General features: G+C 52.8%; 67 protein-coding genes and 6 pseudogenes (2 of these 73 cut by a window edge). 26 read left to right on the top strand and 47 right to left on the bottom strand.

Features of this window, described 5'->3' with window-relative positions; all coding sequences use genetic code 11:
• The 39 genes and pseudogenes from DVA43_RS24240 to DVA43_RS24055 all read right to left on the bottom strand — a co-directional run.
• A pseudogene (locus tag DVA43_RS24240) lies at positions 1–291 on the bottom strand (host specificity factor TipJ family phage tail protein) (it extends 2,798 nt beyond the left edge of the window).
• Positions 288–668 (bottom strand): CHAP domain-containing protein, encoded by a 381-nt coding sequence (locus DVA43_RS24235; protein ID WP_114317030.1) that lies wholly within the window; start codon positions 666–668, stop codon positions 288–290. The pseudogene DVA43_RS24240 and the gene DVA43_RS24235 overlap by 4 nt, the downstream one beginning before the upstream one ends.
• 9 nt (positions 669–677) lie before the next feature.
• Complete coding sequence (locus tag DVA43_RS24230; protein ID WP_114317029.1) at positions 678–1,166, bottom strand: DUF1833 family protein; 489 nt, start codon at positions 1,164–1,166, stop codon at positions 678–680.
• On the bottom strand, positions 1,163–1,630 hold the full coding sequence (locus tag DVA43_RS24225) for a hypothetical protein (RefSeq protein WP_114317028.1): 468 nt from the start codon (positions 1,628–1,630) through the stop codon (positions 1,163–1,165). The genes DVA43_RS24230 and DVA43_RS24225 overlap by 4 nt, the downstream gene beginning before the upstream one ends.
• 851 nt (positions 1,631–2,481) lie before the next feature.
• Positions 2,482–3,759 (bottom strand): annotated as a pseudogene (locus DVA43_RS25435) (phage tail tape measure protein); the annotation flags it as partial.
• Between the two features lie 147 nt (positions 3,760–3,906).
• A pseudogene (locus DVA43_RS25430) lies at positions 3,907–5,124 on the bottom strand (tape measure protein); the annotation flags it as partial.
• Between the two features lie 46 nt (positions 5,125–5,170).
• Complete coding sequence (locus tag DVA43_RS24215) at positions 5,171–5,506, bottom strand: zinc ribbon domain-containing protein (protein WP_114317026.1); 336 nt, start codon at positions 5,504–5,506, stop codon at positions 5,171–5,173.
• A gap of 55 nt (positions 5,507–5,561) precedes the next feature.
• Positions 5,562–5,840 (bottom strand): DUF4035 domain-containing protein, encoded by a 279-nt coding sequence (locus DVA43_RS24210; RefSeq protein WP_114317025.1) that lies wholly within the window; start codon positions 5,838–5,840, stop codon positions 5,562–5,564.
• 8 nt (positions 5,841–5,848) lie between these two features.
• Positions 5,849–6,235 carry a phage tail assembly chaperone gene (locus tag DVA43_RS24205; protein ID WP_114317024.1) on the bottom strand — a complete coding sequence of 129 codons (387 nt, stop codon included), beginning with the start codon at positions 6,233–6,235 and terminating at the stop codon, positions 5,849–5,851.
• 34 nt (positions 6,236–6,269) lie between these two features.
• Positions 6,270–6,974 carry an immunoglobulin domain-containing protein gene (locus DVA43_RS24200; RefSeq protein WP_114317023.1) on the bottom strand — a complete coding sequence of 235 codons (705 nt, stop codon included), beginning with the start codon at positions 6,972–6,974 and terminating at the stop codon, positions 6,270–6,272.
• Between the two features lie 60 nt (positions 6,975–7,034).
• Entirely contained in the window at positions 7,035–7,364 is a 330-nt protein-coding gene (locus DVA43_RS24195; protein ID WP_085406911.1) for a DUF3168 domain-containing protein, read from the bottom strand.
• Entirely contained in the window at positions 7,361–7,810 is a 450-nt protein-coding gene (locus DVA43_RS24190) for an HK97-gp10 family putative phage morphogenesis protein (RefSeq protein WP_114317022.1), read from the bottom strand. The genes DVA43_RS24195 and DVA43_RS24190 overlap by 4 nt, the downstream gene beginning before the upstream one ends.
• A complete protein-coding gene (locus DVA43_RS24185) occupies positions 7,807–8,148 on the bottom strand; it encodes a phage head closure protein (RefSeq protein ID WP_114317021.1) in 342 nt (113 codons plus the stop codon). The genes DVA43_RS24190 and DVA43_RS24185 overlap by 4 nt, the downstream gene beginning before the upstream one ends.
• Complete coding sequence (locus DVA43_RS24180; RefSeq protein WP_097455186.1) at positions 8,145–8,471, bottom strand: head-tail connector protein; 327 nt, start codon at positions 8,469–8,471, stop codon at positions 8,145–8,147. Before DVA43_RS24180 ends, DVA43_RS24185 begins: the two co-directional genes overlap by 4 nt.
• A gap of 9 nt (positions 8,472–8,480) precedes the next feature.
• The gene (locus DVA43_RS24175; protein ID WP_114317020.1) at positions 8,481–8,666 is read right to left on the bottom strand and encodes a hypothetical protein; all 186 of its coding nucleotides are present in this window, start codon (positions 8,664–8,666) and stop codon (positions 8,481–8,483) included.
• A gap of 52 nt (positions 8,667–8,718) precedes the next feature.
• Positions 8,719–9,939, bottom strand: a complete 1,221-nt coding sequence (locus DVA43_RS24170) for a phage major capsid protein (protein ID WP_114317019.1) — start codon at positions 9,937–9,939, stop codon at positions 8,719–8,721.
• Positions 9,940–9,951: 12 nt separating this feature from the next.
• A complete protein-coding gene (locus DVA43_RS24165) occupies positions 9,952–10,806 on the bottom strand; it encodes a head maturation protease, ClpP-related (protein WP_114317018.1) in 855 nt (284 codons plus the stop codon).
• An 8-nt stretch (positions 10,807–10,814) separates the two neighbouring features.
• Entirely contained in the window at positions 10,815–12,119 is a 1,305-nt protein-coding gene (locus DVA43_RS24160) for a phage portal protein (protein WP_114317017.1), read from the bottom strand.
• Positions 12,119–13,849, bottom strand: coding sequence for a terminase large subunit (locus tag DVA43_RS24155; protein WP_114317016.1), 1,731 nt, complete (start codon positions 13,847–13,849; stop codon positions 12,119–12,121). Before DVA43_RS24155 ends, DVA43_RS24160 begins: the two co-directional genes overlap by 1 nt.
• Positions 13,846–14,316: a phage terminase small subunit P27 family gene (locus DVA43_RS24150; RefSeq protein ID WP_114317015.1), complete on the bottom strand. Its 471-nt coding sequence runs from the start codon at positions 14,314–14,316 to the stop codon at positions 13,846–13,848. The genes DVA43_RS24155 and DVA43_RS24150 overlap by 4 nt, the downstream gene beginning before the upstream one ends.
• Before the next feature lie 162 nt (positions 14,317–14,478).
• Entirely contained in the window at positions 14,479–14,679 is a 201-nt protein-coding gene (locus tag DVA43_RS24145; RefSeq protein ID WP_032617619.1) for a hypothetical protein, read from the bottom strand.
• Entirely contained in the window at positions 14,676–15,026 is a 351-nt protein-coding gene (locus DVA43_RS24140; protein ID WP_114317014.1) for an HNH endonuclease, read from the bottom strand. Before DVA43_RS24140 ends, DVA43_RS24145 begins: the two co-directional genes overlap by 4 nt.
• On the bottom strand, positions 15,026–15,460 hold the full coding sequence (locus DVA43_RS24135; protein ID WP_114317013.1) for a hypothetical protein: 435 nt from the start codon (positions 15,458–15,460) through the stop codon (positions 15,026–15,028). Before DVA43_RS24135 ends, DVA43_RS24140 begins: the two co-directional genes overlap by 1 nt.
• Before the next feature lie 242 nt (positions 15,461–15,702).
• Positions 15,703–15,972 (bottom strand): hypothetical protein, encoded by a 270-nt coding sequence (locus tag DVA43_RS24130; RefSeq protein WP_114317012.1) that lies wholly within the window; start codon positions 15,970–15,972, stop codon positions 15,703–15,705.
• 100 nt (positions 15,973–16,072) lie between these two features.
• A complete protein-coding gene (locus DVA43_RS24125) occupies positions 16,073–16,366 on the bottom strand; it encodes a hypothetical protein (protein WP_114317011.1) in 294 nt (97 codons plus the stop codon).
• Positions 16,367–16,480: 114 nt separating this feature from the next.
• A complete protein-coding gene (locus DVA43_RS24120) occupies positions 16,481–16,684 on the bottom strand; it encodes a hypothetical protein (RefSeq protein WP_114317010.1) in 204 nt (67 codons plus the stop codon).
• Between the two features lie 12 nt (positions 16,685–16,696).
• Entirely contained in the window at positions 16,697–17,149 is a 453-nt protein-coding gene (locus tag DVA43_RS24115) for a lysis protein (RefSeq protein WP_114317009.1), read from the bottom strand.
• A complete protein-coding gene (locus DVA43_RS24110; protein ID WP_114317008.1) occupies positions 17,139–17,642 on the bottom strand; it encodes a lysozyme in 504 nt (167 codons plus the stop codon). The genes DVA43_RS24115 and DVA43_RS24110 overlap by 11 nt, the downstream gene beginning before the upstream one ends.
• A 1-nt stretch (position 17,643) precedes the next feature.
• Positions 17,644–17,874: a class II holin family protein gene (locus DVA43_RS24105; protein ID WP_051916132.1), complete on the bottom strand. Its 231-nt coding sequence runs from the start codon at positions 17,872–17,874 to the stop codon at positions 17,644–17,646.
• Positions 17,875–18,140: 266 nt separating this feature from the next.
• Positions 18,141–18,962, bottom strand: coding sequence for an antitermination protein (locus tag DVA43_RS24100; RefSeq protein ID WP_114317007.1), 822 nt, complete (start codon positions 18,960–18,962; stop codon positions 18,141–18,143).
• Between the two features lie 17 nt (positions 18,963–18,979).
• Positions 18,980–19,969 carry a DUF968 domain-containing protein gene (locus DVA43_RS24095; protein WP_114317194.1) on the bottom strand — a complete coding sequence of 330 codons (990 nt, stop codon included), beginning with the start codon at positions 19,967–19,969 and terminating at the stop codon, positions 18,980–18,982.
• A gap of 7 nt (positions 19,970–19,976) precedes the next feature.
• Positions 19,977–20,774 carry a KilA-N domain-containing protein gene (locus tag DVA43_RS24090; RefSeq protein WP_114317006.1) on the bottom strand — a complete coding sequence of 266 codons (798 nt, stop codon included), beginning with the start codon at positions 20,772–20,774 and terminating at the stop codon, positions 19,977–19,979.
• Between the two features lie 101 nt (positions 20,775–20,875).
• On the bottom strand, positions 20,876–21,244 hold the full coding sequence (locus DVA43_RS24085) for a RusA family crossover junction endodeoxyribonuclease (protein WP_114317005.1): 369 nt from the start codon (positions 21,242–21,244) through the stop codon (positions 20,876–20,878).
• Positions 21,241–21,489 carry a hypothetical protein gene (locus tag DVA43_RS24080; protein ID WP_114317004.1) on the bottom strand — a complete coding sequence of 83 codons (249 nt, stop codon included), beginning with the start codon at positions 21,487–21,489 and terminating at the stop codon, positions 21,241–21,243. The genes DVA43_RS24085 and DVA43_RS24080 overlap by 4 nt, the downstream gene beginning before the upstream one ends.
• Positions 21,490–21,498: 9 nt before the next feature.
• A complete protein-coding gene (locus DVA43_RS24075) occupies positions 21,499–22,377 on the bottom strand; it encodes a Dam family site-specific DNA-(adenine-N6)-methyltransferase (protein ID WP_114317003.1) in 879 nt (292 codons plus the stop codon).
• Positions 22,374–23,135 carry a helix-turn-helix domain-containing protein gene (locus DVA43_RS24070; protein WP_114317002.1) on the bottom strand — a complete coding sequence of 254 codons (762 nt, stop codon included), beginning with the start codon at positions 23,133–23,135 and terminating at the stop codon, positions 22,374–22,376. Before DVA43_RS24070 ends, DVA43_RS24075 begins: the two co-directional genes overlap by 4 nt.
• Positions 23,089–23,307: a DUF4222 domain-containing protein gene (locus tag DVA43_RS24065; RefSeq protein WP_114317001.1), complete on the bottom strand. Its 219-nt coding sequence runs from the start codon at positions 23,305–23,307 to the stop codon at positions 23,089–23,091. Before DVA43_RS24065 ends, DVA43_RS24070 begins: the two co-directional genes overlap by 47 nt.
• 163 nt (positions 23,308–23,470) lie before the next feature.
• Positions 23,471–24,025, bottom strand: coding sequence for a YmfL family putative regulatory protein (locus DVA43_RS24060; protein ID WP_114317000.1), 555 nt, complete (start codon positions 24,023–24,025; stop codon positions 23,471–23,473).
• 28 nt (positions 24,026–24,053) lie between these two features.
• Entirely contained in the window at positions 24,054–24,251 is a 198-nt protein-coding gene (locus tag DVA43_RS24055; RefSeq protein ID WP_114316999.1) for a Cro/CI family transcriptional regulator, read from the bottom strand.
• A gap of 92 nt (positions 24,252–24,343) precedes the next feature.
• On the opposite strand from DVA43_RS24055, the gene DVA43_RS24050 reads away from it, so the two are divergent.
• Entirely contained in the window at positions 24,344–25,003 is a 660-nt protein-coding gene (locus DVA43_RS24050; protein ID WP_210406691.1) for a LexA family transcriptional regulator, read from the top strand.
• Positions 25,004–25,262: 259 nt separating this feature from the next.
• Here the strand turns inward: DVA43_RS24050 and DVA43_RS24045 are convergent, their stop codons facing one another.
• Positions 25,263–25,514: a bssS family protein gene (locus tag DVA43_RS24045; RefSeq protein WP_114316998.1), complete on the bottom strand. Its 252-nt coding sequence runs from the start codon at positions 25,512–25,514 to the stop codon at positions 25,263–25,265.
• Between the two features lie 492 nt (positions 25,515–26,006).
• On the opposite strand from DVA43_RS24045, the gene DVA43_RS24040 reads away from it, so the two are divergent.
• The 10 genes and pseudogenes from DVA43_RS24040 to DVA43_RS23990 all read left to right on the top strand — a co-directional run bounded on the left by DVA43_RS24040 (position 26,007) and on the right by DVA43_RS23990 (position 31,618).
• Positions 26,007–26,378 (top strand): hypothetical protein, encoded by a 372-nt coding sequence (locus tag DVA43_RS24040; protein WP_114316997.1) that lies wholly within the window; start codon positions 26,007–26,009, stop codon positions 26,376–26,378.
• A 30-nt stretch (positions 26,379–26,408) separates the two neighbouring features.
• Positions 26,409–27,233, top strand: a complete 825-nt coding sequence (locus DVA43_RS24035) for a YfdQ family protein (RefSeq protein ID WP_114316996.1) — start codon at positions 26,409–26,411, stop codon at positions 27,231–27,233.
• A gap of 132 nt (positions 27,234–27,365) precedes the next feature.
• Positions 27,366–27,902: an HD family hydrolase gene (locus DVA43_RS24030; RefSeq protein WP_114316995.1), complete on the top strand. Its 537-nt coding sequence runs from the start codon at positions 27,366–27,368 to the stop codon at positions 27,900–27,902.
• 205 nt (positions 27,903–28,107) lie between these two features.
• A complete protein-coding gene (locus DVA43_RS24020; RefSeq protein WP_114316993.1) occupies positions 28,108–28,311 on the top strand; it encodes a hypothetical protein in 204 nt (67 codons plus the stop codon).
• The gene (locus DVA43_RS24015) at positions 28,308–29,039 is read left to right on the top strand and encodes a site-specific DNA-methyltransferase (protein ID WP_114316992.1); all 732 of its coding nucleotides are present in this window, start codon (positions 28,308–28,310) and stop codon (positions 29,037–29,039) included. Before DVA43_RS24020 ends, DVA43_RS24015 begins: the two co-directional genes overlap by 4 nt.
• Positions 29,036–29,368: a hypothetical protein gene (locus tag DVA43_RS24955; protein WP_210406690.1), complete on the top strand. Its 333-nt coding sequence runs from the start codon at positions 29,036–29,038 to the stop codon at positions 29,366–29,368. The genes DVA43_RS24015 and DVA43_RS24955 overlap by 4 nt, the downstream gene beginning before the upstream one ends.
• Positions 29,368–29,652 (top strand): hypothetical protein, encoded by a 285-nt coding sequence (locus DVA43_RS24005; protein WP_114316991.1) that lies wholly within the window; start codon positions 29,368–29,370, stop codon positions 29,650–29,652. The genes DVA43_RS24955 and DVA43_RS24005 overlap by 1 nt, the downstream gene beginning before the upstream one ends.
• The gene (locus DVA43_RS24000; protein ID WP_114316990.1) at positions 29,649–30,221 is read left to right on the top strand and encodes a 3'-5' exonuclease; all 573 of its coding nucleotides are present in this window, start codon (positions 29,649–29,651) and stop codon (positions 30,219–30,221) included. Before DVA43_RS24005 ends, DVA43_RS24000 begins: the two co-directional genes overlap by 4 nt.
• 39 nt (positions 30,222–30,260) lie before the next feature.
• Positions 30,261–30,467, top strand: coding sequence for an excisionase (locus DVA43_RS23995; protein ID WP_103822585.1), 207 nt, complete (start codon positions 30,261–30,263; stop codon positions 30,465–30,467).
• Positions 30,428–31,618 (top strand): annotated as a pseudogene (locus tag DVA43_RS23990) (Arm DNA-binding domain-containing protein). Before DVA43_RS23995 ends, DVA43_RS23990 begins: the two are co-directional and overlap by 40 nt.
• Before the next feature lie 573 nt (positions 31,619–32,191).
• Here DVA43_RS23990 and DVA43_RS23985 read toward each other — a convergent pair.
• Positions 32,192–33,130, bottom strand: coding sequence for a transposase (locus DVA43_RS23985; protein WP_246842254.1), 939 nt, complete (start codon positions 33,128–33,130; stop codon positions 32,192–32,194).
• Positions 33,131–33,267: 137 nt separating this feature from the next.
• Positions 33,268–35,280, bottom strand: coding sequence for a flagellin (locus DVA43_RS23980; protein WP_114316989.1), 2,013 nt, complete (start codon positions 35,278–35,280; stop codon positions 33,268–33,270).
• A gap of 1,116 nt (positions 35,281–36,396) precedes the next feature.
• On the opposite strand from DVA43_RS23980, the gene DVA43_RS23970 reads away from it, so the two are divergent.
• Positions 36,397–37,517, top strand: a protein-coding gene (locus DVA43_RS23970) for an IS3-like element ISSen4 family transposase (protein ID WP_087451024.1) whose coding sequence is annotated in 2 segments (ribosomal slippage) — positions 36,397–36,655 and positions 36,655–37,517 — 1,122 coding nt in all. Because the reading frame shifts where the segments join, the coding sequence is not laid out codon by codon here.
• Between the two features lie 104 nt (positions 37,518–37,621).
• A complete protein-coding gene (locus DVA43_RS23965; RefSeq protein ID WP_246842253.1) occupies positions 37,622–38,131 on the top strand; it encodes a hypothetical protein in 510 nt (169 codons plus the stop codon).
• Between the two features lie 70 nt (positions 38,132–38,201).
• On the opposite strand, the gene DVA43_RS23960 is transcribed toward DVA43_RS23965, so the two are convergent.
• On the bottom strand, positions 38,202–38,786 hold the full coding sequence (locus DVA43_RS23960; RefSeq protein WP_072050101.1) for an inovirus Gp2 family protein: 585 nt from the start codon (positions 38,784–38,786) through the stop codon (positions 38,202–38,204).
• Positions 38,787–39,225: 439 nt separating this feature from the next.
• Positions 39,226–40,596: pseudogene (locus DVA43_RS23955) on the bottom strand (YfjI family protein).
• A gap of 401 nt (positions 40,597–40,997) precedes the next feature.
• Between DVA43_RS23955 and DVA43_RS23950 the strand changes: the two are divergent.
• The 10 genes from DVA43_RS23950 to DVA43_RS23900 all read left to right on the top strand — a co-directional run bounded on the left by DVA43_RS23950 (position 40,998) and on the right by DVA43_RS23900 (position 46,141).
• Entirely contained in the window at positions 40,998–41,885 is an 888-nt protein-coding gene (locus tag DVA43_RS23950) for a GTPase family protein (RefSeq protein WP_168194678.1), read from the top strand.
• A gap of 212 nt (positions 41,886–42,097) precedes the next feature.
• On the top strand, positions 42,098–42,256 hold the full coding sequence (locus DVA43_RS23945; RefSeq protein ID WP_045413303.1) for a hypothetical protein: 159 nt from the start codon (positions 42,098–42,100) through the stop codon (positions 42,254–42,256).
• Between the two features lie 125 nt (positions 42,257–42,381).
• Positions 42,382–42,846: a hypothetical protein gene (locus DVA43_RS23935; protein ID WP_114316987.1), complete on the top strand. Its 465-nt coding sequence runs from the start codon at positions 42,382–42,384 to the stop codon at positions 42,844–42,846.
• 34 nt (positions 42,847–42,880) lie between these two features.
• A complete protein-coding gene (locus DVA43_RS23930) occupies positions 42,881–43,222 on the top strand; it encodes a hypothetical protein (RefSeq protein ID WP_114316986.1) in 342 nt (113 codons plus the stop codon).
• A 92-nt stretch (positions 43,223–43,314) separates the two neighbouring features.
• The gene (locus tag DVA43_RS23925) at positions 43,315–44,136 is read left to right on the top strand and encodes a DUF932 domain-containing protein (protein WP_114316985.1); all 822 of its coding nucleotides are present in this window, start codon (positions 43,315–43,317) and stop codon (positions 44,134–44,136) included.
• Between the two features lie 30 nt (positions 44,137–44,166).
• A complete protein-coding gene (locus tag DVA43_RS23920) occupies positions 44,167–44,610 on the top strand; it encodes an antirestriction protein (RefSeq protein WP_045413291.1) in 444 nt (147 codons plus the stop codon).
• A gap of 12 nt (positions 44,611–44,622) precedes the next feature.
• A complete protein-coding gene (gene radC / locus DVA43_RS23915) occupies positions 44,623–45,165 on the top strand; it encodes a DNA repair protein RadC (protein WP_105455437.1) in 543 nt (180 codons plus the stop codon).
• Positions 45,162–45,383, top strand: a complete 222-nt coding sequence (locus DVA43_RS23910; RefSeq protein WP_072050100.1) for a DUF987 family protein — start codon at positions 45,162–45,164, stop codon at positions 45,381–45,383. The genes radC and DVA43_RS23910 overlap by 4 nt, the downstream gene beginning before the upstream one ends.
• Before the next feature lie 25 nt (positions 45,384–45,408).
• Complete coding sequence (locus DVA43_RS23905) at positions 45,409–45,774, top strand: type IV toxin-antitoxin system YeeU family antitoxin (RefSeq protein ID WP_114316984.1); 366 nt, start codon at positions 45,409–45,411, stop codon at positions 45,772–45,774.
• Between the two features lie 37 nt (positions 45,775–45,811).
• Positions 45,812–46,141 (top strand): TA system toxin CbtA family protein, encoded by a 330-nt coding sequence (locus tag DVA43_RS23900; protein WP_114316983.1) that lies wholly within the window; start codon positions 45,812–45,814, stop codon positions 46,139–46,141.
• Positions 46,142–46,481: 340 nt separating this feature from the next.
• Here DVA43_RS23900 and DVA43_RS23895 read toward each other — a convergent pair whose 3' ends face one another.
• The 3 genes from DVA43_RS23895 to DVA43_RS23885 all read right to left on the bottom strand — a co-directional run bounded on the left by DVA43_RS23895 (position 46,482) and on the right by DVA43_RS23885 (position 48,695).
• Entirely contained in the window at positions 46,482–46,772 is a 291-nt protein-coding gene (locus DVA43_RS23895; protein WP_168194696.1) for a putative quinol monooxygenase, read from the bottom strand.
• A gap of 16 nt (positions 46,773–46,788) precedes the next feature.
• Positions 46,789–47,790: a zinc-binding alcohol dehydrogenase family protein gene (locus tag DVA43_RS23890; RefSeq protein WP_114316981.1), complete on the bottom strand. Its 1,002-nt coding sequence runs from the start codon at positions 47,788–47,790 to the stop codon at positions 46,789–46,791.
• A 215-nt stretch (positions 47,791–48,005) separates the two neighbouring features.
• On the bottom strand, positions 48,006–48,695 hold the full coding sequence (locus DVA43_RS23885) for an N-acetylmannosamine-6-phosphate 2-epimerase (RefSeq protein WP_114316980.1): 690 nt from the start codon (positions 48,693–48,695) through the stop codon (positions 48,006–48,008).
• A 210-nt stretch (positions 48,696–48,905) separates the two neighbouring features.
• On the opposite strand from DVA43_RS23885, the gene DVA43_RS23880 reads away from it, so the two are divergent.
• From DVA43_RS23880 to DVA43_RS23870, 3 genes and pseudogenes are all read left to right on the top strand, one after another.
• Entirely contained in the window at positions 48,906–49,460 is a 555-nt protein-coding gene (locus tag DVA43_RS23880) for a YceI family protein (protein ID WP_114316979.1), read from the top strand.
• Positions 49,461–50,145: 685 nt separating this feature from the next.
• Positions 50,146–52,950 (top strand): Ig-like domain-containing protein, encoded by a 2,805-nt coding sequence (locus tag DVA43_RS23875; protein ID WP_114316978.1) that lies wholly within the window; start codon positions 50,146–50,148, stop codon positions 52,948–52,950.
• A gap of 1,074 nt (positions 52,951–54,024) precedes the next feature.
• Positions 54,025–55,197, top strand: a pseudogene (locus tag DVA43_RS23870) (Ig-like domain-containing protein); its annotated part runs 3,759 nt beyond the window's last position; the annotation flags it as partial.

The following is a 55,197-nucleotide window of genomic DNA, read 5'->3' as shown; positions in this document are numbered from 1 at the left end:
GTATGCGGCAGAGGCTACCGCCACGCTCACGGCGATCCACAGCGCGATTTCCGCACCGGTACCGTAGGGAACCGGGTACATCCGGACATCGCTGTCAGGGCGAATGACACACAGTGCCCACTCTGCCGGCGGCACCGGAACGCCGTCCATTTCAACCGCAACGGGGTGCTGCTGCTCCGGAGTCCATCCCTCAACGTTCTGTGCTAACCAGGCGCTGAGTGTCAGGATTTCATGATGGTGGGTTTCCAGAGGTTCGCCGGGCAGCCGGGACGGGTAGATTCGTATCGTCACTGATAATACTCCACACGGACAAAGCGGCGCGCGAACCGCGCCAGCGGCAGAAAGGTCACGTTAGTGCGGGGATTGCATTCGGCGGCATGCAGCACGCCGTCAATCTCCACGACGATCGCGACATGCGTCACCACAGAGCCGGAGTAACAGGCAATGCCCGCGCCCGGCGCAGGATCGCAACGTTGCAGGTCGGTCATCAGCCCGCGCGCCTCCCGGTCGAGGCCGTTATCGTCTTTTGTGACCCCGGTGAATTCAGGCCAGGGTTTCAGGCCCAGATCGCGCCGAATTTCGTTAACGATGCCAAAACAGTCGAGCGCAGGGAAAGCGCGCCCGCCTTTCAGCCAGGTGACTGAACGGTATTTGTCAGGATTAAACATGATGATTTCCTACTGCAGGTACCGAAGGCCCGGGAAGTCCGTCAGTGTGTATCGGTAGCGCGGCCACGAGGTATCGAGAATGTTCATGTAGCCAGCGGTGATCTGCACCTCTGTTGCGGTCCAAGACCCCTCTTTTATCGCCAGGGTGAACGGCGGCGCTGCGGGTGCAGACAGATCCGTGGAAACGTACCGACGGAACGTTAATGAAGCACTGGAAAGGTTATCAAGTGCATTGCGAATGGCAGTTGAAACCACGCCATCGATATTGCTGATGGCGAATTTTAGATCCTGCGTACCGTCGGAATTGCGCGCCGGCAGAGCCACGTCGATTGCCGATCCGGTAAATGTCGCCTCAACGCCTGTTTCAAGCGTAACAGTAATATCGTCCCAGCCGCGGGTCAGCCAGTAGCTCTGTCCTCCGACAGTGATCTGCAGCGTGTCCAGAATCACCTCATCACCGCCGGATGCGTAAAGTCGGTTGAGAACTACGCTGGTCATGCTTCGGGCCACTCCTTATTCAAAGCCAGATCGATAATATCCGACCCCGCCACCAGTTCAGGGAATAAACCCCATCCAGGCGGAAGCAATGGCCGCTCCCACAATTCAAGCTGCGCGCTGTATCGCCAGTACTTAGGTGAAACCAGCGTTGGTCCCTCGTATATGTCGGTGAACCTGCATTTGTAAGATTGCTGACAACCCATCGGCGTTTGCAGCCTCATCAAAAACCAGGCGGCACCATCCGTAAGCGCATCACGAAACCAGGCTTCAAAAAGCTGCGCCTGATTATGCTTCGTGAAAATCCAGTTCACGGTGGCAATGGTCGGTGTTGACGTATACTTGCGCCGCTGCCGGGCGCGGCCGGATGTGGTTTCAGTTCGCTGTAGGGGGCTGACAGGTTTGAAGCCATATCCATCCTGCAGCGGCATTGGCAGGTAATCATGTGGGTAGACAATATCTGCCATTATCCTCGTCTCCGGTTCGGATAAACGGACTGCAGCGCCCGGCCAAACTCATTGTCAGGTTTAACAACCTGAGCGGCCATTTCTTTACGAATCGTGGCCACCAGTTGGCGGTTGCGCTGGTCAAACGCCTGCAGCGTCGCGTCATCAGGTTTGCCGGTGAATGAATTTTGGATGTGAAAGGTTCCCCCGGCAGACGCCTGCCGGGACTGTTGCACCCTCTCCAGGGTCGCATCAAGCTTGGCTGAAGTGCTTGCGGTAACCACTCGCTCTCCTTTTTGCAGCAGCCAGGTCCCGGTTTCCGGAACCCGGTCAATTCCATCGTGTGCCATCCCAGCGAGCGACTGCCCGGCTATTAATGCCACTGATGCGTAACCGACAGCGCGGATTGCTGTCGCCGCAGGGATCCCCATAATGAGGCCGCCTTCCGCCATAGCCTTGGTTGCTGCAAGTTCAGTGTTGATCACCGCCTGCGCCATTGCTGCCGCCTTACTGGCAATAAACAGTGTCTTATAGGCAAGGCTACCTTCCTGTCCGATACCCTGCAGCAGCTGCGCCGACTGCCCTGCAAGATCAGAGAACATGGCCAGGCTGGCAGATGTATATCCCGCCTGGATATCCTCTAATTGCGAAGCATTCGTCTTGTTGATTTCAGCAACACGATCCGCATAGGTTTGCTCGTTAATCTCCTTCTGATCGAGCAACTCCTTCTGCATTTCAAGCTGTGTTTCGTACCACTTTTCCAGTTCTTTTTGCGCATCAGCGACTCGAACAAGTTCACCGCTGGCACCGCCGACGGATGAATCGATACCGCCAAATTTCGGGGCGTCCTGAACCGAAGCTTTCGATATGCGCTCCATCGTTTCGCGATATTGTTCTGTCGCAGGTGCTGCTTCGCGTAACAATTTAATGCGCTCGCGAGTGGTCTTTAGAAGCGCCTCCTCGGGCTTCAGCAGTTCTTGATTCAGGGATTTAAGGCGTTCGACAGCATTAAGATGATCAAGCGCGGCGGAGTTGCGCAGAAGCTCTGTCTTCTGAGTTTCAGACAAAGCCCCCAGTTCACCCTGGGTTACCTGATATTTGGTTTTAGCGAGCTCCGTACTCTGGCCAGCAAGCGCAAGCTGTTCCTGCTGCTGGCTAATGAGGCGCTTGTAAGACTCCTCAAGTTTTTCCGATGTCTTTTGCTCATCAGATTTGGGCATCTTTTTCTGAGGTTTGTTGGCTTCATTATTTCGCCATTCCAGCAGACCGTTATTAATCAACTCCTGACGGCCTGTCTGGAATTGTGGGTCACTGGTTAATCCCAGATCGTCGGCGGCATAACTGAGCCGTAAGCGCTCCTTTTCTTCACCCTTAAGGCGTGATAACTCCAAATCCCTACGGCTCTTTTCAAGTGCATCGGTTTGCTTTTTATCGAGATCGGCCTGAGGCAGCCTTAGCGGAACGTTAGCCAGCCCCTGACGGGCCATGAGGAGTTGGTTGCCCAGCCCCAGCAGTCGGTTAAATTCGTCATGCTGTCCATTCATTAACAGGAGAGATTGGTAAGCCCTGTTTTGATTAGCGGCCTCTTCTCGAATGAGCGTTACCCGTCGATGCTCAATTCCTTCAAGAACCTGTTGAATAGAAGCTGATTTCTCCTGCATCTGAGCCAGTCTTTCCTGCTCTACAGATAGCTGTTCTGTAGCAGTCGCTAGCCCCTGAGTAACAGTATGCAATGAGGTCAAGTGGTTAATCATGAAACCACCACTGGTAGTCGGACCAGGGTTACTGATCACGGACTGATAACCAGCTATCTGCTCTTTCAGGCTTTCAATCTTTCCTTTTTGTTCATCAATCAACCTGTTTTGTTCATTCAGTGCAGCACGAGTTTTCTCTGCATTATCTGAAGCTTCAGGCAGGGTCATTTCTCTCGACTTTTTGCTGACTTCATCTATCGTGCTGGCATAGTCCTGAGCAGAACGCCGAGCCTGTTCCTGATTTTGATACACCGCATACCATGCGCCGGCTCCAAGCATCACCAATCCCGGAATGCCGCCAATAAGTCCAAGAGCACCGCTTAAAAGGCGGGTACCCACAGATGTCACACTATTGAGATTACTTTGGGTGGTGACACGATTTGCAAGATTCCGGTCTCTTGCAGCCTCAGCAGCAGCCAAACGTCTTTCGGCGATAGCCTGAGCATCGGAATTTTTGGCTGCAACCAGGCCTGCCTGCGCACGCTCAAGAGCCGTTCTGGCTCTGACTTTTTCTGCGGCAGTACCACTGGAAAGCGCGGTAGTCAGCCTAGCCTGGGTTGCAGTGACTTTTGCTTCCGCTGCGGCGATTTTCTCTTGTTGAGCAGCCTGAACCTCTGAACTACGGGAACGGTGAACAGCTTGCTGGGCCCGATAAACTTCAGCTCTTGAGGCGGCAACAGCAGACTGAGCCGCTTTATCCTGTGCAACAGCAAGTGCAACTTCTGATTTGGCAGCAGAAATCAGTGCGCCGGTTGCACTCGTAGCACTGGTTGCCACTCCACTGAGATATCTTGCCAGACCAACACCAACAAGCGCACCAGCAACTGTTGTGATTGTTGACATATTGTCAGCGACGTCACTCAAAGCACCACTTACCGCTGAGGAAGTAAAAGAGTCTAGCGTCTGTGCGACGCTATCCAATCCGCCAGACAGCGCATCGGTAGCACCAGTGGCCTGGTTGACACCGCCAACCCAAGCCATGAATGAGTTGGTAACTTTTTGCAGTGAACCGGACACGGTTTGCGGCATGTTTGCAAATTCACCCTGCAATGAGCCCAACTGGCTCATAAGTGCAGGAACAACCTTATCAATAGTTAGCTGACCCTGATCAGCCATACTTTTCAGGTCTTTGCGAGCCACGCCCATTCCTGCGGCAAGTGCGCGTATCACGCGATCACCTGCTTCGTTAACGGCGTTAAATTCTTCTCCGCGAAGAACGCCTTGCGCAAGCGCCTGGCTGAATTGTGTGATAACAGAACTTGCTTCCTGGGTGTTTGCTCCTGAAAGTTTGAGTCCGGTTGAAACAGCCTCGGTAATTTTCAGGACTTCATCAGAGCTATACCCGTATTCGCGCATTGAAGCTGCTGCACGCGAAAAAAGGTTTGCGTTATCGGAAAATGCCGTGCCGGTTCGCTGGCTAATTTCCATTAACTGCCGCTGAGAGACTGCAAAATCATCAGCAGAAGATGATGCCTGTTTAAGGCGCGCATTTACAGAATTCCACTCGTCGGCAATCTGCACAAGCTTACCAGTTGCAAAAGCTGCCGTAGCGGCGGCGGCGGCCCTTCCTGCCGATGCAAATCCATCAGTTAGGTCGGATAATGCTCTTTCGCTTTCGCGCGCTGCGGCTGCGGATTGTCGACCGCCATTTTCCATGGTGCGGTAATAGTCCTGCCCCATGCGAGAGGCGCGGGAAATTTCCGTCTGGAATGATTGCGAGTTAGCGGAAATTTTGATTATTAACTCACGTAAGGTTGCCATTTAGTCTAACTCCAGACGTAAAAAAACCGCCGAAGCGGTTTTGTTGTTATTTTTTCCAGACCTTCTGCCTGGCCTCTTCGAGGTATTCTTCATCTGTCTTAGCCGGTGGTGAAGAGACAGCCAAATCACTACCACAGTGTTTACATTTAATGGCTTCGCTTTTGATTAACTCTGCGCAGAATGGACATTTCTTCATACCTTCGTTTTCAATAAGATCTTTTTCTTCTGCAACAACATCTTTTTTTATAACCAGAGAATGCACAAACGCAATAATAAAAAGGAGCGCTCCATACACCCACCAGGCGAAGAAAGAACGGCCTTTACTTTGAGCAATTAAAGCTGGAATTAATCCAATAACAATCGAAACTAGCAATATTTCCATTTTTAGCACCCCAGAATTATTAGTTGAAGAATCCTAATATTTTCTGGGTTAAAAGTCACTGAGTCGCGGCAGTAAGCGCCTCTTCAAGACCAGCAAAGGGGTCTTCAGGTGCTGATTGCTCGTCACCATCCCAGCGCAGGATTGCATCTTCCAGAGGCACCTTTACCCCCTGAGAACCGTAAACGGCAGAGACTATCTGTGCGGCCTGAATATCACCACGAACATCACCAACAGGGCTTTGCCTGTCGAACTCAATCCACATCAGAAGTTCGCTTGCCGTCATGCTCTGCCGAAGCTCTGAGAGCGTGCGCCCCATGCGGAGCGCAAGCGACATCAGGAACTTTACGCCAGGGGTTGAGACTTTTCCCGCGCTTCTTCCGCGTTATTGATCAGGTCAAGGGCCTGTTTAAGCAGGCGTGAATGCACGGGGCCGTAAATTTCGCGGACCTGCTCTTCTTCGTCGACGCTGAATACCGGTTGCTTATCGGTGTCGCACAGAACGTCAATGAAGAGAACCACGTCAGCGCAAAGATTACGGTGGGCCTTTTCAGATACAGACACATTTTCATCGTCAGCACCAACTTTCACTACTTCCTGCCAGCGCAGCCAGGCTTCGCCAGACGGCTCACGAAGAACAACTTCGACGCCTTCCCACTCAGGAACCGCCACCGTCTTATGACGAAAGCCTGACATCTTCGCCATGGCTAATTTTTTCAGATTTTGCGACATCTGTTATGCATGCCGGGCCAACCCGGCATCTCCATTAATTGACGGTAAGGGTACAAGTGGATGATGTAACTGTCTTAACCGGGGCAGAAGAATCAGTGACCACGCAGGTGTAATCTCCCGCATCACCCGAAACAGCGCTGGATTTATTGAATGTGTCAGATGTTTGCCCACTGATGGTGACACCACCTTTCTTCCAGGCATAGCTGTAGGGAAGTTTACCGCCAGCGGCGGCGACCGCCATACTGATCGGCGCCCCAACCGCTACAGATTGTGCGGCGGGCAAATCAGTGATCAGCTTAAGGGCCGGGTCAATAGGTACCGGCTTCCCCTTCAGACGCAGGGAGAACGTTGCTGCTACCACGCCGTTAGTACCGGAAGACCAGGTGTGCTGACGAACTTCTGCAAGGAACTTAAATCCATTGCCAGACGGAAAGATGATCTGGAACCCATAAGCCGTGTCGTTATCATACGCATCACGCAACGCATCCTGCGCAGCATTACGGTAAAAATTACCTGACAGTGAAATCTCCGAAGGGGCCGGGAGACCATTAACGTTCTCCTGCTCAGTGGAGCATAGCGTGGTGACGTCAATATCCTGTTTTTGCCCGCCGGTGAACTGCGCTTCTTTGAGAGTGCAGCTCAGATCGAGATAGACGGCGGTTTCCATTGCGTCTCTGGTCGTTGGCAGTGACGAAATAAGGATTTTCGTCAGCTGCGATTTTTCATAATACGAGGACATAATGATCTCCGGATATAAAAAAGCCGCCCGCAGGCGGCAGAGTTAATATGAAGGGTGGAGTTATTGCCAGATCTGAACTTCAAGCGTGGCCCGGTAAAGCCCGGTATCCGGCTCGTAGCCGTTAATCTCGTTCAGTCCGACAGGATGCAGATCGGCCAGAGCCGCTTTAACCTGATCACGTAGCGCCCGGGCATCATCAATCGACGAGGCCCAGGCATCAACCTGAACCGTGCTTGCTGTTTCTGCCGGACCGCAGAAAACATCCTCGCTGACTGAACCCGGGAGCAGATAAATCACCCACGGTGCCGTAGTACCCTGCGGCGCAACGTACGGAAAAACATTTCCGCCTGCCAGCGCACTGAGCCGCTGATAGATGTCAGCCTCTGTCATTTCGCCAGCACCTCATCAATGGCCTGATTCATGCGGGCCAGCGCTGCCTGCGTAGCCTCTTCCTGCCGGGTATCGAATGCCGGGCGAACGAAGGGGTGCGCAGGCATATTCGATGTACCGAGTTCAACGAAGCGCCAGTAAAAAGCGTTGCGCGGATTGCTGGCCTTCATTTTGTTGTCGCTGTTGCCGGTGTCCGGGTTAACGCCCCGGATATGCACGCCGGAAGCGATTTCGCCGCGGCGGCGTCCTTTCTGGGTCACCACCACCACGTTTTTTTTCATTTTGCCTGTTTTGACTGGCGCGAGATTCTCTACTTCTTCTTTCAGAACCTGAGCGCCCGCCCGGGTGGCATCACGCAAAACCTTGTTATTTTCTGCCCGGCTGAGCGTTTCCAGATCCTTAGCGATGTCGGCCAGGCCGGAGAAATCAAGACTCGTTGAGATCACTGCTTCACCCCCTTCTCACAAAGCAACTCCAGGCGGGTCCCGTTTTCGGCAGAAATAGCCGACTGAATGTCGTATATCTCGCCGTTACCGGTTGGAGGCAGATGAACGGCGCGCCAGCCTGTGGATACCAGAATGCCGGGATAGCGACGCATCCAGATCCGTGTTGTGGTGCTGCTTACCTCAGCCCCACCCTCTATCCTCTCTCGGCCGGACACGTCCGCGACCTCAGCACGCACTGAAGCCACATCCACCCAGCCAGTGGCAGGCTGCCCGGAAGGCAGGCGCCCAGACGCTGGCTTTTGTAACGTAACCCGGTGTCGTAGTCGTCCCGCTTTCATACACCATATATCCGGTAGGGTTGAAGAAGCGCTTCGGTGGAGAACGCAAGCGCAGAAGTTACGTTACCTACGTTTACAGCTTCACGGTTTGCGTACCAGTGACCGATAAGCAGCAGCATAGCCATTTCGATATCTTCGCCATAAAGCAACCGATCTGGGTCAGCAAGATAGTCAGGATCATCGGCAGTGTCATAAAGCCGGCGGCGGGTCCACGTTTCGACGTACCGCGCCGCAGCCTTAATACTGGTAGCGATCCAGATATCGTCTTCCGTAAAATCCTGCTCAATGTTGCAGTGGCGCTTAACCTGCTCTTTGGTCAGCATGCGCGCCCCTTACTTGCCTTTACCCTTGCCTTTCGGCTCAGGATCTTTTTCCGTATCCGGCTTCCTGGCGCCGGGCTCTTCGGCGTAACCGCGGTTTACAAGCTCGCGGCCGTGCTGCTCCAGCGTCTCGAACTCGGTGCCTTCGGTAAGCACGTTGCCTTCAAAGTAGATGGGCTTGATAGCGATCAGCTTCATGGCTGTCTCCTTTAAGGAAAAAGAAAAGCGGCCCGCAGGCCGCCATTAAGGTTTACGCACCGCCACCAGCAGCAGGCGCAGTGAAGGATCCGTAGATGAACGCTTCCGGCCGTTTAACCGCCAGCGCCAGACGCTCTTCGCAACGAATCGAGATCATGTTTTTCTCGAAGTCGTCGGCGTTCTCAGTGGAGATCACAACGTTAGCATCTTCACGGTCGAACAGCTGGGCCGCGGCGTTAAACGCACCAGTCAGGAACTTGCCCTGGAATGCAGCTGCTTCGGTCGCCACCACCGGCAGGCCCCACAGGGTTGGCCCGGTCAGGGCCGCCGGATTTGCCAGGATATAGCGACCCAGCGTGTCCTTGGTGAGTTCAATCTTCGCCCAGTCGATGAAGTGCAGGACGTGGCCGGAAGCCGGGAAGCGCGCCAGCTGCGCCTGCAGCATTGCGAGACGCAGATCATCGATGCCGTTCTGCTGTTCAACCGTAAAGGCAGCGTCGTATGCAGAAGCCTGCGGCACGATGCCTTTCAGGTGCGCGCCGGTACCGTCGCCAAAGAGAATTTCCTGCTCTTCCACATATTTCAGGCCGTAACGCATCTCAGCATCGATGGTGGACTGCAGCTGAGCGAAATCGTCCAGAATCTGCTTGGACGCTTTGAACATGTGCGCAATGGTGGTCACCGGGGTGATCTGCGTGGCGAACTGGATATCACTGTATGGCTTGGCGGTACCTTCAGGCACAACCTTCGCCGCATTGGTAAAGCCAGTCTGCTGCACCCAGAAGATGGCCGGCGCAGAGGTGCGGCCCGGGGCAATCAGATCACGGATGAAGAGACGCTGCTTCGGCGCGGTATCAATACCAGGCAGGCGCTGAGGCTCAACCACACCGGTTGCCACGTCAGTGGAGATCAGCGCAGCATTCACCGGAACGCTGACGCGCTTCCCGCCTTCAACGCTTGCCGCAAACGCTTTCAGCGCTTCACTGCTGATAACGGTCTGGCCGACGGTCTCGATCACTTTTGCAGCATTCGCCAGCGGCATCTGAGCAACCTGCTGCTCAAGCTCGCCGAGCGCCGCCTTAAGCGTTTTCTCAGCATCTTTCAGGGCATTAAATTCAACTGCCATTTTGTCGACAGTATCTTTGGTTGCCGCTGACAGCTCGCCGTTTTTCTTTGCCTCTTTCAGGGCTTCTTCTGCCTTGGCATTGAATTTGCCGGTCGCCTCTTCAATGCTGGCGCTAACTTTTTTCAGGATTTCATTTACATCAGACATAACATCTCCGTTTTACTGGGCAGCCGCTTTCAGGCCGCTGAGTGCGGCTTCCAGTCGGTCAATAGTTTCGTTTTCGATGGTGGTAGCGCTCGGCGTACCTTCAGGGGTGGCAGCAGCGCCTGGCTTGCTGCCGGATAAGGCTTTAAGAAGTTTTCGACGCTCAGATCGCGGCGTATTGCTTTTGGCCAGCAGGGCATCAAGCTTGCGCAGCGCAGCTGCCGGGCTGTCGTCATCGTCGGCAATTTCATCAGCTGAGAGAAGGCTGTCAGCAAAGCCCTTCTCCACTGCTTCACTGCCGCTGATATAGGTTTCGCCGTCCATCATCCTGTCGACGGTAGCGGCATCGAGACCGCTACGCGCCTGGTAGATATCGCTCATCGCTTTATCAAACGGCTCCATATCCGCGGCGATCTGTGCCAGGTCGTGACGGTTACCCATCGCATATACCCAGCAGTTATGGATCATCAGGAACGCGCCGCGGCCGATCTGCACATCGTCACCGGCCATCGCGATAACCGACGCAGCAGACGCTGCCAGGCCGAGAACCTTAACTGTGACTCTGCCTTCGTACTCACGCAGCAGGTTGTAAATCGCCAGGCCTTCGAACATGTCGCCGCCCGGGCTGTTGATGTTAACCGTAACGTCAGCGCCGCCGAGCGAGCGAAGCGCGCCAGCTATGCGGCTGGCCGTCACCCCCCCCCCCCAGTAATCAGCGCCGATCACGTCGAAGATAGAAATGCTGTTGTCACCGTCCCGGGCGGCGCGGATGCCTCCGTTCCAGCGCTCCATTGCCGCAGCCGGCAGATCAGGTTTTTCGCGCGCAAAAGGTCGCCCCTCCGGCGCAGCCGGAAGGCTTTTAATCGTCATGGATGCTCCTAAGCCGCCTGTTTCAGCGGTGACTGTTCGAAGGGAATATCGGGGAATACGTGGTTATGGACCTGCCGCAGCGCGAATGCCTGTGCGGCCTGGCTGTTCTGCTTAAGATCATCGAGCGGCGTCAGGTTGAGCTGCACCGTGTAAATATCGCCCCCCTCGATAGGTGGCATATTCTCCAGTCGGCGTACGTCATTGCGGGACATCCAGCCGTTCTGCAGCGCACTGGTGTAGTACGCCGCCCGGCCAGCGCTGTCTGCGCGCAGCAGCCCTTCTACAGAGAACTCGGCAAATAGGTCCTCTTCACCGTTCAGCAGGCAACGGGAGATCTCCTGCTCAATATTCACCAGCAGTGGGCGCAGCGTATGCGTCAGGAACTGGAGATTCATCCCCTCCAGGCTCGATGCCCAACTGCTTTGCTTCGAGGTATGCCCGACCATAAACGGTGGCACGCGGAACCAGCGGCAGATTTCCTCAATACTGAAAGAGCGGGACTCAAGCATCTGGGCCGCCTCTGGATTCATGGTGACATTCTGGTATTTCAGCCCGCCCTCAAGCACCATAATTTTCCCGGCGTTTTTGGAGCCAGTAAACGCCTGCATATACTTCCGAAGGCGTTCTCTCTGATCCTTATCAAGTGCTGCGTCAGCAGAGAGAAATCCTGAGCTTTGCAGACCGTTCTCGAAAATCTTGGCCGCGGACTCTTCAACTGCCATTGCCGCGCCGATCACGTCCCGGCCTGTCATCATCGGCATCATGCCGCAGACACCATCGAGTCCGAACCCGCGAATATGCATCAGGTTCTTTTCCTGTATAACGCGTTTCTTGCCGTCTTCGGTGTAGGTGTACTCAAGCCGGCCGGTGTCCAGCCGCTTCACCACCATGTTTTGTGGTAGTAGCGGCACCAGCGATACCAGCTTACTGCCGATAAAGAGCTTTTCGACGAACGCATTACCACGTAAACAGATGCTCGCCACCACCATCAGCATGAATCGGGATGGCGTCATCTCGAGGTTCGGACGGCGGCACAACACCTGATAAACAGGATGATCCTGCGCCAGCTTGCGCGACCCATCGGCCTGCCGGGTGTAAATTTTGACTGGTAATGTAGAAACCGACTCGCTGAGGAGCCGGACGCAGGACCAGACCGCTGAAAGCCGTATCGCTTTATCCGCTGTAACCGCTTTGCCACTGCTGCTTGTGCCGTACCACTCCTGCCATAACGTCCCGGTAGTCAGGCTGATGGGCACGCCCAGCCAGTTGAGCAAGGCGCTTTTTACCTTGCCCGGCTGCTTATTTTTATTCATCAGAAACCTACCATGATGGGATTTTCAAAGAAGCCGTTAAGATCCTGTCGGGTTTCCGGCAGCATGGCCCGGCCGATATCCATGATTAGGGCGGTGGCCCCGTCAATTTTATTCTCGCTGTGCTCTTTGATGGGCCGCACAACGTCATCGTTACCAGGCAGGTGCTTGCCCACCACGTTAGAAATACACCACGTCAGTATGGGATGGCCGTCATGGTGGAACCGCCCGGCTTCTATCGCCGCCTCAAGCTCCTTCATCGGGTCCGACATGTTGGTGTAGTTCTGGACGATGGTTATCGGGCTGAGCCCCTCATCGGCCAGATGGTGGGACAGGTTAGTGGCTCCGTGGGGATCAATGGCCGATTCCTCTACCGGGTTCTGCCGGTTGACCGCCTTCGCTTCCTCCAGGATGACGCGGTAGTCGATCTCTGCACCTTCGGTTACCTCCAGGTGGCCGGAATTCACCCACTTCTGGAAGCGTTCAGCAGTACGCTGATGATCGGTGTCGGTGCTGTATACCGTGTCATAGGGCACCCAGAATTTGGGTGCTATGCAGTAATAGTGCCGCTTGCCGTCAATATCACGAGTAAAGATCCGCACCATGCTGTTCATGTCGAGTTTTCGCGCCAGGTCGAACGCAAGATAGCAAGGCTGCCCCTCAAACTGCTCGAGCGTCAGCGTCTCATCCTCGCAGTTGCGCCAGCTGACCAGGTTGAAGTAAGCCGCCCGGGCTGATACCCAGATGTTCAGATGCTTGGTTTTGAAAACGTTGGCCTGCCGGGCGTTGTTCATGGCCCGCTTCTGCTGGCTCAGCAGGAAATCGCTGTAGACCGAAATCCCCATGTTGGGGTTCGCTTTGCGCAGCACCGCCGGATCGGTCCAGTCGTCACCCTCATCAACCGTGTAAATCACACCGAAGAGCTCATCGTTAGGTACCGTGCCGTTCAGCATTTCGATAACTTCCCGGCGCTTGTCGTAGCACGGCCCCTCAATGTTGTAGCCTGCGGTGGTGATGGCCCACATCAGCGGCTGACGCCGGGCGCCCATACCTGTCAGCATCGTGGTGTAGAGAGCATCGGTATCGTGCTCGTGGTATTCATCCACAATCGCGCAGCTCGGAGATGCTCCGTCGCCGGGGTTGCCGATCAGGGGTTCAAGGCGGGCACCGTCTTCCGGCCGGTTCATGTTGGAAGCGTTCACCTCCACGCCAAAGGCATCACAGAGCGCCGGGGTACGTTTACACATCAGGCGCGCCGGGCGGAATACTTCCCAGGCCTGCTTTTCCGTCGTGGCGCCCGAGTAAACCTCCGCGCCGAACTCGTCGTCACAGGTGAAGCAGAACAGCGCCACCCCGGCGGAGATTGCTGACTTACCATTCTTGCGCGGGATCTCGGTATAGACCTCACGGAACCGCCGCAACTTTGTACCCTTCCGCACCCAGCCGAACGCCGAGCAGACGATAAACAACTGCCACGGCTCCAGGGTGATGGGCATGCGTTTGAAGGCCCATTCGCCTTTCGTATGCGGCAGGAGCTGGATAAACTTTGCCGCCTTTTCTGCCAGGTCTTTATCGAACCGGTAGAGAAACTTCTTCGTTTTCTCTTTCGCCAGATCATCGAGATGCCGCTGGCACGCATCGATGACGTAGCGGCACGCCACAGTTTTCCCCCGGACGATGTCGCGGGCATACTGATTTGCGGCGTTCACGTTGGGGTAGGCTTTGCGTGTCATAGATTTTTAAAAGGATTATCCGACTGTTTTTTATTAGCCCCAATCAGGCGCTGCCTGCTGCTGGGGTCCAGCCCGAGCATGCCTCCGAAGGAGGCCATCTGCCGCATTGCTTCATTCAGCACGGTCAGCGCCGGGTTTTTGATCACACCGCCCATAGCGCCGGTTACGGTGATTCCATTTTTAGCAACGTCTACCTGCGCAGCGCGGGCGTTGGCATAGGCCACACAAAACATTTCGAGGTTGTGTAAATCCGTGGCGCACAAAACCTCCTGCGCACACAGCTCTTTAGAGACCATTCTCCACATTGTCGCAGCGGATTCGCTGAGCCACTCGGGCGGTTCAACGCCGGTTATGGGCGTGAAGGAAGGTTCTTCTTTATTGAGGGCGCGCTTACCCGGATTACCTGCCAGCAACTTCCGGGCGGTCGGCTTGGCGCGGCGTCCGGATCGGCCCGTCGCTCCAGCCATAGACGCTCCAGTTAAATTTTATATTTCGCGGGTGTAAAAATCTGACTGAGGCGGCGGTCCTTAGCAGGCAGGGGCCTGAACTTTCGACCCGCCCTCCCCTGTTGATTAGAATCGATATCATTCACCCGGAAATGATTGCATTTGAAATTATTTAGCTTTCATTCAGTCGAGGTGAAAGTCATCGCTGAGGTTGCGCCGCCGCGCGCTGCTGGCATTGTGCGGACAGGCGCTGGAGTTATGTCCTGATTGGCCGCAGTAACCGCAGCGCAGGTTCGCACGGCGGGCTGAACCTCCCCATGTCTTTGGGCAGTTCGCCACGGTGTGCAGCGTCGAGCCGCAGTAGGTGCAACGCGTATAGCTCATCGGGTTCTCTCCGTTGCGGTCTTGCGCTTGTGGCATGGCCAGCACAGCGATTCGAGATTGCTGTCGTCGTCTGTGCCGCCGTGAGCTTTCGGGATGATGTGGTCGACCGTTTCCGCAGGGCGTGGCCTGCCGTTGCGCAGGCACTGCTGGCAGATGTGTCGATCACGCTTAAGGATGCGGACGCGGATGATGTCCCACTTACTGCCGTAGCCACGCTGGTGGCGACTCAGGCCGCGCTGATGCTGCTGCCATCCTTCATTACGGTGGGTTTCGCAGTAGCCGGAACGGTCAGTGGTGGTGCCGGAGCACCCGCGCTTACGACAGGCGCGAGGGATTGCGGCTGGCATTAGCGCTTACCATAGAGCAGGCCACCGGGCTGTGTTGCGTTGCGGATAGCATCATGAACAGCCGATTTCAGGCTGTCGATTGATGCCGCCTGCCCGATCATCTCAGCCCTGAGGGATACAAACAGATCGCTGTTGCGCACAGCGTCCACCGCCGCTTCACGCATGTCTTCAGATAGCTCAACTCTGGCTGCATCTTTGCGTCCGGCCTGGATGCGTTGGATCGCATCTTTAATCTCCTCAGGCGTATACCCACCAGCAAACACGGTGTAGCGATCGCCTAAGAAAATAACGGGCACTTTCCCTTTTGAAGATGCACCATGGCTTTGCTCCCAGCAGTATTTTAAATGGTCAAGCTGGTCAGCAATAGCGTCCTGTATACGCAAGAGATAGCCGAACGATAAGCCCGCTAAAGGCTCCGACTTTTTATTGTCCATAGTTGTTTCCTTTTAGATGTGAGCCTGTCGTACGGGACAGCCGCATGAGAGAAGCGGATCCCCAAGCTCACGGCTGAAAGACTCTCTTTGTTGCGCGTACGAGGCGCATAAAAAAACCTCGCATAAACGAGGCTGTATTTTATCCCCTACAGGGTATAATTACGATTTATCCGCTAGAGGGGATATTAGTTTTTAAGCCATAAAAACCGCCCGGAGGCGGTTTTCAATAAACAGTGCTTTAATCAGTCGAGCGTTATTCTGTTCTCAAATAAGAAACTGTAAATAATGTCATACTTTTCAGTATAAATTTCTGCAACTCTTTCAACATGCTCTTGATTCTTTATTTTATTTTTAGAATCAAGAATATAGTTTTTTACATACTGCGACTCTACCGGCTTGTCGTTTGATGTAATCAATTTATACACTGATTTGTAGAACCGCTCTTGATCGCTAGGGTGGTGGGTATCCCAAGTATCTACTTTTAACCAAGAGTCCAAGGGGGTTAAATCCATCGTGAGCATCTCCTTACGTATAGGGGACACTCAGAATAACCGCATAATATATATTGAAAAAGCATTATCGAAGCTCCTCAGTGAAGAGCTTCTGTAATGACTAGCAATCTGCGTCAGGTCGTGCAACAGCTCGACAAGCCCACATACAGGCTTCCTGCATTTTAGTGCGGGCAATAGACAGGCTGCGCATAGCGTCATCAATCTCACGTGCCTGCTCAGTGCTCAGCATTGCTGGCCCATTACGGACAGCCAGCAGCTCTCCGCGTTCGGTATCGAGCAGGCTGCAGAAATGGCGGCTTACTCCTTTCAGGCGGTTCATACGCTCAATGTCGCCAGGTGTTAACGTGCGGTAGCCCTTAACGGTGCTGCCATCCTGCGGTTTTGCTTCGTTCATTGATTTACCTGTGGGTTGATGGGCCAGCTTCGTGACGCTTCACAGCGTGGCTAACCGTGTTGTGCAGAGTGGAGAACATCATCAGGCGCTCTGCTTGAAAGCGCCTTGTGATGCTTAATCGCTGCTGCAACTTCCCGATCCGCTGTCATAGCTACTGCCGCTATCACAGGAGGAGGAAGAGTCAGACCAGATCGGGCTAAGCGGGCTGGCTGGGTTAAGCGGGTTGAGCAGGCCAGATGAAGAGCTGCTCTCAGCCTGACGGCGGCGGCGCTCATCTTCTTCCCGGCGGCGGCGTTCATAGTCGGTGATGTGAGTCATAAATCCTCTCTGTTATTTAAGGCACTGCTCTCGCACATAAGCCTGCAGGCCGTTTAACTGGCTGGTAACGGTTTCGATTCGCTCTCGGAGGGTGAAATAATCCCGTTCAGCGGAGTCAGTAAGTCGGGGGCCGGTGCCATCATCCATGCCGGTGGCGTCGGGCGCTCCGTTCGTGACGCATTTGGCGTTGAGCTGCAACCGACGCTTGCCAGAAGCAACATCGCGCTCAAGCTGATCGATAGTGGCTTTTGCATCCTGAAGTTCTCCGGTGTATTTGGCATCCAGTGCAGCGACATCACGCTGACGGGTTTGCATGTCGGTGATGGTGGCGTTTGCTAGTTTCAGGTTTTGCTCGGCGGCGTCGGCTCGCTTCGTCTCATCAAGCACCTGACCGAGCAGAAGGTGAATAACCAACAAGGATAAAATCAGCTCGATGCCGATTATCAGCCAGGCTTTAGAGGTCATTTTTACTCTCCGCCAGGCACATTGAGCGCTCCATCTCTCGCCGGTTCTGGAGGCCTTTCCACTTCATGCCACCAGCGTAAACCCAGCGGCGCATTTCTTCGCACGCTCCGTCGTGATCACCTTTGTTCAGCTTGCGCAGCAGCGTTGACTTCGAGAACGCGTCAGAACCAACGTTAAAGACGAAGCTGTAGAGCGCGGCGCGCTGATACTCGCCAAGCGGCACCTTAACCAGATTGTCTACCGTTCGCTTTGCTGGCTGGAGATCTTTCCATAGCAGCTGGTCACATTCGCGATCGGTATACTGCTTCCCTCTGACGATATCCCGTCCTGTGTGGCCGTCGCAGACAGTCCACACCCCGGCGACGTCTTTATATGCTTCGTATTTCCGCCCTTCTACACCATCCTGCCCGCCGAGAAACAGGGAGGCGATCAGCATTGCACCACCACCAGCAGCGGCGATGAGTTTGTTACGCAGACTACTGGTCATTGGCATATCAGTCTTCTCCAACTTTCACCGCCGGGCCGTATTTCTCCAGCGCCTTAACCTGCGCATTAGCGACCTTGCGTTTGAAATACCAGTTAATGAGTCCTGTAACGATTATCCCGGCAATACCAGCCAGTACGCCGATGGCGCTCCATTCGTCAGGACTCAGTTTTGTGAGGACGCCGTTCAGGATGGTTCCTCCTGAGGTGCCGAGGGCGACTCCGGTGACAAGTTTGCTCATACGGGACATTTCTCTCACCTCGCTGTTAGCGGGTGCTGTGTTGTTAGGGTTCAGGCTCTCCGGATAAATTAACGTCAAAACGAGTGATGGAGGTCCGAGAGCCTGAAATAGAGAAGGCCACCAAACGGTGGCCTCAGAAGCGAAAAACCCCGCCGAAGCGAGGTTTCAAATTAAACTTTAACCTTGAACATACAATGCCCATCGTTAACGTCAAATTTACACAAAAACGGCAACATTGCAAGTAACGTGATGCGAAAATATGATATTTAGAGCAAACTTTGCATCCTTGTTACTTTTTTGAGTTCCGCGTCTGCGTTGCTTTCCTCCTGAAAGCACTTCGTCACTAGGCTTTCATAAAACGGCTTCCAGCTATATCGCCAGGTGCGATCAGGAAGACTGTCCAGTTCGGCTAGAACGCCGCGATACGCCACGGATGATTTCGGCCTGCTGTACCCTCGCCCCTCACAGCGTTTGCACTCCTTATATACTGGAGCGCCCTGCAATTCGGTTTGCTTGCGGTCGAGGGTTTGACCAGATCCGCCACACTGGCAGCGCTTACTGATCTGCCCGGTACCGTTGCACTTGCCACACAGCTGGTGGTCAACATCCTCTATCTCGCGGAAGACTTCAAAATCAGACGGGGACTGGCCCAGATCCTTGGCGAATTGAGGTAGGCGCATCGTGTAATGGCTTTTGGTGATCACGCTGGTTCTGGTAATGAAGCCCTTGCCCCGGCATTTCTGGCAATCGGTACTGTCAGCAGCTGATGAGGCGTAATCCTTGAATGCGAATCTGGCGAGGATCCGCATGCAGAGAGGAAACTTTTTACCAGCTGCTTTGCGTACCGCCATTGGTGCGTGCTGCTTGGCGTACTCCGTCAGCCAGTTGATAGCGGCTTCTTTATCCTGTGGGCTGATACCTGCCTTCCCCAGGTACATAGCCAAACCGATCTCGGCGTCGGCCTGGGTCATGCCCAGCGCCGCCATGATGTCGGTTACCGTTAACTGATCGCCCGCGGTTGCGCGCACGCTATCAGAGATGTGCATCCCTTTCGGTGCAAAAAACTTTAAAACTCCGTCCAGATTCATAGCGTTCTCCACTCCGTCTACGCCAGTGCGCCGATGGCCAGCGCCCGGTCTAATGTTTTCAACAGCAGCTCCGGCTGCGTGCCGTACTTCGCTTCAAATGCCACAGCGTCAGCGTGCAATTCGTCGTGATGCGCTCTGCACAGCGGAATCACGAACAAATCATGCGCTTTGGTGCCCATGCCACCCATGCCGTGGCCGATCAGGTGGTGGGGGTCGTCTGCCGGGTTCTGGCAACATACGCACTGCTGCGCCTTTACCCAGCGGGTGTATTTCTCGTTTTGCCAGCGTCGGCGCTTTGGCCTCAACATGAAGGATTCGGGCGTCTCCGGATCCACCTGCAGCGCCAGCACCTTTTTAACCGCCTCCTCTACAATGCTGGTGGGCGGTACCGACGGCACAATGTCAGCCTCACGCGTCACCGACTGCACTTTCTCTGCCGGAATACGCAGGACCTTGCGCGCCACCGTCTCAGGGATGGCGTGCGCCAGCTTGTTGAGCGTCAGCCACCAGCATAGTTCTGGCAGGGTCACGGCGTGCGAATCATCGAAACCCAGCCCGGCGCGAACAACTGACAGTAGCCAGGCTACCAGGTTCTCCCGCGCAATGCCCGCCAGTTCGTTAGTAAATTGCTCCCGCACCCGGATATCGCAGGCCCAGCACAGCCGCAGCACGCCGGGCGTATGCCGCATGGTGACCATTTCGTGGTGGTGATAGTCGCTGTGCCGGTACTGACAGCCGGATTCCCGCATCAGCCAGGCTTCAAGACATGACAGGCCACCAGCCCGCTTAATCACATCGGCATGCTCAAACACGGGCACCATTGCCGGATCCTCCGCCAGCGGCTGCCGCGCCGCCGGGAGCTCTCCGGCTGGAAGACCCGCCAGGCGCTCCGGCTCGTTCTCCAGAAGAATGCGTCCACGTTGGAAATGCGGCATAAGCTCAGGACCAGGCCGGAACGCCACGATCCCGAACTCTTTTACGACGACAGGGGTTAGTAACGCTCTCACAGACACCTCAATGCACGGTTTCGAGCAGGCGCAACAGCTCCTGAAATTTTGATTCGAAGAAATGCGGCTGCGTCTCGCGCGGGTTCGCCGGACTGGTGATGTTTTTGCCGTACATACAACCCTTAGCTGTCATCGCCCAGAAGCGCTTAATACCATTTACACCCGAACGGCTGCGACGCTCCTTATGCTCGACGATCCCCAGCTTGGCCAACTGCTGGTAAGCCAGCGTAGCCGACATTCGGATGCCGTTTGCTTTGAGCAGAGCGCTCAGCGACTGCGTGGGGCGACTGGAGCCATCAGGCGCACCGGCTGGTGCGTCAATGGCGTACTGCGGGGCAAGGTTCGGCAGACCAACAGCATCCTGCAGCTTCTGGCATGCACCGAGAACAGAGGAATTGGAGAGGTTAAGAGATCGCTGCATAAAATCGAGCAGGATGACGCCTGCCTGCATCTTATCTGCCGCCTGGCTTTGAAGAGTGGCAGGCTGATTTACAGCTGCATCAAACGTACGGATCACCCTCAGGCTAAACTGCGGGCTGATCCACATCGCGTAGGAGTAGACCAGCTCTTTACAGACGTAACTGCCCTGCTCTTTGCCGCCGCGGATAACGCTGACCGGGTCCGGCGTTTCCGAGTTGCTAATTTGCAACTCGCTTATTAATTGTTCAGTTTGTTCGTTGCGAAGCCAGAACGCTGGCTTGTGCTTATCCTGAGCGCCAGCAGCACGATGAAGATCGTTAAGGCAGTAACGCCCAAAAATATCACGGCGTACGGAAACGCCGTCAATTACGAGTAATTGACTCATTTTGTTCTCCACTGATTGTATTGCGAGAGGCCTGCACGCCCGCTTCGCTTGTACTTTTTGACATTACTGCTGATTTGCATAATTTTCAACACCCCCACTGTCTATGCATACAGGCCGATCGTTATCTCAACCTTGCCTTTGGGCGTTACCGGCCCCCACTCCACCAGCATTCGCTTAATCTGGCTGTCGTCCTCCCAGATGCCTGCGTGGGTCAGCGCATCGAACAGCGCTTTGTTATAGTTGTCGATGTCGCGGCGCCGCGCGTCCGGCGGGAAAAGAACGATCTCCACCGCCGCTGGCGCGCTGCTGGGCTTCGGTAATCTGCGCAGTTGCTCAATGATCGCAGCGCAGGCATCGCTCTGGTACGCACGCCCTTTGGCGCTGATGAGGTGGCGACCGGCCAGCGGCCCCTTATTCGGGGCGCGCCAGTAGGTGTTTACGCTCGGAGGGAACGGCAGCACCAGTTTCATTTACCCTCCGGGATCAGCTGCGATGTCTGGCTGTTGATTTTTATGCCGCGATGCGCGCCCGGGACTATCGTTATTGCCTCTTTGCGCTGCAACGCACGCAACTGTAGGGCGGCCGCATTCGGCGACACCACGCCCATCAGGCGGGACAGTTCTGAGATAGTCGGCGGATAACCGTGCTCGCTCTGGTATTTCACCAGCAGATCGAAAACCTCCTGCTGGCGCACCGTTAATAATTTATTGACCACTGCTACCCCCTACAGAACCGCAACGATATCGCTGACGGTTTCGCGTGTACTGGATTTACTGGATATCGCGCGCCGGGCGCGGACGTAGTTGAGTTCAAAGCCGTGCTGCTGGTACAGATCAATGATGCGGGGCGCTGATGAGTTGCTGATCACCACTCTGGCACCCCGCTGGTGGGCGGCTACACAACATTCTGCCAGGGTGACCTGGTCTTCCCAGCCAAAACCGCCTGGCGCATAACTGGTGAACCCGCTGGTACCCGGCAGCGGCTCATACGGCGGATCGCAGTAAACGACATCGCCTTCGCCAGCCAGAGAAAGCGTGCGGCGGAACCCGGCATTCATGAACACGCAGTTGCTCGCCAGCGCAGTGAACGCCTCGATCTCTTTTTCAGGGAAATATGGATTGGGGTATTTGCCCCAGCCAACGTTGAACTTTCCGGCGAGGTTGTAGCGGATCAGCCCGTTGAAGCAATGCCGGTTCAGGTACAGGAAAGCGGCGGCGCGTTCCGGCCCGGGCAGCAGCTGCCCGTTAAAATCATCGGCGACGTCGGTATACCCTGCGGCGCTGTTCCTTGTGCTGAACAACTGGCGGGCGTGACGAATTACGACATCCGGTACCACGGCCAGCATCTGGTATAGATGGATCAGGTCCGCGTTGACGTCCGCAAGCAGGAAAGAGTCGTGCTTACGGGAGTTGATGAACACAGAACCACCACCAACAAACGGCTCAATCAGGCGCTGCCCGGCAGGGATCAGGCGGTCGATATCCGGCAACTGGTGGTATTTTCCACCAGCCCACTTGAGGAACGGGCGCTGCCAGGTTCGCGGTGACGGTGATTCGGCTGGCAGTGTGGCTGCAATACCGTCACAAACAGATCCGTATCTCATCCGTTCACCACCCGGAAGCCTTTGGCTCCCTGCGAATAGTCGGTGCCGACATAGCTGGATTTAAAAAGCGGATCCTCTTTGATGCCGGAACTGGCTGGAATCATCCAGTCGTCTTCGTAGTGCATGTCAGGGCCGAAGAAGGTTTTGGCCTGTTTGACAAACTCGGTACCGGTCTTGCCTGTTTGAGCAACAAACCCGGCATAGCGCTTCACACCCTCCAGCATGACGAGAGGCGGCACCCCTTCACGAACGCGGGCATCCCAGGCTTTCAGCGCAGCACTTTTCGAGTTACCACCTGCCCGCTTCGGATATAACGCCCAGGCCAGATCAAATAAGTTTTCATTGACTGATTCATTGACTGGTTCAGAGAACTGACTGGTTCCGGGTGCAGCTCCTGCACCACTAACCGGTGCAGCAGATTCACCACCTGGTGCAGGAGATTCACCACCCGGTGCAGGACGTGCGCCAGAGGGTGCAGCATTTGCACCACTGGGAAGGTTGAGTTTATAAACGTTGGTACGGTTCAGACCTGTGGCCGCCTTGCGGACTTCAACCGATACCAGACCATCCTCAACCAGCTGTTTGATATGGTTTTGCACAGAGCGCTCCGATATCTCGCATTGCTCTGCGATATAGGGAACGGAGGGCCAGCATTCGCCCTGATCACTGGCGTTATCAGCTAGTTTGATCAGCACGAGCTTGCGCAGCGGGTTACCCACTTTTGCTTTCATGGCTCTGACCATTAATTCCATGCTCATCTGGACTTACCTCAATTTCCCTGAAATCGCGCTTGAAGACCTGGAGCGGACTTGAGCACTCATGTGGGTAGCCAGAACGCAGGTAGATAACGCGCTGCACTTCTGGTTCCCAGCGGATGACGCGAACGGGGATCCCCCGGCGGTCTTTAAACCAGCGGTCGAGTTCGCGCATAAGGCCTTTGCCCTCCGGTAGTACACACCCACAATTGCAGTGGCGCGGCTGTGGTTACATGCCACCCAGCGGTTTGCTACTCTGCGTTCATACCGAAACAGCGGAAGGCCCGGCACCGGGATCATCCGAAGTTGCGGTAAGCGGTTCTTTGCCGTTAAACTGTTCATGCGTTAGTTTCTCCACTGTTACGACACGCCACGACGCCCGGAGCTGCACACTCGCGGGCGTCACTCTTTTCCGGCGCGCAGAAAACGCGATAGACAAGTGACGTGTGTTCCTGAAGCTTCGCGATCGCCCTGTAAAGCTCGCTATCAATCGCAGAACGCTCGTGCGACTCGATTACTCCATCCTCAATTGCTGCCCTAACCTCTTGGGAATAACGACCAATCTGCTCGATCGCCTCAAGCAGGCGCTGGTTGATATCGCCGTTGTCAAAATCCTCTACCTCAGGCATAGGCACGAACAGTCCGCCAGATGCGCGGCTTATTGCATGAGCGATATAGTTCGAACCACCAGCTCGCTGAAGAACCAGCGCCCACCCAAGCGGGAAGATCTGATCGCCATCGGTGCGAAGCCGGTTAAACAAGGCATGCTCCGTAACGCCCAACCACTCAGCGGCTTCGGCATACCCGCCAGGCAGTTCTGTGATTGTCTTTTTGATAGCTGCCACCAGCCAGGCTGGCTGCTTATCTACTTTCCATTCGGGTTGTATACCCACGGCTCACCTCTTTTCTCTGTGGTTAAATTCAATCTGTTGAATCAGTAAACTTTTGATAAAGGGTCGCGTCGTACTTGAGTTTGCCTTTAGTGATCCGCTCAATAACAAAAGCCTGCTTTTGTGGGATGATCTCTCCCCAGCGACACACAGCTGGATGTGAAATCCCGAGAGCGCTGGCGGTTTTGGCAACGCCACCAAAGTGCTCAATGACTTCTGATTTACGCATAGTTCCTCCTGGTTAACTTACGCACCAAAGGTAACAAAAGGTACATTAAATAGCAAACAACAGTTACAGGAGTTATATGTAACATTGGTTACATGAAAACAGAGATGAAAGACCGAATCAGATCCCGGCGCGTCCAGCTCGACATAACACAACAAGCTCTTGCTAAAAGACTTGGGGTTAGTCGTGTGTCCGTCACTAAGTGGGAAAGCGGCACAACAAAGCCTGATGGTGAGAATCTTCATCAGCTAGCAACGGCGTTGCAAACGAGCCCAGAGTGGATTCTTTATGGAAAGGGCGAGGAGCGGCATGATGACACCAAAGTTATCCCATTCCTAAAAGCACCAACAGCCGTCCCAATAATCTCAGCTGTTCAAGCGGGAATGTGGACTGATACTTATGCATGCTCAAGGCTTAATGACGTGATTTCATGGACGCAAACCACAGCAAACGTTTCTGATGAAGTATTCGGTCTGGTAGTTCGCGGGGAGTCGATGACCAACCCCCATGGGTTGCCATCCATTCCAGAAGGATCCATCGTAATTGTTGAGCCACACTACGGGCAATTAGAGGATTTATACGGCAAGATTGTAGTCGCCATACTGGATGGTTCAGCTGAAGCAACAGTGAAAAAGTTAGTATGGGATAGCCCATTCTCGTATTTGATGCCTCTTAACCCCGCATTCAAACCATTACCTATTGATGGCAATTGCCGGATCGTTGGTAAGGTTGTTCAAATAACCCAGAATATCTAAGTCACTAATTTTGAATGCCAGCTTTCAAGTTGGCATTTTTTTTACCCCTCAAGGTAACATAAAGTACACCCATCACTTGATCTTCTTTGTAACTAAAGGTACATTCAAAGGCAAGCAAGGTAACTAAAAGATAACTGGCTCGTACGTACTAATTAATGACGTAGACGTGACAGAGAGGGTTGAGGCATGTCGGCATTAAACAGCACCACTGTTGAGCAGCGGTGCTTCGATAAAGAAGAGGTGGTAGAGCTATGGCAGCTTAGTGCTTGTCTGCTTGAGGGCTTTGAATGCCGGAATTTTTCAGGTTCAAAACATGCCTTTGCAAATCTGAAATCAAACTCTCAGCCATCTCAGGGGTTATTGCAAAAAACTGAGTCTCTTGTGCTGATTCCATCGATTGCATTGGTGATGACAAAAACTGGAATTTAAGCACGAGCGCATCGTAGCCGGGTAACGGTCCAGCCTGCCACCCTGTTACAGGAAATACCGGGATATCGTCTTGTTTAGACATGAACTTTCCTTGCTTGGTTTGAACTCCTGTAAGGATACCACCGAGCCTGAAGTGGTGAAAAGACAGGCACACAACATGGAAGCGCACTCCTTCAAACCAGTTATGGGTGACAGGCGTGAAAACAGCGGAGTGCGCTTCCAGTTGTGATGTGTTCGAGCGAACTGCAGCGCCGGCCGACGCAAAGACCCGAGAATCGGCTGAGCCGTAGCAACTGACGGCCAATACCAAAACAGAGCGGCGGGAAGTAAGCGGGGTAGCGACCTGGTGTCACAACCAAAATAACAAAAGTAGCAAGCGTGGTAGTTGTTTGGCGGTACCAGTTGTTATCCCTTGCTGGCTGGTACCGCCCCTTTTTTACGCAACACACGAGAGCATCACCGGGTGACGGGCTCATAACCCAATCCACCCGGGCGGCTTCCTAACCGCAGGTGCTCTCCTGTGTTGTGTGGAGAAACTAACTGGCGGTGGCAGCCGCCTTCAGAGGGTAAGCCGATGAGTAATGAACGTTTGACCGATGTGCCCGAGTTTATGGGCGAGCTGGATGGAGGCGTGTTCCAGAACAAGATCGCCGTAGCGCTGAGTGAAGTCGCCTTCGGCGTGCTGAACAACGGCCAGAAGGGGAAAGTTACTTTGACCTTTGAGCTGGACCGCATGAGCAACTCTGTCGAAGAGAAGCGCGTGATGATCAAGCACAAGCTTGCTTATGTGCGCCCTACCCCTCGCGGTAAATCCTCAGAAGAGGACAGCACCGAAACGCCGATGTACGTCAACCGCGGCGGCAAGCTGACCATCCTGCAGGAAGACCAGGGGCAGCTGTTCAGCCTCAAAGGCGATCCGGATGCGAAGCTGCGTTCGCAGCAGTAACCTACCATTCACCCACGTTAAGGAAACACCATGTCCCACTCTTTAGACGGTACTGCGATCGAAAAAATTAGCGATCTGACACTCTCCCGCTACATGGAAGAGAAACTTGAAGGTGTGGATTGCCCTGCTGCTGTAGTTCCGCAGGGAGTCCGCATTGAGAGCCTGGAATCGCTTTGCATGGAGCGCTACCGCTTCCGCGGTAAGATGGTAACCGCCAGTATTGAAGACTTTACGCGCTATTCCACTGGCTACGCTGATGAAGGTAGCCGCTGCTTTATCAACGCCGACGATATGCGCGCCGCAGCGGTCTTCAACCTCGGCACAATCGAAAGCCCAGGACATGCAGACAACACCGCGCAGCTGGCGCTGAAAAAGACCGCCCCGTTTGCCTCCCTGCTGGCCATCAATGGCGATCGTCACTCCCAGAAAGAGCTGGCCGAGTGGCTGGAAGACTGGGCAGAAAATCTGACCGGCTTTGATGCCGACGGCGAGGTTATTGACGCCAAAAAATCAGCAGCAGCGATCCGCAAAATCACTATCGAGTCCATCCAGAAAGCGGACTATGAGGATCAGGACTTCAGCGGTAAGCGTTCTCTGATGGAAAGCGTTGAAGCTCGCACGCAGGACATCATGCCGGTGGCGTTCGAGTTTCGCTGCGTGCCGTTCGAAGGCCTGGCGGAGCGTCCATTCAAACTGCGGCTGAGCATCATCGGCGGCGATCGCCCTACTCTGGTGCTGCGCATTGTCCAGCTGGAAGCCCAGCAGGAAGATATGGCCACCGAGTTCCGTGATCTGCTGGTCGAGAAGTTCAAAGACAGCCAGGTGGAAACCTTTATCGGTTCTTTCAGCGCTTAATTACGTTGCCTTAAATGCCCCGTATCAGGGGCATTTAGTGAAGCGAAATTAAATTAACGATCGCCAGCAGGCGAGGGATTCGCTCAACCAAAAATCAGGCGCGGTGCAGCGCGTATTAATGGAGAACACGTAATGTCATATATTCAAACACTGTCCGGGAAGCATATTAACTACCTCGATATTCATCACGAAGATATCGTGATCGAGGATATCGCCACGGCCCTTTCCCACATCTGCCGCTTTGCCGGCCACCTGCCGGAGTTCTACAGCGTTGCGCAGCATTCGGTGCTGGTGAGCCAGCTGGTTCCCGCAGAGTTCGCGCTCGAAGCGCTGCTGCATGATGCAGCTGAAGCCTACGTCCAGGATATTCCTGCACCGCTGAAGCGTATTCTGCCTGACTACCGTCGTGTCGAAGCGTATGCGGATGGCGTGATCCGCGAGAAGTTCGGACTGCCGGCCCACCAGCACCCCACCGTCAAATATGCCGATCTGGTCATGCTCGGTACCGAACGCCGCGATCTGGACATCGACGACGGCACTGTGTGGCCCGTTCTCATCGGTATACCGCCAACAGACCTGTTTACCGTCATTCCGCTACGCCCGGTGCAAGCCTACGGTCTGTTCATGGCCCGGTTCAACGAGCTGATGGGGATCCGCAAATGCGCCTGACCACAAGACAGTTAGTGGCTGAAGCACACCAGGCTGCCCGGTCACTACCACCGGAGTCAGCGAAGTTGGTCACCGAACTGGCTACGCGACTTGATGTAACCCGAGCCGCGCTATGCGAATCACTGAGCGAGCGTGACCGGCTGGCGGCAGACGCCCGTCGTAACGCCGGAGAGGTTGTTTCAACACTTCATCATGTAGCGGCAAAATGAGCAAAGTCAAAACCCATACCGGTACCATCATCATCAAGGACGGCGAGAAGACCGTGAAGCTGCATGAGACGCCGACCACCTGGTGCGTTGGCCAGCGTGAAACCTATCGCAAGGAAGACGGCCGCCGCAGTGGCGCGCCGTTTACATCCCGGCGTCTGAAGCTGGCAACAATTAAGCCGATCGAAGGCGGTACAGCATGAGCGTCATTCTGCACAATGCTGATTGCTTCGATATCTTCCCGACGATTGCCGATGGTTCTGTCGATCTGGTATGTGCTGACATCCCCTACGGCACCACGCAGTGCCGCTGGGATTCGGTTCTCGACTTATCGCTGATGTGGGAGCAGCTCTATCGCATCGCCAAGCCGACGGCGGCAATCGTCCTGTTTTCAGCCCAGCCGTTTACCAGCGTGCTGGTTGCCAGCAACTTACGGCACTGGCGCTCTGAATGGATTTGGGAGAAAGGTAACGCCACTGGCTTCCTGAATGCCAAAAAGCAGCCGCTGCGCGCGCATGAAAATATCGAGGTGTTTTACCGCCGCCAGCCGACGTATAACCCGCAGATGACTGAGGGCCATACCCGCAAGACCAGTAAGCGGAAGACCGTTAATTCGGAGTGCTACGGGAAGGCGCTGACGCTGACTGAATACGATTCGACAAAGCGGTACCCGCGCGATGTTCAGTTCTTCTCGAGCGATAAGCAGATCGGGAATTTCCACTCGACGCAGAAGCCGCTGGCGCTGGTGAAATACATCATCGAAACCTACAGCAATCCCGGCGATTTGGTGCTCGATTTTACTATGGGAAGCGGTACCAGCGGCGTTGCCTGTCAGGAGCTCGGGCGCGCTTTCATCGGGATCGAGAAGGAGTCAGACATTTTTCAGGCCGCATGCCAGCGCATGGGTGTTAAACAGGAGTGTGCAGCATGAACAAATTTACCAAAGAGCAGTTGATTGAGAAGCTTGAGCGCCGTCTTGCGGTAACAACCCATTACCCTGATGTTGAAGAAGCGCAACTCGATGCGCAAATCTTCAAAATCGCACTGGCAGTACTGACGGCTAAGCCATTCATGTACGGCATTACTGACCCTGACGGGGATCCGCATTTTGATGAAGAGTGCGTAGGCAGCGATGCGGGGATACTACAGGACGAGGTTGATTGTCTGAACGATGAGGCGTGCGGTGGCGACGGGCCACGCGGCGTAGAGAGTGACGAGTACCGGGTAGTAGCACTGTATCGCCTGCCGGAGATTGAATAATGCAATTCACCAAAGAACAGTTGATCACTCGCGCAAAAGAAAGTATTGCCGAGCTGAATCTCATTGCAATTAGCGTCACCGGGCATGAGGCCGTGACGGTAGCTCTGCAAATTCAGGTTGAAGAAACCGCGCTGGCAGCGCTGACAGCAAAGCCGTCGATTCTGTATTACCCGCACACCGGCACTATTATTTCTCCTGGCTCGCTTGGATACGATATCAAGCCAGGAGGCTTCATAAAGCTTTACACCGATGCGCCAGCACTGCTGGCAGAAGGAAAAAAATGAATCACTTAATGATCGACCTTGAAACGATGGGCAATAAGCCTACCGCACCAATCATCGCGATCGGAGCCGTGCTGTTTGAGCCCTCTACTGGCGAGTTGGGTCCAGAATATTATGCCGTTGTTGATCTTGAATCTTCCATGGTACGGGATGCAATGGCGGACCCTGGCACCATTCTTTGGTGGATGAAACAGAGCGCGGAAGCACGGGCAGAGATCACCAGCGATAAACGCGTCAATATCACCAACGCGCTGGGCGGCCTAAGGCGCCTGATAGATGAAAACTGTATTTCGAAAAACCTGCAGGTTTGGGGGAACGGGGCAACTTTCGACAACGTGATCACCCGGGCCTCTTTCGAACGTCATGGCCTTTTCTGCCCATGGCAATTCTGGAATGACCGCGATGTACGAACAATCGTAGAGCTGGGTCGCGCTGTGGGGTTTAACCCGCGCTACGAAATTCCCTACGAGGGTGATATGCATAACGCCCTGGCGGATGCGCGGCACCAGGCGAAGTATGTTTCGGCAATATGGCAACGACTCATCCCGATCGCCAACGATAATATTGTTTAAGATAAACGCCCGGGTGCAGCCGGGCTAGTGGAGAAAATTATGCTGAACCTCGATTGTGTCCCTATCTCAGCCTATTGCAATGAAACTGGTGAGAGCATTGATGCCATTAATAAGCGCTTACAGCGCGGTGTTTGGCGTGAAGGCGTTCAGGTTCTGAAGGTGGAAGGCGTTAAGGAGAGATGGATTGATCTAAGTGAGGTAGCTAAATGGGCAAGACAGAGTCGCCTAAACTCCCGCGCGGCGTGACCATCAGGAAGCACAGCTAGGGTGAAACCATCAATATCACGTTCACTTATAGAGGGGTGAAATGTAGAGAGCCCCTTTCCAATTTAGAAGTGAGCCCCAAAAACCTGAAATACGCCGAGCGGACCCTCGGCGAAATTCATAATCAAATCGAGCGTGGAACATTCGTTTATGCAGAATATTTCCCGCGATCCGCACGGTTAAAATTATTTGGCAATGCGGCTGCTGGAAAGACAATAAAAATGTACTTGGACGAATACATCAACATCTGTGAAACGCGAAAACTTTCGCCGTCTACTATTGGCGGTTATAAAAAATGTCGTAGCGCTCTGGTAGCCCTTCATTCACTGCCTGCAAGCGAGCTGACACCGGCGGCGATGAAAGCATGGATCCAGAGCCGCACCACCACGCTGAAGACAATTCGCAACCAACTTTCTTTCCTGCGCTCAGCGCTTGACGAGGCTGTAACAGATGGCGTGCTCCAACTCAACCCGGTATCTCTGGTCACGGCATCCCGGTATCAAAGCGACAAATCGACTGCTGAAAGCGACTATATTGTCGATCCACTTTCACCAGCAGAAGTAGATGCCCTCCTCTCCTCTGCCGGTAATAAGCAGTGGGAAAACCTGTTTATGTTCGCTATCCAGACGGGTTTGCGCAGTTCCGAATTATGCGCGCTGCGCTGGCGCGATATCGACTTCATCGGGAAGACTGCGCACGTTCAGAACGCGAGTGTAGTTGGCGTCATTAAGGGGACGAAAACAAAGGCAGGAACACGCAAAGTAGAACTTAACGATGTGGCGATGGCAGTGCTGGCGAATCAGAAAACTTTCACCTTCATGAAAGACGCAACGATATTCGAGGATCCGAAAACGAATAAGCCTTGGGCCAGCGCAGACGCGATCCGCAAAAAAGCTTGGGTCCCAACTTTACGTAAGGCGGGGATTAGATACCGCAACCCTTACCAGACCCGGCATACATTTGCGACGCGCCACATCAGCCAGGGCGCCAACCTTTTCTGGCTCGCCGGACAGATGGGCCACAAGGGGCCGGAGATGCTCTTCAGGCATTACGGATCTTATTTGAAAGAGTACGACGGAAACACTGAGCGAAGACCACTGCTTGCCAGCGGCGGGACACGAAAGGAGCCGTAAAGGAGCCGCGCGGATTTTTATGGGAAATTAATTCATATTTATTAGTGGCTTAAAAACTTTCGGACACGGGTTCAACTCCCGCCAGCTCCACCACTTTTGATAGGACTGCAACCGGACAGTGGCAATAAAAACAGCCAGTTACGGACACTGACCAGACAGCAGGCAGACCGAGAAAAGACAAAAATATGCACGTGAAATGCACGTGCACTTTAAAAGAACCCCAGATTTCACACTCTGGGGTTTTTCTATTTGTAACTAAGGGTAACAAAAACCTTTCACCCTTTTGCACTCTACTCGCCTCGAGGCTGTTTTTTTTCACAGCAAGCGCTGTATATAATCACAGTCATATTAAAGCAGCGTTCGATGACTGATTTAGTAAAGGTGCACAAACTGGTTGCCAAAGTATTGACCAGACGTTGACATTCTCAGTACTAATAACCGAGATTTTTGCTTCATCGGAAGTTGAAATAACCCCCCTCCACAAACTGACACGACATGCCCTGCCGCCAGCAATTCATCTAAGGTCATATAAACAGCTGTATATAACTCTTATTTAATCATTAATAAACTACGCTAATCGCCTAACCGAATTACCTGACCACCTAACCATTCTTGTTTATACATTAACTGTCTAACAAATTCATAACCCATGCTTACAAAACCATTATTTTTATCAGGTAAAGAATCCGTTAAATTAACCAACTCTACAATAGCGTGTTTTTTGCATATTGCTGTAGTTATTTTATGTAAGGCATCCAGTCTGCGCCTGCTTGACCTTGCTTTTACGCTATCAATTTTCTTTTTAGTTTTTAGCCAATTGCTGCTGTATTTTACTTTTCTGCCTAGTATATTATTAAGGTTCCTTAGCTTTTTATTACCTTCCATGCTGGTAAATTGCTCGACCAGGCTCTCATTCGATGTAAGTTGCACAATACATTCATTATTTAGCAAAACTTTGGCTTTGCTGAATGATGGATGAACGGGTTCAGGAACAACTACTTCTGTATTAAAACTTATATACCATTTATCAAGCTTTCTTGAAATAGTAACGTTCTTTAATACTCCTGTTATCTCTCGGCTTTTACGATACTTAACCCACCCTAGTTTGGGTAATGATACCAAATGTTTTTCTTGGTCCAGCCTGACTCTTTGGCAAGGCACTCTAAAAGAATCATTACGGCCTTTCTTTTTGAATCGAGGGTACTGTGATTTTCCCGAAAAGAAATTTTTAAACGCTTTATCCAGATCCCTTAATGATTGTTGCAAGCACTGAGATGGAGCCATTTTTAGCCATGCAAGGCACTCTTCATTTTTCCAATTAACTAATTCTGATGCCAGTTGATTGTAGTTTAAGAATTTCTTACCCGAATCATAATTCTCATTAATAAGAGCGAGTCCTTTATTGTATACAAATCGACAGGAACCTGCGAAAACCAAAAATTCATTGATATGATTTTTATTCGGCTCAAGCAAAAATTTAAACGCCTGTTTCTTAATCACAATAGAACCCATACACGCTCAATTTGGAAAATGCAATTTTAAATTATGATCGGCTTTTTTATCGAATGAATATGACGTCTATTTTCAGCTATATTCACTCGATAAAAAAGCCCTGCATGTGCAGAGCTTTACGGTTCAGTAGTGCTAAATTAGCCCTGCAGCAGAGACAGAACCTGCTGAGGAACCTGGTTAGCTTTAGCCAACACGGAGTTACCGGCCTGCTGGATGATCTGCGCTTTAGACATATTTGACACTTCGGTCGCATAGTCGGCGTCCTGAATACGGGACTGCGCTTCAGACAGGTTGGTGGTGGTGTTGTTCAGGTTGGTTACTGCAGAATCCAGACGGTTCTGTACAGCACCCAGAGAAGAACGGAATTTGTCGATCTGGCTGATTGCATCGTCCAGCGCTTTCAGTGGGTCAGCGGTAGAGGTGGAAGCGGTAGTCGCTTCGGTAGTCAACTTACCATCAGCAGTTTCATAAATGGTACCGCCAGTGCTGTTGGTAATAGCACCGTTCTTCTGTTCAAAGTAAGTTACATCTTTTGTCCCCGCGCTGGAAAGCGCTCCGTCGTCAACATAGACATCAGCATTGGCGGCAGTTTTAACAACACCAGCGTTAACGGTGTGAGTGGCTGAACCAGTACCACCCATATCAAGGGTAAAGTTTGCACCTTTAGTCAGGTTGGCCATGCCTTCAGCGCTGACATGTGCATTAGTGATATTAACTTTGTCAACTTTAGCCAGGCTGGTGAAGTTAGCGCTGCCAGTAGTGCTATAAACAGTGTTCTGACCGGTACCTGATGCGACGGTCATAGTCGCTGTTTTACCATTAGCAACTAATGCGTCTAATGTTGCAACTGCGTTACTCCCTGCAGTAGGAGTGAAACCACCAGTAGTCGCATCAAGATAAAGTGCGCTACCGTCAGCCGCAGTAATTTTACCATCATTAGCAACGATAATATTGGTTGACGCGCCGCCGTTGATGCTCACTTTGGCAGTAAATGCACCATCTGCCAGAATCTGGGCATTTGTTGAAGTCTGGCTGCCGGCACCGTTCGAGCTCACAGACATCCCGGAAGCTGCACCGGACGTAAGAGTGATTTTAGTCATAACACCAACAGGAACTGCGCCAGTCGAGTTGCTGTTTGAAATTAACCCGTCCCAAGTTGCAGCAGCATCGCCACCCGCATTGGTCTTCGTCAGGTTACCTTGCTTATCTAAATACAGAGTCGCGTTGTCATCTGCCGCAGTAATTTTACCATCCTGGGAAATGTTAACTTTCTGTTCTTTAGTACCAATCGTAACCGTTGCCTGAGAAGAATCCCCAGTATTTGGGTTAATAATGCTCAGTGTCTTCGCTGAATCTGCGCCTGTTGCATCGAAGCTGTATGATTTGCTTGCCGCGTCGTATTTGTAACCTGCGGTTGCAGCCACACCGAAGGCATTTGCGCCGCCGCCAGTGATAACTGATTTATCAGAAATATTTGCCAATAAATCAGCTGCTGATGCCTTACTGTTATTGATGGTGTTCTTATAATCAGTCACACCATTCGCATCAGTTGTGCCTTTAGTAAAACCAGCTAATTTCAGATCGTCAGCCGTTGCTTTGGTATTCGCTACTTCACCTTTACCGTTAACGTTAAACCCGGTCAGATTTAAAGTAGAGGAATCAATTTTTTTCAGGTCAATCGTGATGGTTTCACCATCGTTCGCGCCAACCTGAATTTTCATGGAACCGTCTTTTGCCAGCACGTTCACGCCGTTGAACTGGGTCTGACCAGATACGCGGTCAATTTCGTCCAGACGGGATTTGATTTCGTCCTGGATTGAGTTCAGATCGGATTCAGAGTTAGTACCAGTAGAAGACTGAACGGTCAGCTCACGGATACGCTGTAAGTTGTTGTTGATTTCAGACAGTGCGCCTTCAGTAGTCTGTGCAACGGAGATACCGTCGTTGGCGTTACGGGCAGCCTGAGTCAGACCTTTAATGTTAGAGGTGAAACGGTTAGCAATCGCCTGGCCAGCAGCGTCATCTTTTGCGCTGTTGATACGCAGACCGGAAGACAGACGCTCAATGGCAGTAGACATTGAAGACTGGTTTTTGTTGATGTTGTTCTGAGTGATCAGCGAGAGGCTGTTGGTATTAATAACTTGTGCCATGATTACAATTCCTGTTTAACTGGTCGTAATTTAAGTTTACGGCTTCCACCTTTGGGCTCCTGCGCCGTTGAATTTACTATCGGCAAGCCCTTCGGAACCTTTAGAAAAAAATAGCAAAGTTAAACGAAATAATTTACGCATTGTATTTCTTGAAAAATTTAAAATACGGAGCAATTTGTACTATAAACTCCTGTTCGTGTGGGAGAGCATGATGGCTCGCGCTTGGCCCTCGTTGGGCGAGATACCTTTGAAGATCATTACGTGGCATTCGATCCAATCGTTAGCCCCCTTTAACGACCTATCCCAGTTGACCGTTACTAGAGGCGAAACAAAGCCGTCCGTTCTCAGGCAACGGTAATCTTTGGGGTTAAGCTGAATAGCAGCATGGAAAGCCGAGTTAATGTCTGATTGGCGGGGCATGGTGACCTCTCAACTTTTATTACTGTGTATTTATACAGTAGCTTTAAGAGGGGGGCCAGGGCAAGGAGGCTGTGCCTATTGATAATTACCGCTGAACATCTGGTTGTACAGCCGAATTAACCAAGCGAGTGCATAGAAATTTTTCAGAGACAGAGGTTAAGTCGATGCCGGGCATGCTTGAAGAGGTTTTCGAAGAGGCCAATATGTGGCTGGTTTCGGAATGATCTATGTAAACCCCTAAGGACTGCACCGATCATTACAAGCCGCTTCGTGCCCAAAATGATTAAATCACTTGTTTAGGCCAGCGCCTTTTGCGCGGAGTGGGAAGGATTGAGCGCGTAGTAAGCAGGGTTCCACATACGGAACATAACGCACCGTGTGGCAGGTTTAGCACGGGATTGAAGGAAGTGAAAAAGAACCGGTTACTTCTGCATACAGGACAGATAAACTTCATAACAGGTATGACCCTCACGCCGCTGGCTGAACTGACATCATACACAGTTTCGTTATAACTAAAGGAGCAGTGGTTAACATTTCTTAATATTCCTGTAGCCGGACTTAAAAAGACCGACTCACAAACATTAACAGAGGCAATTAACCAGCAGCACTCGCTGTTTATGGCAAGTGACCTGCTCCCCGTTGATTAGTACACCCCGATGTTAGTAATGTCTTCATAAGCCACATGAGGACATCCCCATGAAGAAGCGTTTTTCCGACGAACAGATCATCAGTATTCTCCGCGAAGCCGAAGCTGGGGTACCCGCCCGTGAACTCTGCCGCAAGCATGCCATTTCCGATGCCACGTTTTACACCTGGCGTAAGAAGTATGGCGGTATGGAGGTGCCTGAAGTTAAGCGCCTGAAGTCGCTTGAGGAAGAGAACGCCAGACTCAAGAAGCTGCTTGCCGAAGCCATGCTGGATAAAGAGGCGCTTCAGGTGGCTCTTGGGCGAAAGTACTGACGACAGACCAGAAGCGGGAAGCCGTGATGTTGATGTGTGATGCGACCGGTCTGTCGCAACGTCGTGCCTGCAGGCTTACAGGTTTATCCCTGTCGACCTGCCGCTATGAGGCTCACCGTCCGGCTGCTGATGCGCATTTATCAGGGCGCATCACTGAGCTGGCACTGGAGCGCAGGCGTTTTGGCTACCGTCGTATTTGGCAGTTGCTGCGCCGTGAAGGGCTTCATGTTAATCATAAGCGCGTGTACCGGCTTTATCACCTCAGTGGCCTGGGCGTAAAACGCAGAAGACGTCGTAAAGGGCTGGCAACAGAACGTCTGCCGCTGCTCCGTCCGGCGGCGCCCAATCTGACCTGGTCGATGGATTTCGTCATGGACGCACTTTCCACCGGTCGCAGGATCAAGTGTCTTACCTGCGTCGATGATTTCACAAAGGAATGCCTGACGGTCACTGTTGCCTTTGGGATTTCAGGCGTTCAGGTCACGCGTATTCTGGACAGCATTGCACTGTTTCGAGGCTATCCGGCGACGATAAGAACTGACCAGGGGCCGGAGTTCACTTGCCGTGCACTGGATCAATGGGCCTTTGAGCATGGTGTTGAGTTGCGCTTAATCCAGCCGGGCAAGCCAACGCAGAACGGATTTATTGAGAGCTTTAACGGACGATTTCGCGATGAATGTTTGAATGAGCACTGGTTCAGCGATATCGTTCATGCTAGGAAAATTATTAATGACTGGCGGCAGGATTATAACGAATGCCGCCCGCACTCCACGCTGAATTATCAGACACCGTCTGAATTTGCAGCGGGCTGGAGAAAGGGTCATTCTGAGAATGAAGATTCCGACGTTACTAACTGAGTGTTGTATCTAATCGTGGGGGCAGGTCATTTGTACTATCGCTGGTTGAAAGTATGCTTACGAACCCGGTAGTACGCCGTAGGTTTGATGATCAAGTCTACAGGATGTCTTTTGATGAACCGGGCACGGTTAGCGAAACTATAGGTGGGCTTGTTTTTCTGGCTGATGTTAACTGGTACCTAGGGCTTGGGCTTATGAACTCGAATAAAAATGAAGCGATAAAGTGCCAACTCCTAGCTATTGAATACCTTGATTACTGTCGTGGTCTTGAAGATCAAGAATTGTGGCAACAGCAACAGACCACAAAATTAGATGTTTCGGCGCAGGGGGGCAGAAGTAAAGCTGCTCGCTTTGATTCCATTAAAGCCAAAATTATCAGTCTCTTGCAGGAAGCTTGCCCCTCAGACGGATGGAATACTAAATCAGAAGCTTTGAAGAGCATAGAGAATGGGATTAACGAACTGAAATGGCCATCTGCCAGCGATCAGAACAATCTGTACAAAACTGGAGCTGAAATATTTGCAATGAAGATGCGCCAGGTTGAGGTCTGGTCAAGTCAGGATCAGAAAATCAAAGCTGCATTTGATAGTGTCGTAAAGCCTAAAAAGAAATAGATGCACTTGAGGTCTAATATGCTGGCAGTTTAAGCCTTAATAGCCAAACTGCCATCTCACTACGCGCATGTTACCTGCGGCTCATTCCAATTGAACGATATCCATCGTCATAACACTTGGTATGGTCTTTCGCCAAGTAATCCATACGTCTCAGCAATTCGTTAATCCGTTGCATATAATTAGCGGAATATCCGTTTAAATAAAAACAACCGTTCTCAGTCATATTCGCTAAACCTGAGTATTGTTCCGAATCCAGACCTAACGCACTACACCATGCCTGCTGGATTAATGCGTATAAACTGTCATCTGCATTATAACTCCCGGCACCGTGATAGAAGTCTTTATTCAACAACAGTAATACATGGTAATGTTTACGGCGGTTAAGTTCACCTACTTCACGTACCCATGCATACCGTAATCTATTAGATCGGTTACGTTTCCATCGTAGGTTCTTACGTTGGCAATCGACCAGCAACTTAGCTTTCAGTGATTCAATAAAACGAGTAACCTCTTTGTTCGAATCACCATACTGATAGTGGCGGGGAAAACGTAAATCAACACGTAGTGCTAACGTACGTGGAAACTCGTCTACTGCATTACGAATAACATCGTAAAATGCCTGCTGGTAGTAAGCATTCAAGGAATTATGTTGCATGTTAATACCTGAATAAATAATTAATATTGAGGTGAGTAAGAATAAATAACCATACGATTAATAATCATGATAATGTAGCATGCAGATATGCACCTGAACATTATCGGGTAGTAAGCATTAACCGTATGATTTCACATGATTAATATAATTAATGGGTTATATGGGCATAGTGCATTAGAATTTTAATAATTAATCTGGATAGATAGTGTATGTGTTAATAACAACATGCACACCAGTAACAGGTATATATATTACCAATAAACATATATTACTATACCGACAGTAATTTCATTAGTGAAAATATAACAATAAGCCCCTCCGCCTGAGTAAATCTCACGAAAAATGATAAGTGAGATAATAATTTTACTCTGATATTAGTTTTCAACAATTTTGGGCATTTCCACCGGCAAACCTCGCGATTAGTTGCGATCAGTCGCAACTATCGCGGCCAGTAGTGCTTATACGCTGCATTTTTTGTAAACGGATTGTTGCGAAAATAACGGCCTGCATAAACCATTCGTGCCTTGCGTCTTGAGCGGACGATGTCTATCGCGCCTTCCTTTTCAAGTCTCTCAATGACTCTTTCCAGTAACTTGCCTTTACGTAATACATTAGGCCCGGCATTTCGTATTGTATTAAATCTGACATGATCCATCTCTGTTTCATAGTACTCACGACGAAGCCATGATAATAGCAGCGCTTCATAGTAGCCCTCCTGAGCCCCAAAGACCTTTATTGCCTGTTGCATGTACCATTCACATAGCAACCAGGCATTTTCAACATATTCTTTTTTTATCGCGCATTCACCTTCGGTATAGTAACTCAGCAGCGCGGCCAGACGTGCAACATTATTCGGAAGTTTGGATGCAAAATCATTCATGTTTGCATATTCCTTATCGGGACCAATACTGCTTTCTATTTCATCATGAATTTCTTTCCATGCCTCCAGGGCGGAGGGCTCGAATGATAAACATGTCTGATGCCCGGTCCCGTGTTGAGAAGCACTTTTTTCTACCAGTTCATTCATACGCTGGTAGAAGTGATTAAGATTCTCCAGCTCACCTGACTGAGGGGAAGATAGACGACTAATAAAACGCTGGCCCTGTGTCGATAATTTCGTATCAATATACAAGATAAAACAGCGTGCAAACAAACCACTCCCGCGTGCATTTTCGCCCTTGCGTTTTAAAAAATCGTAAAATATTGCTTTTTGTACCATGACTAACAACGTAATACGTCCATTCTTAATCGTAAAACTCGGCCCTGTTTTCCGATTGACATGAAAACTTTCATCATCCCATATGGAGTTCATAAATCCCAAATCACTCATGGTCCGTCTGCTAAGTATATTAGCCCCCTCATCAGTTATTAGTCCTGTTTGTGGCGAGTGGGTATACATTTCAAACTGCAGGGCTTCAGGGGTGACATTATTATAAATATACCTTCTGGCTTTCGGTTGTACTGGCTTTTCAGCAGATAACTTTTCTAACTGCCGTGAAAGTTTATCTGTACATAGTCCTTTCATAGTGTCTTTATCAATGCATTTCAGAAGTGCATTTTCTTTCTTGCTCCATATTTTAGACTGGACCTCATGTTCTTTCTTCTGCTTTTCATACTAGAGTAATACACGCAGATCATGCTCATGAAAAGGTTTTAATAGCAGTTTTTCCACCGCTGTTTTTCTCTCGCCAGAATCTGCTATCACGAATGAATACAATGACACCGGAGACTTCATGGTGTCTGTTATTTTTACATTAATCAGGCTCTGACACGCCAGTGATAATCCACTCAGCAATGTTAATGCAATCATTTCCCCCGGGGCTTGTGTGCATTCCTCAATATCAAAAATAGTTTCACGTAATGACGTGGGGAAAGCGTTAAATGGAAACTCCTGCATGACAATACCTCCAGAAAATGTTGTTTTGATAATTGAAAACTAATCTGGAATGCGATCGCAAGTCAATATGAAAAACTGATATTTAGTCCAATCCGACAGCGTTGGACTAAATTAGTTAAGTGGCAACCTCTGGTGCTTTCATTCGCCTGTGCTTTCTTTATAAAAACACAGGCGAATAATGTCAGTACGGAGATATACTGCCAGGTAATATGATTTAAATAATTCTCAGATATATATCACCTCAGTGAATCCCCACCCGTTTTAATCCAACAGGTCATCCCCACCGGATGGCCTTTTTTCATTCAGAGGCCGATATGAAACATCCCTCGGGTTATACCCTTATCCGTCGCCATCTGCGGCGTTATCCACACGCGCTACGCCAGCATTTGCTGCAGGAGCTCAACCTACTCGTTACGTATGAACCGGTGATTGGCATCTTGGGGAAAACCGGCGTCGGCAAATCCTCGCTGTGTAACGCACTGTTCCGGAGCGAAGTCTGTACTGTCAATGCCGTGGAAGCCTGCACCCGTCAGCCACAGCGTGTCCGGCTACGTTTCGGTAATCACTTCCTGACGCTGGTTGATTTACCCGGTGTGGGCGAGAGTGTTACCCGTGATGGTGAATACCGTGAACTGTATCGTGACCTCATGCCACAACTCGATATGGTGCTGTGGGTACTCAAGGCCGATGACCGCGCCTATGCGGTGGAAGAGCAGTTTCATCAGGACGTATTCGCGCAGTACAGCGGACCGCAGCCGCCGGTGTTATGGGTGCTCAACCAGGTGGACAAAACCGACCCCGCCGAGCAGTGGAACTGGCCGTCCGCCCAGCCCTCGGCGTTACAGGCCGAGCGTATTGCGCAGAAACAGCAGGCGGTGGCCCGGCAGTTAGGTATCGCTGAGCAGGATATTCTGCCGGTTTCGGTCAGGGGGCGCTATCGTCTGTCGCGTCTGGTGGAGGCCATGATTACCCTGCTCCCAAAGCAGGCCCGCAGTCCACTTGTGCCGCACCTGCAGAACGGGTATCGCACTACCAGTATCATCAGCACCGCCAGCAGCAGCTTTGGCGATGCCGTGGTGGACGTTATCGATAAGGTTATTGACCTGGCCCCGCTACCACAGGTGGCACGCATTGCACTGCAGGCTGCAACACACACTGTCGCCCGCGCAGCACGCTCCCTGTGGGGATTTTTCTTCAGCTAGTCACTTCGCTTTCGATGAGCGGCCTTGCCGTTTTCGATAAGTTTCTTTGTTTCATTACGATCGATTTTGTCGATCGAGCCGATCGATATTCATCGTTATACATGATTAATCCGGTAGCCACATAATCCACAGGGCATTATGTGATTTGTTAATTTTAACCATCAAAATCAATGCGATGTATTGCAGGGATTGTCACGCATTAAGGAAAGTATATGCCGTTAATTCTGTTATGGGGCGGTCTGGCCTTGTTGCTGGGTTTCGTGGCGTCCGCTAACGGACGCTCGTTCTGGGGCTGGTTCATTCTCGGTCTGATAATCGACCCGATACTGGCGGGGCTGCTGTACTGGCTTATTGCAAAGGACCGCACATGAAAACATTTCTTCGTCTGTTCGGTAAGTTCACCCGCTGGTACATCACCCTCATTATCTTTATGGCCTGCCTGCTGTTCATTATCACCACCCTGGGCAATATGGCTGGCTTCTGACAGGACACTCCAATGAAAAATAAACTGATTATTTCATTTTTACTGGCTTCAGTGCTGACGCCTTCTGTCTCGCATGCGTTTGGCAACCGTGATAGCTGGGTAAGTGGCTATGCGCAGGGAACGTCTGAATACACCATCCTCGGTAAAGGGCAATCACAACTTTATCTGGCCTGCGATAGTTCCGGCTCACAGCCAGCGACCATTATCTTCACTGATGTGAACGGCCATCAGGTCAGGATGGACAGCGGCCAGACACTTGCCATGAGAATTGATAACGCTGAAGAAGTGAATATCAGCGAAAGCGAGTCTCATGTGGGATCTGACAATGTCATGTGGGCATGGAACAAATTACGCGCCGGCAAACGTGTTGTGGTTTCAGGTAGCGGGGTAAAACCTGTCACTTTCACTTTAGCGGGGGCTGCTGCAGTTATTCCTGCGTTCGGTGACAACGGCTGCGTGCCCGGATTTGCACTGTAGTTCTGCCTCACTCTTACAGGTTAAAGGAAATTTAATGAAGAAAATCATCACAGTCGCAGCACTCTGTCTGCTGTCATTTTCTTCGCTGGCCGCTTCTTCACCGGTCAGCGTCAGTGTTAGTCCCGGAAGCTACAGCCACTACTCATTGATTCGGATTACATCAAAAGTCGATTCGATTGTGATTAAACAACTCATTGTCAACCGGGGAAACTGCCAGGATGCAGAATTCGCCAGCCCCTGGAAACCGGTACGTCTGGGATTTGGCGGGGCGGTAGCACATGAGTTTACCGGCAAGGGGCTGATGGTTCCCTGTAATGTACTGGAAGTGGTGGTCCAGACAAGCGAAGGCGCATGGCAGTTTGATTTTGACAGCTGACACCGCGCGCTTTTCCACCTTTGTTTTTCTATCTGAACGCCCTGCTCAAACGAGCAGGGCGTTTTCTTTTGCCTCTTTTAAAGGAATTACTCATGAGATTAGCCAGCCGCTTTGGCCGTATAAACCAGATACGCCGTGACCGGCCTCTGACCCACGAAGAGCTGATGAGCCATGTCCCCAGCGTGTTCGGTAGTGAGAAACATGAATCTCGTTCAGACCGTTACACCTACATCCCGACCATCACCATCCTTGAAAGCCTGCAGCGTGAGGGCTTTGAGCCGTTCTTTGCCTGCCAGACAAAGGTTCGCGACCAGAGCAAGCGGGAGCACACCAAACACATGCTTCGCCTGCGTCGTGCCGGTCAACTGACCGGGCATCAGGTGCCGGAAATCATTCTTCTCAACAGCCATGACGGCTCATCAAGCTACCAGATGCTGTCGGGGCTGTTTCGTGGCGTTTGTACTAACGGTCTTGTCTGCGGCCAGTCATTCGGAGAAGTGCGGGTACCGCATAAAGGCAATGTCGTCGAGAAGGTAATTGAAGGGGCTTACGAAGTGCTCGGGGCCTTTGACCGGGTGGATGAGAAACGCGATGCAATGCAGTCGCTGGCGCTGCCAGCCCCGGCCCGTAACGCCCTGGCGAATGCCGCGCTTAAGTATCGCTTTGGTGAAGACCACCAGCCGGTCACGGTATCGCAGTTGCTGACCCCACGTCGCCGGGAGGACTGCAGCGATGACCTGTGGACCGTATACCAGCGCGTACAGGAGAACCTGATGAAAGGAGGTCTGTCAGGGCGAACCGCACAGGGTAAAAGCAGCCGCACCCGTGCTGTTACCGGCATTGACGGCGATGTAAAGCTCAATCGCGCCCTGTGGGTAATGGCAGAAAACATGCTCGCGTTTTTCGAGCGTTAAACAACCGTTCCGGCATAAGGAGATAGTTTAATGGATACACACAACCCTGAGTTCGCTGAGCAGGCAGCAATTACTGCCTCGGTGGTCCCTGACGAGTTACGCATCGGCTTCTGGCCACAGCACTTTGGCTCCATCCCACAATGGATAACCCTTGAGCCCCGAATCTTTGCCTGGATGGACCGCCTGTGCACTGACTATCACGGCGGTATCTGGAACTTTTCGACGCTCAGCAACGGAGGCGCTTTTATGTATCCTGAGTCGGAGGATGATGAAAAGTGGGCATTGTTTAACAGCATGAACGGCAATGGAGCAGAACTCACCAGTGAAGCAGCTGGAATAGTCGCCTGTCTGATGACATACAGTCACCACGCCTGTCGCACCGAGTGTGATGCAATGACTGAGCACTATTATCGCTTACGCGACTTCGCGCTGAACCATCCAGAGTGCAACTCAATTATGCATCTCATCGACTGAGGAGAGTCAAGCATGAGTACCGCGTTATCCCCATTGTCATCACAGCCTGAACTCTTTCCGCTGGCGGTTATGGCTCAACATGGTTGCCTGCTTCCCGCGACTTCCGGATTGACACCCTATGCCCAACGGACCATTCGCCGGGCTATCAATCTGCTGGATAAATATCTGCGCCAGCCCGGCATATCTTTTACCTCAAGCACTGCTGCCCGTGACTGGCTTCGGTTACAGCTGGCAGGACAAGAACGGGAAGTGTTTATGGTGCTCTATCTTGATAATCAGCATCGTTTACTGGAGAGCGAAACGCTGTTTGCCGGTTCAGTTAATCATGTCCAGGTCCATCCCCGCGAAGTAGTGAAGTCAGCGCTTCGCTTAAATGCTGCAGCTGCCGTGCTGGCGCATAACCATCCATCCGGTGATCCGGAGCCCAGTCAATGTGACCGCAACATTACGGGCAGGCTTAAAGAAGCGTTAGCACTGGTTGATGTGAACACGCTCGATCATCTGGTCATCGGCTCAGAGGGCATTGTGTCGTTCGCGGAGCGAGGCTGGATATGAAAATCATCAGTAAACGCCAGGCAATGACCCTATACCGGCAACATCCAGGCTCCCGGCTGTTTCGCTTCAGTACAGGAAAATATAAATGGTCAGGCAGTATCTGCCATTATGCTGGCCGCGAGGTGGAAGATATACGCGGCGTTCTGGCCGTATTTGCTGAACGCCGTCAGGGCCGCAATGGTCCCTATGTCATTCTTCGAAGTGTCACTCTCAATTAATCTTTCCCTTTAATCAGGAACAATAATGAACAATCACTCCAAATCCGGTACCAAGCCGGAGAATCCCGCCTGCCAGCAGTGGGGACTAAAGCGCACAATCACACCCTGTTTTGGCGCTCGTCTGGTGCAGGAAGGCAACCGGGTGCATTTTCTCGCTGACAGGGCCGGATTCAACGGTACTTTCAGCGACAACGATGCATTGCGCCTCGACCAGGCCTTTCCGTTGATACTCAAACAACTGGAGTTGATGCTCACCAGCGGAGAACTCTCTCACCTGCATCAGCACTGCATCACGCTATACCACAATGGACTGACTTGCGAAGCTGACACACTCGGCTCCTGTGGCTATGTCTACATCGCTATTTATCCCGGCCAGCCTGAACCCCATTAACTCTAAGCTTATCTCTTAAACTCATAGAGCAAACATCATGCAAACCTTATCATCACACCCGACACGGGCGACTCAGCCCAATCTGTCACCCGTTGAAACCTGGCAACGGCTGCTAACTCATCTTTTATCGCAGCAATATGGCCTGACGTTGAATGACACACCGTTCAGTAATGAAACCGCCATACGAGAACATATTGATGCTGGAGTATCGCTCAGCGATGCGGTGAACTTTCTTGTCGAAAAATACGGGCTTGTCCGTATCGACCGAAAGGGATTTTCGTGGCAAGAACAAACCCCGTATATTTCCATAGTGGATATTCTGCAAGCAAGGCGCTCTACCGGCTTGCTAAAAACTAATGTGAAATAAACGCTTAAATACAGAGCAGACTAAAGGAAAGCAAAATGCTAATCTCACAGACGAAGAGACTTCTACTGTAACCTCCCCTCCCCTCCCCTCCCCTGCAAAAAACCTGACATTTTCTTTTAGGACCAACAATGGGACCAAGTTGAAAATTGAATTAAAGATTACAAACTATTAAACAACAAGTTACGCAACCAATTCAGACTCCGCCAGCCCACCAAAATTCTTTGTTAACGGTCACCAGAGCCTGATACAAAGTCCTGAAAGCCCGCAATGCGGGCTTTTTTGTTACTACTGTCCCTCTATTCCAGTACTCCAACCTTCCCTGCGTCCCTCAACAGAATCCTTAAGGCTCTACCGCCGTCAGGTAGTCCAGCCGCAGCGGCTCCGCCAGCAACTCATCCATCTGCAAGATAAAGGCCTGGAAATGGGGCAGCGCAATGTGAGCCTCTAATGCCTCCTGGCCTCGCCAGGCTTCCCGGACGTAAAAACAGTCCGGCGTGTCGCGCAGCTGAAACAGCTGATACTCAACGTTGCCCGGCTCCTGACGGGTCGGCAGCAGCAGCGCCTGTAAGGCCGTCTTCAGCGCGTCACGTTTGCCGGGCTTCGCCTTCAGAACCGCTATAAGCGAGATGATGTCAGAGGAGGCCATCTCAGAACCCCTCCAGCACAATCTTCCCGACCGCACGCCCGGTCTCGAGCTGCGCATGGGCTTTCTGCACATTCTCCGCCGTAATCGTGCCGTAATGCTCACCCAGCGTCGTGGTAAGCACCTGCTCGTCAATGAGATTTGCCACGCGGGTCAGCAACTGGTGCTGGGCAATCATATCGGCGGTTTCAAACATGGATCGTGTGAACTTAAACTCCCAGTGCAGGGAGATGCTCTTCGCCTTCAGTGGGCGGGCGTCCAGCGTCTCGGGATCGTCGATCAGCGCCAGTTTGCCCTGCGGTGCCAGGGCCTTAATAATCTCTTCATAGTGCGCTGCGGTGTGGGTCAGGCTGGCGACATGAGTGACCTCTTTGATGCCCGCGGCGGCTAATTCTTCCGACAGCGGTTTGCTGTGATCGATAACGTGATGCGCCCCCGCTTCCCGCACCCACTGCTGGCTTTCCGGGCGTGACGCCGTACCTACCACAGTCATTTTCGTCAGCTTGCGCGCCAGCTGCACCAGGATGGACCCCACCCCGCCCGCCGCGCCGACAACCAGCAGCGTGTCGCCTTCATTACCCTGCTCCTGAATGCCCAGGCGATCGAACAACATCTCCCATGCGGTAATAGCCGTTAACGGCATCGCGGCAGCGGAGGCGTTATCCAGGGTTTTGGGCTTCAGGGCGACAATGCGCTCGTCCACCAGCTGAAACTCGCTGTTGCTGCCCGGCCGTCCCAGCGCACCGGCATACCAGACTTCATCCCCGGGCGCGAAAAGCGTTACCGCCTCGCCCACCGCTGCCACCACGCCAACAGCATCCCAGCCGAGAACGCGCGGCGTATCGCCGGTAAAACCGGCGCGGACCTTGGTATCTACCGGGTTTACGGAGATGGCTTTCACTTCAATCAGCAGATCGTGTCCTGTCGCTTGCGGCTGCGGCAATTCGATATCCTGCAGGAACGCGATGTTGTCAGGGGCAGAACGGGTAATGGCAATGGCTTTCATAATCTCTCCGTCGTTTATCGTGTGTGTCGCAATAATGTGATGGTAAAGCGTAGCTATGACGGGAAAAATAGCCTCGCGACGATAAGACTTGTACTCGGAAGATGAAAATGGCCCGGCTTGAAGATGGGATACTGTCCGCGCGGGGCACGCCTGACAAATCATGAAGATGAAGCGTGATGTGAAGATCAGTCAGCGCGCGATAATGCCGTTTGGGCTCATTCTGACGCCCTCTGTAATGCGTCCCGATACCACTGACAGATATGCTCCAGCCGGGTGATGGCGGAACCGACCGTCACGGCCCATGCCCCATGCTCAATGGCCTGCGCCGCCAGTTCCGGTGAATTGTAACGCCCCTCGGCTACCACCCGGCACCCGGCCTGACTCAGGCTCGATACCAGCGCCAGATCCGGGGCCGTGGGCGTCACCTCTGAGGTGTAGCCCGACAGCGTGGTGCCAATCAGCTCAACCCCAAGCTGGTAGCAATACAGCCCGTCCTCCTGCGAGGAGCAGTCTGCCATTGCCGTCAGTTGATGGTGACGGATGCGGGCAAGCAGAGCGTCAATCGGTACCGGGCGCGGGCGCTGCGTACCGTCAAAAGCAATAATGCTGGCCCCTGCTTCTGCCAGAACATCCACATCCTCCAGCCAGGGCGTAATGCGTACCGGAGAGTCGGGCAGATCGCGTTTCACAATGCCAATTATCGGCACGCTCACCACGGCACGCACCGCCCGCAGGTTTTTAATACCTTCAATGCGCAGCGCTACGGCTCCCGCCTGCTCCGCCGCCAGCGCCATGGCCGCGACAATCTCCGGCTTATCCAGCGGGCTGTGCGGTACCGGCTGACACGAGACGATAAGCCCGCTCTGGGCTTTGACTTTTGCATCCAGTTCTTCAAGGAACGACATAACCCCTCCGTTAAGATATTCAGATTGCCCCGGGTATCTGGCAAGCCGGTTCGCTCTTTTACCCGCGATGCGGGGAAGGATCCTGCTAACCCTTGCTGATGCGCTTCCCTGTTTCTACGCTTATTCTCACGCAGGGCAACACCCCTCTTACACCAAACAAGCCTGCGCGCTGATGCGTTAACTTGCAACCTGTGAAAGGGAGAGCCCCTAATGCTGCGCCGCATTTTTCTGCTGGTCTTCACGCTCGTTTGCCCGTCGCTTTACGCCGCCCCCGTTGTCTATGCCATCGACACGCAGAAGACCGCCATCAAGCTGTTGTGGCGCGCCTTCGGCGGCATACCCTCCTGGGCGCATCTCCAGGGGGTGACGGGGACGGTCACGCTGAACCCGGACAATGAATTTGACGATCGCATCCGGGTGTCGGTGCCGGTCGCTACGCTTCAGGCCTCCAATAATCTGCTCACCTGGCAGTTGAAAAGCGATATGTTCTTTGACGCCGCCCGCTACCCGACGATCACCTTTACCAGCACCCGGGTGGTGAAGGTTAAGGACGATCATTACCGCGCGTTCGGCACTCTCACCGTCCGCGATCTTAGCCGCCCGGTGATCCTCGAAGCCACGCTCGATCGTCTGCCGGACGAGGCGATCGCGCTGCATGCCACCACCGCCATCTCCCGTTCCGCATATAAGATGGATCGCTTTGCGCTGGTGGTGGACGATCGCATCGCCATTGCCATTGAGATCCAGGCGATGCGGCGTCAGTAAATTTTTGACCTGAGGCAATAATATTTATTAATAATTGCTCCGGTAAAAAACCCCGCCTGTTCTATACTGCCTTTCAGAAAATAATAATTGCTTAAAAAATAGTACGAATGTCCTAGAGCATTTCCTGAAAGGCGTTATCCAATAGAGAAAAAATCATGCCTTTGTATTATTCAAAAATTCAGTAACGCTTCTATTACCCGTTGCGAAAATAGCATGAACAGAGTGTTATCGCGCCCTCACATTTAATAAACAAAAAAGCTAATCGAGCACTGAAATTTGTGATCTCTCGCATTCTCCGATTCATTACCTGCACTAACACAAGTCAACAAAACATAATAAAACCGCAATAAAACAGCAAGTTAAGCAATGAAACTGGCAATTACTCGCTTGTTAATTGGATTTCAGCGCAGTTTAGCAATCGGCTATGCTTTATTTCACCGCTTCGTCATTTGCGCTTTTGGTTCTTTCTGACTATATCCTTTAATGCACTTATAAAAAGCCAGCAATATAAATGACAGGGATGGCAATCATCACGCCTGCGCAAAAACAACAAAGTCGCAGAAAAACTATTACAGCAGGACATTATTTCTGACAAATAGTGTCTCCTTCGGGACGCTTAAAATCTGCTGAAAGAAAAACGATTTTTACACACAGCATTCATTACACTCTGTTGGGAGTCATACAAATGAGTAAATTCACTGTTATCTCCAGACTGACGCATCAACAAACAGTCGCAGAAGGTAACCAGATCATTCTGGGCGAGGATTCCGTTGTTAAGCTCGATGCAGGCAGGGGCGATATTGCCAGTTATTCCCGCAGCAATAACGATTTGCTGGTCAGGATGACCAACGGCGAAACCGTGACGCTGAAGTACTACTACGTCAACGATCATCAGCTGGTACTGAATGAAAACGGCGCGCTGTGGTGGATTGAAGATCCACTGGCGGTTGAGCGTTACCAGTCGATCCCGTCAACCGACGCGTTGATTGCCGGTAACGTCAGCAGCTCATCGGGCGATACCCCTATCTGGCCGTGGGTGCTGGGTGGCGTGGCCGCAGCGGGGGGCATTGCGCTGGCAGCAGGCGGTGGGGGCGGCGGCGGTGGGGGCGGTGACGATCGCATCGATCCGGGTCCGGTAGCGCAGGATACCACGCCGCCCGACGCGCCCACTAACCTGCATTTCGCCAACGGTAACACCCAGCTGCTCGGCAGCGCCGAAGCCAACAGCATGGTAACCATCACCGATGCCAGCGGTAACGTGGTGGGCAAAGCCAAAGCCAACGGCAATGGCGAATTTACCGTCGAGCTGGGGGTGCCCTACACCAACGGCGAGACCCTGACGGCCACAGCCGCCGACAGCTCCGGCAACGTCAGCCCGCCCACCAGCCTTACCGCTGCGGATACCACCCCGCCAGATGCGCCCATGATTATTATCGCTGACGACAATGCCGGCAGCCTGACCGGGGCGCTGAACAGCGATCAGACCACCGACGATCCGCGCCCGGTCTTTAGCGGCAGCGGCGAGGCCGGTTCGACCATCACGGTGTATGATAACGGGAAGAACATCGGCAGCACGGTAGTGAACAGTGACGGTAGCTGGACGTTTACCCCAACCGCCGATCTCGCTAACGGCTTGCATCAGATCACCGCCAGCGCCACCGACCCGGCAGGCAATACCAGCCCGGACTCTCCCGCGTTCAACCTCACCATCGATACCATCGCTCCGAATGCGCCGGTGCTACAGGTGATGGATGAGGTGGGCAACATCCAGGGATTCATCACCTCCGGAGGGTTTACCGATGACAACCAACCGGTGCTGAGCGGCACGGGCGATCCCGGCAGCACCATTACCCTCTACCACAACGATCTGCTGGTGGCGGAGATCATCGTCGCGGACAACGGCTCCTGGAGCTACCAGCTTGCCGAGCCGCTGACGGAAGGGCTACAGACCTTTACCCTGACGGAGACGGATGTTGCGGGCAATCTGAGCCCCTCTTCCACGCCGTTTGAATTTACCGTCGACCGCACGCCGCCTGCCGCGCCGAGTGGCCTCGCCATCAATGCCACTGGCACTATCCTCACCGGTAGCGCCGAGCCCAACTCGACGGTTACGGTCACCAACGACGTGGGTGACAGCCTGGGTGAGGCCATCGCGGACGTCAACGGGGCATTTTCGCTGACCCTGACCACCCCGCAGACCAATGGCGAAACCCTGAGCGCCGTGGCTACTGACCGGGCGGGTAACGAAGGTCCGGCCTCTTCGCTGCCTGTGCCGGACATCACCCCGCCAGCGGCACCGACAGCCCTCACCGTCGCCGCGACGGGTGACAGCGTGAGCGGTGAAGCGGAAGTGGATGCCCGTATCTCGGTACGCGATGCCACGGGCCAGGAGATAGGTACCGGCACCGTGGGCGCTGACGGCAAATTCACCGTCAATATCGCCCCGAACCAGCTCAACGGCGAGGTGCTGACGGTCTATGCCTTCGATACCGCCCAAAACCAGAGCCAGCCGGCGCAGGCCACCGCCCTTGACTCCACGCCACCGGCGCCACCTGCAGGGCTGGATGTCTCCGACAATGGCCTGGCGCTCACCGGCACGGCGGAAGTGGGCAGCACCGTGGTCGTCATGGAAGGGACCACTAAACTCGGCGAGCTGACTGTCGGCGAATCGGGTAGCTTCTCCTTCACGCTGCCCACCGCCAAGCTGAACGGGGAGATCATGAGTCTTACCGCCACCGATAAGGCGGGCAACACCAGCGCCCCCAGTACGGTAGAAGCCGACGACACGACCCCACCGGCCACACCGCTCATCACCAACGTGGTGGATAACGTACCGGATACCATCGGCACCATCGCGAGCGGCTCGTTAAGCGACGATCGCACGCCGCTCATCTCCGGCACCGGTGAGATCGGCACCAAAATTTATGTCTACAGCGAGCAGATGCAGATCGGCTTTACGGAGGTCGATTCAGCGGGTAACTGGTCGTTCCAGGTGCCCGCCAGTCTGACCGATGGGCTCCACTCCCTGACCGCCGATGCGGTTGACCGCCGCGGCAATCACAGCCTGATCTCTGAAACCTGGACGATTAACGTCGACCCGCTGGCCCCGAACCCACCGACGACATCAGTGGCAACCGCGGCGTTTGCCCAGAGCGAGGAGCCGATGGTGAGCACCCTGAGCGCCAGCACCACGGGCGAGACGCTGATTTACAACGTGCTCAGCGATAATGGCGGAGACCACGTCAGCAACTTCTCGCTGGCGCAGGGCGACAAAATCGACATCAGCCAGCTGCTGGTGGGCTGGAATGGCGATGGCAACACGCTGGGTGATTATCTCCATGTCACCAGCAACAGCGATGGCGGCACGACAATCACGCTCGACCGGGATGGTGCAGGCACCAGCTTTGCCCCGGCCACGCTGGTGACGCTTGATAACGTGCAGACCACCTACGAGGAGCTGGTGAACCAGAATCATATTATCACCGGTTAACTCAACCCCGCCGGGTGGCGGCTACGCCTAACCCGGCCTACAAAACCAAAAACCCAAAAACGACAACAGCAATGAAAAAGTCAAATAAAATAAATAGCTTACAGCGACTACCGTGTCCGGCTGAAAATCGCTGAGGCGTTGACCGCAGGCCGGGGCGAGGCGCAAGGATGCGCCGAGAGGGCGTGACCTACATGGATGTAGGATCACGCCCGACCCGATAGCCGAAGGGAATAAGCCGAAGGCACCGCGAAGCGGCGATTTTCTTGCCGGGAGCCGGGATTGTTAAGGGGGCGGCGATAGCCCCCTTAACACGTTCACTGGTGACGTGGTTTACAGAAAAGCAGAGAAAGTAAGGTGAACGTAACCTCTACCTTCGCCACATATACTCCCCCCACAAAAAGAAAATAATGTGACCTCTCCCACCCTAATAACATTTCTACCAAATAACCTGGTTGCCTTAACTTATACGCTCATCTAAATAGCACAACTCTTTATTAATTCAACCCACATCCGGCAATATTAAATATCCCTTCAAATATATCATATTGAATATCACCTTTACTCCCGCTTAATTATTTACACAGCCACACTAAAATACCCCCATAAAAAAACACCCCTTCGCCAAATACCCCTATCTTATTAAATTAAAAACAAAAACCCGCACTTGCGCCTCGTTTAACCACCGCCCGCAAGCCGCACCACGCCTGATCCCGATATTTTCACCCCGCAGAAAGCGATATTTTAAATAAGGCTAACCAACTATTAACTCACGCTTAATTTGCACTTCTGGTACTTTCTGGCTATATCAAATTCAGTCAATCACAAATTCTTACCATTATTAAAGACAAGGATTTTACCACCTAAAATATATTCCCAACCGCATTATCTCTTGAGTAACAAAGGCTAAATGTCGCTGCCACCATCGCTATATCGGCAGCTTTTAATCACTTTTAAATAATTACCCAAGGTCATTGTTTGAAATAAACAATTCCCCTTTGGGTGGCGCTTAATCTGCTGAAAAGAAATGGTAAAAACTGCACGCCATTTCTCTGCACTCTGCCGGGAGTAATACACATGAGTAAAATCACTGTCATCTCCAAACTGACGCACGTTGAATCAGTAACAGACGGGTCTCAGGTGACGCTGAATGATTCCTCCATTGTAAAAATCAACGCTGATCGGGCCGACATTCTCGAGTACAACCGCAGCGGGAATGACCTGATCGTTAAGCTGACCGACGGCGAAACCATTACCGTTAAAAACTTCTTCGTCAGCGGCGATAACGGTATCAGCCAACTGGTGCTGGAAGAGGACAACGGTGCGCTGTGGTGGATTGCTGACCCGATGGCAGCAGAGCAATACCAGTCGATAGCCTCCATTGATGCCCTGCTGGCAGGAACCACAACCGCCTCCGCGGGCGAAGCGGCGATCTGGCCGTGGGCACTGGGCGGAGTGGCGGTCGCAGGGGGCATTGCGCTGGCCGCTGGTGGCGGTGGCGGCGGTGGTGGTGGCGGAAGTAATGGCGACGGTGACGGCGGCATTGATAACGGCGGGGGCAGCGACAACGGTGGTGGGAGCAACAATGGCGGTGGCAGCGACAACGGCGGCAACCCCACCCTGCCGGGCAGCCCGAACGACACCACCCCGCCAGGCGCACCCGCCAACCTCCGATTCTCAGCAGATGGCACCCAGCTTAGCGGGAGCGCCGAACCCAACAGCACCCTCACCGTTACCGATGCCAACGGCAACGTCATCGGTCGGGGCCAGGCCAACGGCAACGGCGAGTTCACCGTCGATCTCGGCAAGCCTTACACCAACGGGGAAACCCTGACCGTCACGCCAACCGACGGCGCAGGCAACGTCGGCCCGGGCACCCCGGTGACCGCCGCAGATACCACCCCACCCGCAGCGCCAGTTGTCGCCAGCGTGGTCGATGACGTGGGTAACGTAACCGGGTCGCTCACCAGCGGCCAGACCACCGATGACGCCCGCCCTACCTTTAACGGCAGCGGTGAACCCGGCACCACCATCACGATTTACGACAACGGCAACGCCATCGGCACCGCGCCGGTCAACAGCGACGGTAGCTGGACCTTCACCCCGGCCAGCGCACTGGGCGAAGGGACGCATCAGATCACCACCCGGGCCACCGACGGCGCGGGCAACACCGGACCGGCCTCCCCGGCCTTCAGCTTTACCGTGGATACCGTCGCGCCGAATGCGCCATCCGGCGTGACGGTGAATGAC

The organism is Leclercia sp. W6, from assembly GCF_003336345.1.
In the GTDB taxonomy this organism is placed as follows: Bacteria; Pseudomonadota; Gammaproteobacteria; order Enterobacterales; family Enterobacteriaceae; genus Enterobacter.
The sequence above is the reverse complement of the archived record's forward strand: the minus strand, read 5'-3'. Positions and strand labels throughout refer to the sequence as shown.

Coding starts and splice junctions, on each gene's coding strand:
- DVA43_RS24235 (WP_114317030.1), bottom strand. CDS start 668: ATGTTTAATCCTGACAAATACCGTTCAGTCACCTGGCTGAAAGGCGGG.
- DVA43_RS24230 (WP_114317029.1), bottom strand. CDS start 1,166: ATGACCAGCGTAGTTCTCAACCGACTTTACGCATCCGGCGGTGATGAG.
- DVA43_RS24225 (WP_114317028.1), bottom strand. CDS start 1,630: ATGGCAGATATTGTCTACCCACATGATTACCTGCCAATGCCGCTGCAG.
- DVA43_RS24215 (WP_114317026.1), bottom strand. CDS start 5,506: ATGGAAATATTGCTAGTTTCGATTGTTATTGGATTAATTCCAGCTTTA.
- DVA43_RS24210 (WP_114317025.1), bottom strand. CDS start 5,840: ATGTCGCTTGCGCTCCGCATGGGGCGCACGCTCTCAGAGCTTCGGCAG.
- DVA43_RS24205 (WP_114317024.1), bottom strand. CDS start 6,235: ATGTCGCAAAATCTGAAAAAATTAGCCATGGCGAAGATGTCAGGCTTT.
- DVA43_RS24200 (WP_114317023.1), bottom strand. CDS start 6,974: ATGTCCTCGTATTATGAAAAATCGCAGCTGACGAAAATCCTTATTTCG.
- DVA43_RS24195 (WP_085406911.1), bottom strand. CDS start 7,364: ATGACAGAGGCTGACATCTATCAGCGGCTCAGTGCGCTGGCAGGCGGA.
- DVA43_RS24185 (WP_114317021.1), bottom strand. CDS start 8,148: ATGAAAGCGGGACGACTACGACACCGGGTTACGTTACAAAAGCCAGCG.
- DVA43_RS24180 (WP_097455186.1), bottom strand. CDS start 8,471: ATGCTGACCAAAGAGCAGGTTAAGCGCCACTGCAACATTGAGCAGGAT.
- DVA43_RS24175 (WP_114317020.1), bottom strand. CDS start 8,666: ATGAAGCTGATCGCTATCAAGCCCATCTACTTTGAAGGCAACGTGCTT.
- DVA43_RS24170 (WP_114317019.1), bottom strand. CDS start 9,939: ATGTCTGATGTAAATGAAATCCTGAAAAAAGTTAGCGCCAGCATTGAA.
- DVA43_RS24165 (WP_114317018.1), bottom strand. CDS start 10,806: ATGACGATTAAAAGCCTTCCGGCTGCGCCGGAGGGGCGACCTTTTGCG.
- DVA43_RS24160 (WP_114317017.1), bottom strand. CDS start 12,119: ATGAATAAAAATAAGCAGCCGGGCAAGGTAAAAAGCGCCTTGCTCAAC.
- DVA43_RS24155 (WP_114317016.1), bottom strand. CDS start 13,849: ATGACACGCAAAGCCTACCCCAACGTGAACGCCGCAAATCAGTATGCC.
- DVA43_RS24150 (WP_114317015.1), bottom strand. CDS start 14,316: ATGGCTGGAGCGACGGGCCGATCCGGACGCCGCGCCAAGCCGACCGCC.
- DVA43_RS24145 (WP_032617619.1), bottom strand. CDS start 14,679: ATGAGCTATACGCGTTGCACCTACTGCGGCTCGACGCTGCACACCGTG.
- DVA43_RS24140 (WP_114317014.1), bottom strand. CDS start 15,026: ATGCCAGCCGCAATCCCTCGCGCCTGTCGTAAGCGCGGGTGCTCCGGC.
- DVA43_RS24135 (WP_114317013.1), bottom strand. CDS start 15,460: ATGGACAATAAAAAGTCGGAGCCTTTAGCGGGCTTATCGTTCGGCTAT.
- DVA43_RS24130 (WP_114317012.1), bottom strand. CDS start 15,972: ATGGATTTAACCCCCTTGGACTCTTGGTTAAAAGTAGATACTTGGGAT.
- DVA43_RS24125 (WP_114317011.1), bottom strand. CDS start 16,366: ATGAACGAAGCAAAACCGCAGGATGGCAGCACCGTTAAGGGCTACCGC.
- DVA43_RS24120 (WP_114317010.1), bottom strand. CDS start 16,684: ATGACTCACATCACCGACTATGAACGCCGCCGCCGGGAAGAAGATGAG.
- DVA43_RS24115 (WP_114317009.1), bottom strand. CDS start 17,149: ATGACCTCTAAAGCCTGGCTGATAATCGGCATCGAGCTGATTTTATCC.
- DVA43_RS24110 (WP_114317008.1), bottom strand. CDS start 17,642: ATGCCAATGACCAGTAGTCTGCGTAACAAACTCATCGCCGCTGCTGGT.
- DVA43_RS24105 (WP_051916132.1), bottom strand. CDS start 17,874: ATGAGCAAACTTGTCACCGGAGTCGCCCTCGGCACCTCAGGAGGAACC.
- DVA43_RS24100 (WP_114317007.1), bottom strand. CDS start 18,962: ATGAATCTGGACGGAGTTTTAAAGTTTTTTGCACCGAAAGGGATGCAC.
- DVA43_RS24090 (WP_114317006.1), bottom strand. CDS start 20,774: ATGAGTCAATTACTCGTAATTGACGGCGTTTCCGTACGCCGTGATATT.
- DVA43_RS24085 (WP_114317005.1), bottom strand. CDS start 21,244: ATGAAACTGGTGCTGCCGTTCCCTCCGAGCGTAAACACCTACTGGCGC.
- DVA43_RS24075 (WP_114317003.1), bottom strand. CDS start 22,377: ATGAGATACGGATCTGTTTGTGACGGTATTGCAGCCACACTGCCAGCC.
- DVA43_RS24070 (WP_114317002.1), bottom strand. CDS start 23,135: ATGAGCATGGAATTAATGGTCAGAGCCATGAAAGCAAAAGTGGGTAAC.
- DVA43_RS24065 (WP_114317001.1), bottom strand. CDS start 23,307: ATGCGCGAACTCGACCGCTGGTTTAAAGACCGCCGGGGGATCCCCGTT.
- DVA43_RS24055 (WP_114316999.1), bottom strand. CDS start 24,251: ATGCGTAAATCAGAAGTCATTGAGCACTTTGGTGGCGTTGCCAAAACC.
- DVA43_RS24050 (WP_210406691.1), top strand. CDS start 24,344: ATGAAAACAGAGATGAAAGACCGAATCAGATCCCGGCGCGTCCAGCTC.
- DVA43_RS24045 (WP_114316998.1), bottom strand. CDS start 25,514: ATGTCTAAACAAGACGATATCCCGGTATTTCCTGTAACAGGGTGGCAG.
- DVA43_RS24040 (WP_114316997.1), top strand. CDS start 26,007: ATGAGTAATGAACGTTTGACCGATGTGCCCGAGTTTATGGGCGAGCTG.
- DVA43_RS24035 (WP_114316996.1), top strand. CDS start 26,409: ATGTCCCACTCTTTAGACGGTACTGCGATCGAAAAAATTAGCGATCTG.
- DVA43_RS24030 (WP_114316995.1), top strand. CDS start 27,366: ATGTCATATATTCAAACACTGTCCGGGAAGCATATTAACTACCTCGAT.
- DVA43_RS24020 (WP_114316993.1), top strand. CDS start 28,108: ATGAGCAAAGTCAAAACCCATACCGGTACCATCATCATCAAGGACGGC.
- DVA43_RS24015 (WP_114316992.1), top strand. CDS start 28,308: ATGAGCGTCATTCTGCACAATGCTGATTGCTTCGATATCTTCCCGACG.
- DVA43_RS24955 (WP_210406690.1), top strand. CDS start 29,036: ATGAACAAATTTACCAAAGAGCAGTTGATTGAGAAGCTTGAGCGCCGT.
- DVA43_RS24005 (WP_114316991.1), top strand. CDS start 29,368: ATGCAATTCACCAAAGAACAGTTGATCACTCGCGCAAAAGAAAGTATT.
- DVA43_RS24000 (WP_114316990.1), top strand. CDS start 29,649: ATGAATCACTTAATGATCGACCTTGAAACGATGGGCAATAAGCCTACC.
- DVA43_RS23995 (WP_103822585.1), top strand. CDS start 30,261: ATGCTGAACCTCGATTGTGTCCCTATCTCAGCCTATTGCAATGAAACT.
- DVA43_RS23985 (WP_246842254.1), bottom strand. CDS start 33,130: ATGGGTTCTATTGTGATTAAGAAACAGGCGTTTAAATTTTTGCTTGAG.
- DVA43_RS23980 (WP_114316989.1), bottom strand. CDS start 35,280: ATGGCACAAGTTATTAATACCAACAGCCTCTCGCTGATCACTCAGAAC.
- DVA43_RS23965 (WP_246842253.1), top strand. CDS start 37,622: ATGTCTTTTGATGAACCGGGCACGGTTAGCGAAACTATAGGTGGGCTT.
- DVA43_RS23960 (WP_072050101.1), bottom strand. CDS start 38,786: ATGCAACATAATTCCTTGAATGCTTACTACCAGCAGGCATTTTACGAT.
- DVA43_RS23950 (WP_168194678.1), top strand. CDS start 40,998: ATGAAACATCCCTCGGGTTATACCCTTATCCGTCGCCATCTGCGGCGT.
- DVA43_RS23945 (WP_045413303.1), top strand. CDS start 42,098: ATGCCGTTAATTCTGTTATGGGGCGGTCTGGCCTTGTTGCTGGGTTTC.
- DVA43_RS23935 (WP_114316987.1), top strand. CDS start 42,382: ATGAAAAATAAACTGATTATTTCATTTTTACTGGCTTCAGTGCTGACG.
- DVA43_RS23930 (WP_114316986.1), top strand. CDS start 42,881: ATGAAGAAAATCATCACAGTCGCAGCACTCTGTCTGCTGTCATTTTCT.
- DVA43_RS23925 (WP_114316985.1), top strand. CDS start 43,315: ATGAGATTAGCCAGCCGCTTTGGCCGTATAAACCAGATACGCCGTGAC.
- DVA43_RS23920 (WP_045413291.1), top strand. CDS start 44,167: ATGGATACACACAACCCTGAGTTCGCTGAGCAGGCAGCAATTACTGCC.
- radC (WP_105455437.1), top strand. CDS start 44,623: ATGAGTACCGCGTTATCCCCATTGTCATCACAGCCTGAACTCTTTCCG.
- DVA43_RS23910 (WP_072050100.1), top strand. CDS start 45,162: ATGAAAATCATCAGTAAACGCCAGGCAATGACCCTATACCGGCAACAT.
- DVA43_RS23905 (WP_114316984.1), top strand. CDS start 45,409: ATGAACAATCACTCCAAATCCGGTACCAAGCCGGAGAATCCCGCCTGC.
- DVA43_RS23900 (WP_114316983.1), top strand. CDS start 45,812: ATGCAAACCTTATCATCACACCCGACACGGGCGACTCAGCCCAATCTG.
- DVA43_RS23890 (WP_114316981.1), bottom strand. CDS start 47,790: ATGAAAGCCATTGCCATTACCCGTTCTGCCCCTGACAACATCGCGTTC.
- DVA43_RS23885 (WP_114316980.1), bottom strand. CDS start 48,695: ATGTCGTTCCTTGAAGAACTGGATGCAAAAGTCAAAGCCCAGAGCGGG.
- DVA43_RS23880 (WP_114316979.1), top strand. CDS start 48,906: ATGCTGCGCCGCATTTTTCTGCTGGTCTTCACGCTCGTTTGCCCGTCG.
- DVA43_RS23875 (WP_114316978.1), top strand. CDS start 50,146: ATGAGTAAATTCACTGTTATCTCCAGACTGACGCATCAACAAACAGTC.